Genomic DNA, 40,880 nt, shown 5'->3' with positions numbered 1-40,880 from the left:
CGCCGCGTCCGGAGCCGCCGCGTCCGGAGCCGCCGCGTCCGGAGCCGCCGCGTCCGGAGCCGCCGCGTCCGGAGCCGCCGCGTCCGGAGCCGGTTCCGGAGGCGCTGCCTCCGTTGACGGCGCGGGCGGGGCCGACGTCGCGGTGGATGCTGGGTGGTCGGGCTGATTCGCGGAACCACCCGGTGTCACGTCGGCCATGGTGTCAGCCTAGCCACCCCCGCGTCGCCCCGGCCGCGGAGAGGAGAGATGAAGCCGGTCGATGCCAGGGCAAGTCATCGGGTCGGGGAGGGACCGGCCCCGGGGCGGAAACGACCCGTGGGTGGGCGACCGCCTCGGGGACGGCCGTGCCAGCCGACCGCACGGCGGACCAGACGGGGCGCCTCGGCGTGCTCCACCCCGGTGGCGCGCAGCAGATCGGTCGCGGTCGACCGCACCTGCGCCACGACGACGCCGCCGGAGAATCCGACACCCTCGTCGTACGCCTGACCGGATTCCGCCGCGGCGCGCAACGCCCGCTCCCGCGTGGCCTCGGGTTCCACCCCGCGGGCCCACTCCTGCTTCAGCAGCGTGACGGCGTCACCCAACAACCGGATGGAGCCGGGCAGCACGGGCGGCACGGTCTCGTCGTCGCCCAGGGCGGTCAACGCACGCCGAGTGAGCACTCGCGCGTTGCGCAGCGCATACGCCACATGGTCGGCGCCGTCCATGTACTGCGCCAGGGCACCCCGGCTGCGCCACCGCGCCGGGGCGAAGGCGACGTTCTCCTCCGCTGCGGCCACCGCGGACGCGAACCCGGCGAAGGTTGTCTCGGCCGCCCGCAGCCCGTCCAGGGCGTTGCGGACCACGCCCTCGTCTTCCTGATCCAGCCCGTCGGCGACCAGATGCAGACCGTCGGTGAGTGCGGTGAGCGCGGGCTCGGCGGCGCGTCGCACCACGGACAGCGGGTTGAGCGGCAGCAGCAACGTCATCACGATCAGGCCGATCGCGCCCCCGACCAGGGCGTCCAGGAAGCGCGCCCAGGGCAGCGAGGTGGCCGGTGTCAGGGTGGCGACCAGCACCGCCGACGACGCCGACTGCACGACCAGAGGGGTCCCGCCGCCGACCACCGTGGCAGCCAGGATGGCGAGCACGACGATGAGTCCGAGCTGCGCCGGGCCGGTGCCGATCAGCAGGATCAACGAGTCACCGATGCCGATGCCGATGGCCACCCCGACGACCAGCTCGCTGGTCCGCCGCCACCGCTGGCCCACCGATGACGCCAGGGTGATGACCGCAGCGATCGGCGCGAAGAACGGGGTCTGGCGCCCGATCAGGTCGTGCGAGACATACCAGGCCAGGGCCGCGGCGACGCCGGCTTGCAGGGCGAGGATGAAGCCGCCGCGCAGGCGCCGGAGGGCACCGGTGAGCCCGGAGGCGGATCGGCCACGCAGACCGGCCAGTGCGGCCGAGACCCGGCGCTGGACCTGGTCCGGCCCGGTGACGTCGTCCGCCATGACGATCAGCCTACGGGAGGCGCCGGGACTGCCTCATCGATCGGCTTCGAGCAGGTTCCCGGTGAAGCCACGCACGTCAGGTACGCCGATGCGAGCGGCGTCCGCGGTCAGGTCATCCGGCATGGTCTGGGACTCCCGCTCGGCGGCCACCCTGGCCAGGTAGTGCTCGACCTCCCGCTCGCGGACCGCCTTGTCCCAGCCCAGCGCGTCGCCCATCACCGCGGCCGCGTGCCGGGCCGTCTCGGTGCCGCGGTGCGCGGTCTCGATCGAGATCCGGGTACGCCTGGTGAGCACGTCGTCCAGGTGCAACGCACCCTCGGCCAGGCTCGCGTACGCGATCTCCGCGGCCAGATATTCCGGGGCGCCGGGCAGCGGGGCGGACAGCGTCGGATCGGCGGCAACCATGGCCAGCAGATGGGTCGCCAGCGTGCCGTACCGCTCCAGCAGATGCTCGACCACGCCGGCGGTGACACCGTGCCGCCGCGCGATGTCCTGTCGTTCCCGCCACGCCGCGGCGTATCCGTCCGCGCCGAGCAGCGGCAGCTCGTCGGTGCGGGAGGGCAGGTGCGCACCGCCGAGCCGGCGCACCGCCCGGTCGATCACGTCCGCGGCCATCACCCGGTAGGTGGTGTATTTGCCGCCCGCCACCAGGAGCAGACCGAGCATCGGCTCGACCACGGCGTGTTCGCGGGACAGCTTCGACGTGGAGTCGGCCTCGCCGGACAGCAGGGGACGCAATCCGGCGTACACGCCCTGGATGTCGTCGGTGGTGAGCGGCCGCTCCAGCACGGTGTTGACCTGGTCCAGCAGGTAGCGGATGTCCCGGGCGGACGCGGAGGGATGCGCGCGGTCGAGCTGCCAGTCGGTGTCCGTGGTGCCGATGATCCAGTGGCCGCCCCAGGGGATGACGAACAGCACCGAGGTGGGCGTCCGCAGGATGAGGCCGGCTTCGCCGGTGATCGCCGACCGCGGCACCACGAGGTGCACGCCCTTGGAGGCGCGGACCCGCATGCCGGGGCGCACGCCGACGTCGCTGAGCATCTGCGACATGTCGTCGCTCCACACTCCGGTGGCGGCGACGACCGTGCGCGCCCGGACGTCGAACTCCGGCCCGCCGGGGGCCTCCAGATCGCGGAGCCGGACGCCGACGACCTCGCGAGCCTCCCGGACGAAGCCGGTGACGCGGGCGCTGGTGACCACGGCCGCGCCGAGGCTGGCCGCGGTGCCGGCCAGGTTGACCACGAGACGCGCGTCGTCCACCTGCCCGTCGTAGTAGCGGATGGCGCCCACCACCTTGTCGGCGCGCAGGCTGGGGAACAGATGCCGGGCGCCGCCACGGGTCAGGTGCCGGTGCAGCGGCATGCCACGCCCGTGGCCCACGATGCCGGCGAACGCGTCGTACGCCGCCACCCCCAGCCCGTAGTACGCGCGGTTCCACACCCGTGCCGGAGGCGCGGCACTGGTCAACGGCACCAGGATGGGCACCGGGCGCACCAGGTGCGGCGCGATCCGGGTGGCCAGCAGGCCGCGCTCGGTCAGCGCCTCATGGACCAGATGCAGTTCGAGCTGTTCCAGATATCGCAAGCCGCCATGGATGAGCTTGCTCGATCGGCTGGAGGTACCCGCGGCGAGGTCACGGGCTTCCACGAGGGCGACCTTCAGGCCGCGTGAGGCGGCGTCCAGCGCGGCACCCGCGCCGGTGACGCCGCCGCCCACGACGAGCACGTCGAACTGCTCGTCACGCAGTCGGCGCAGATCGGTGGCGCGCCGGGTCGGGGAGAGCCGACCGGCCGCGAACCGGGAGACCGAGGAATCACGCACCCGTCCCACGGTAGCCGCTGGCCGCCCCACCGCCGCGGGAGCGGCTCCGCGACGCGCGCGCCCGATCCAGCATTTCGGCCACCGATCCGGCCGGGTCGGTGATCGGGTACTGCACGGAGCGAATCGTCGCGTCCGGGTCCACCAGCAGCGACAGCCGCTTGAAGCGATCCACTCCGGCGGCCCGGAAGGTGGGCAGACGCAGTCCGGCCGCCAGCCGCCCGTCCGCGTCGGACAGCAACGGAAAGGGCAGGGCGGCGTGCGCGGCGAGGGCCGCCAACTGGTCGGGGCGCTGGGTGCTGACCCCGCGCACCGCCACGCCGAGGGCCTCGAAGTCGGCCGTCCGGGCGGCGTACGTCAGGGATTCGAGGGTGCAACCGGGCGCCCCGGGGATGTCCCCCCAGCCGGGCGGATAGTCCGGTGCCGAGGGCGCGAAGGCGCCGGGGAAGAAGTAGAGCACGGTCGGCGAGTCGACAAGTGACGGATCGGGCAGGCGGCGGCCGATCATGGCGTGTGCGCGGCGGGTCTCGGCCGCGGTGGCGGCTCCGGTCAGCGTGCCGTCGCCGAGCACGTGCCGGTCGCCGAATTCCTGCAGCGCGACGAGCACCGGCAACACGCCCTCGCCCTTCGCGGTGAGCAGGTAATCGTGCCGGACCGGCCGGTCGCTGTACGGCTTGCGGATCAACACCCCGTGGTCGACCAGGGCGGACAGCCGCTCGGCCAGGGCGCGCCGGCTGACGCCCAGCTCGCGCTGCAGGGCGTCGAACCTGGTCACGCCCCCGGCGATGTCCCGAATGAGGAGGAACGTCCAGAAGTCGGTGAGCACGCCGAGCGCCTGGGCGATGCCGCAGTCGGCATCGGCGGGGTCGACGCGTCGCATCTCGCCGATTATAGTCCGTTCCAAAATGAAACCCACGGGGAACGGGGGCCGGATGGGCGTGTTCTGGCGATGGTGGACGGCCGGCACGACCAGCGGACTGGGGTCGGCGGTGGGCGCCGTGGCGCTCCCGCTGACCGCACTCACCGTGCTGCACGCCTCGGCGTTCGAGATGGGCTTGATCTCCGCCGCGGGCTACCTGGCATACCTGCTGATCAGCCTGCCTGCCGGGGTCGTCGTGCAGCGGCTGCCGTTGCGCGGCACACAGGTCGGCGCCGACCTCACCCGCGCCGTGGCCGTGACGTCGGTGCCGCTCGCCTGGTGGCTCGGCGCGCTGACGGTGGCACAACTGATGGCGGTGGCGCTGGTGATCGGCTTCGCCGACGTGTTGTTCGACGTGGCCAATCAGACGTTCCTGCCGCACATCGTGCCGCGCGCGCAGTTGCAGGCCCGCAACAGCCTCAATTCCGGCACCCACGCGGCCACCCAACTGGGCGGGCCGCCCCTGGGCGGCGTCGCCGTGCAGGCGTTCGGGGCGGTGCCGACCCTGCTCGTGGATGCGGTGAGCTACATCGCATCCGCCGCGTTGCTGCGTTCCCTGCCGAGTCGCCGCGCCGAGCCGTCCACCGGCCGCCCGCCGATGGCCGAGCTGATTCGCCAGGGATGGCATTTCGTGGTCCGGCATCCGGTCATCGGACCGGGCATGTGGGCCGCGACGGCGGTGAACTTCGTGTGCGGCGCCCAGCACGCCCTCTTCCCGTACTACCTGGTGCGTGAGCTGCACGCACCGCCCGGACTGGTCGGCGCGCTGCTCGCCGCGGACGGGTTGGGCACGCTGATCGGCGCGGTGCTGACCACCCGATTCACCGACCGCTTCGGCACCGCCCGGGGGCTGGTGATCGCCGGCTTTGTCGGGGTGGGCGGGGCGTTCCTGCTCCCGGCGGGCAGCGGCACGACCGCCTACCTGGCGTTCGGCGCCGGCACGCTGATCTTCGCCGGGGCGGTGGTGGTGCTCAGCGTGACCAACCGGACGTACCGGCAGACCGCCAGCCCGCCCGAACTGCTCTCCCGGGTGATCGCCACGATCAAGTTCGTCTCCTGGGGTGCGATCCCGATCGGCGGCGTCGTCGCGGGTGCCCTAGCCGGCGCGGTCGGCGCGCGGACGACGCTGTTCCTCTTTGCGGCCGTCTCCGTGTGTGCACCCGTGGCCTGGCTGCTCTCGCCGGTGCGCGGGCTGCGGGACCTTCCGCTGGATGTCGCGCCGCGGCGGGCGACCGCGTCGACGGACGCCTAATCCACGGCGGTGAACTCGGCCCGAGACGAAAGCGGGCCGCCCGAGGGCGGCCCGCTTCATCGTGCTTGATGGGGACTGGACTCAGAAGTCCATGTCTCCGCCCGGAGCACCGCCGGCCGGGGCCGGGGTCTTCTCCGGCTTGTCCGCCACGACGGCCTCGGTGGTGAGGAACAGCGCGGCGATCGACGCGGCGTTCTGCAGCGCCGAACGGGTGACCTTGGCCGGGTCGATGATGCCCGCGGCCAGCAGGTCGACGTACTCACCGTTGGCGGCGTTCAGGCCGTGGCTGGTCTCCAGGTTGCGCACCTTCTCCACCACGACGCCGCCCTCAAGGCCGGCGTTCACGGCGATCTGGCGCAGCGGAGCGTCCAGCGCGACCTTCACGATGTTCGCACCGGTGGCCTCGTCGCCGACCAGGTCCAGCTTGTCGAACGCGGTCTTGCCGGCCTGCACGAGCGCGACGCCACCACCGGGGACGATGCCCTCCTCGACGGCCGCCTTCGCGTTGCGAACGGCGTCCTCGATGCGGTGCTTGCGCTCCTTCAGCTCGACCTCGGTGGCCGCGCCGACCTTGATGACCGCAACACCGCCGGCCAGCTTGGCCAGACGCTCCTGCAGCTTCTCGCGGTCGTAGTCGGAGTCCGACTTCTCGATCTCGGCACGGATCTGGTTGACCCGGCCCTGGATCTGCTCGGCGTTGCCGGCACCGTCGACGATGGTCGTCTCGTCCTTGGTGATGACCACCTTGCGGGCCTGGCCCAGCAGGCTCAGGTCGGCGTTCTCCAGCTTGAGGCCGACCTCTTCGCTGATGACCGCGCCACCGGTGAGGATGGCGATGTCCTCCAGCATGGCCTTGCGGCGGTCGCCGAAGCCCGGAGCCTTGACGGCGACGGACTTGAAGGTGCCGCGCACCTTGTTGACCACCAGGGTCGCCAGGGCCTCGCCCTCGACGTCCTCGGCGATGATGATCAGCGGCTTGCCGCCCTGCATGACCTTCTCGAGGACGGGCAGCAGGTCCTTGACCGCGGAGATCTTGCTGTTGGCGATCAGGATGTAGGGGTCGTCGAAGACGGCCTCCATCCGCTCGGCGTCGGTCATGAAGTACGCCGAGATGTAGCCCTTGTCGAAGCGCATACCCTCGGTGAGCTCCAGCTCCAGGCCGAAGGTGTTGCTCTCCTCGACGGTGATGACGCCTTCCTTGCCGACCTTGTCCATCGCCTCGGCGATGATCTCGCCGACCGAGTTGTCCCCGGCGGAGATGGACGCGGTGGAGGCGATCTGCTCCTTGGTCTCGATCTCCTTCGCGAGCTGCGAGAGGTTCTCCGAGACGCTTGCCACAGCGGCCTCGATGCCCCGCTTGAGGGCCATCGGGTTCGCGCCGGCCGCCACGTTGCGCAGCCCCTCGCGAACGAGCGCCTGGGCGAGGACGGTCGCCGTCGTCGTGCCGTCACCGGCCACGTCGTCGGTCTTCTTCGCGACCTCCTTGACCAGCTCGGCGCCGATCTTCTCGTAGGAGTCCTCGAGCTCGATCTCCTTGGCGATCGACACACCATCGTTGGTGATGGTGGGCGCGCCCCACTTCTTCTCGAGCACGACGTTGCGGCCCTTGGGGCCGAGCGTCACCTTGACGGCGTCGGCGAGCTGGTTCATGCCCCGCTCGAGGCCGCGACGAGCTTCCTCGTCGAATGCGATGATCTTGGCCATACGGCTGTGTCCTCCTGGACTTTCACAGGATCTCTGCGGACGTCGCCACCTGGCGATGCGACGTCCTCAGGCCGAGCCGGATAGCCCGCGACGACCGGCACCGTGCCGGGTCACCGATGGCGGCGCCCGACCGGAACCCCACCGTCCCGACCTGCTGGCACTCACATAGTGCGAGTGCCAATGACCTGTTTAGCACTCCCCCGGGGCGAGTGCAAGCAAACTCCCCCGCACCACCGACCCGCGCGGCGGGCGATCGCCGCCGTGCGCATCGGAAGTCGGCAACCCGGTTGCCGGGCCCGCCGGGGGCGGGTAGGCAGGCAGCATGACCACCAACCTGGCAACCCGATGACCACCACCCTGGCCCCGAACCGGCACACCGGCACCGTGCACCGGGTGACGCCCGGCGACGCGGCCCGGATGCGCGCCCTGCGCCTGGAAATGCTGGCGGACAGCCCACTGGCCTTCCTGGAGACGCTCGCGCAGGCGGCGGCACGTCCGCACGAGGATTTCCGCCGCCGCGTCACGCAGGCGTCCGCCGGCGGCGGCCTGGCCCAGTTCGTCGCCGACCCGGGTGGCCCGCTGATCGGCCACGCGGGCGGCACCGTGTTGCCCGAGGAGCCGGGCGTCACGGTGGTCTTCGCGGTCTACATCACGCCCGCCCATCGCGGCACCGGGGTGCTCGCGGAACTGGTCGAGACGGTCGCCGCGTGGTCCCGCGAGCACGGCCGCACCGAGTTGATGCTGGAGGTGGTGGTCGGCAACGACCGCGCCGTCCGGGCGTACGAACGGCTGGGCTTCACCGATACCGGCGTGCGCGTGCGCCACCCGGTGATCCCGGCGCTGACCGAGCTGCAGATGCGGCGGAAAGCCTGATGCACACCCGGGCCCGCACCCTGCTGACCGCCGTGAACGGGACGACCGGCGCGGGCCTGCTGCTCGCCTGGCTGTCCGGCGCCACGGTGCGGCGGGGACGCGACGGCGTCCTGATCGCCGAGGGGTATGCCCGGAGGGTCCCGGCGGCGACCTGCTTCACCGTCGGCTCGGTGATTCTGACCCGTCGCACCGCCGACTGGCTGCTCGATGAACGACGCACCGAGCTGTTCCACCATGAGAGCCGGCACGCCGCGCAATACGCCACGCTGGGCCCGCTGTTCTGGCCGGCCTACTGGGCGTCTTGCGGATGGTCCTATGCGCTCACCGGGTCATACGGCGCGCGGAACACTTTCGAGCGGCGCGCCGGACTGGCCGGCGGCGGTTATGTCGAGAAGCCGCTGCGTCCGTGGATGGCACGGGTGGCTCGCTCACCCGGACAGCGACGAGCCCGCCCCGGCAGTTGAACCGGAACGGGCTTGTCGATCAAGTTGGTCGAGAGGACGAACGCACAGCGCCTCCGGCACCGGGTCGTTGGGCCCCAACGGAGATTGTCACCAAGCTCGATTTATGGGGCCGCGTACGGCGTCACGTCCCCCCGCAGAGAGCATCCTGCCGAGAGCGTGATCCGAACGCAAGGGCTGAGCGGGGTAATCTTCGACTCCTCGTCCGATAGCCGACTACGGAGAGTCATCCGAGCAGGCCGGCGTCTCGCACGCCGCGCAACGACGGCTTGATCCGATGCGTGGGTCCGACCTGGCCGGCCACCGCGTCCAGCGTCTTGAGCCCCTCGCCGGTGTTGAAGACCACGGTCTCCTTCGCCGGGTCCAGTTTCCCGGCGTCCACCAGCTTCTTCAGCACCGCCACGGTCACCCCGCCGGCGGTCTCGGCGAACACGCCTGTGGTGCGGGCCAGCAACCGGATCCCGGCGCGGATCTCCTCGTCGTCGGCGTAGTCCATCCAGCCACCGGTGCGCCGGACCGCCTCGATCGCGTACGCGCCCGCCGCCGGGTCACCGATGTTGAGCGACTTGGCGATGCCGGTCGGCTTCACCGGGGTGATCGTGTCGGTCCCCTGGTGCAGCGCCGTCGCGATCGGATTGCAGCCCGCGGACTGCGCGCCGAACACCGTCCAGCCGTCCGCCGGGGCATCCACCAGGCCGATCTCCACCAGCTCCGAGAACGCCTTGTCCACCTTGGTCAGCAACTCGCCGGACGCCATCGGGATGACCACCTGGGACGGGATGCGCCAGCCCAGTTGCTCGGCCACCTCATAGCCCAGCGTCTTGGAACCCTCCGCGTAGAACGGGCGCACGTTCACGTTGACGAACGCGGTGTCCTCGAACTCGTCGGTCTCCACCAACTCGCCACACAACCGGTTCACGTCGTCGTACGATCCGTCGATCGCGACGAGTTCCCCGCCGTAGACCGCGGTGGTGACGATCTTGCCCTGCTCCAGGTCACCGGGGATGAACACGATCGACGGCACACCGGCGCGGGCCGCGTGCGCCGCCACCGAGTTCGCCAGGTTGCCGGTGGACGCGCAGGCGAACCGGGTGAAGCCCAGCCCACGCGCAGCGGTCAGCGCCACCGACACCACGCGGTCCTTGAACGAGTGCGTCGGGTTGGCCGAGTCGTCCTTGACGTGCACCGGCGCGGTGATGCCGAGCTCGGCCGCCAGGGCCGGAGCGGCGACCAACGGGGTGAACCCGGGATCGAGCGTGACACGGGCGGCGGCGTCCTGACCGGCCGGCAGCAGGCCCGCGTACCGCCAGATGTTCCGCGGGCCCGCCTCGATCTGGGCGCGGGTCACCTGGGCCAGCGCCGCCGGGTCGTACGCGACCTCCAGCGGGCCGAAACACTCGAAGCAGGCGTGTTGGGCGGCGAGGGGGTATTCGGCACCACAGCCGCGACAGACCAGAGCCCGTGCGGGGCTGGTGCGGACCGGTGCGGTGGTGGAGGTGGGGGCGTCGATCGCCGACGTCATGTGAGGCCTTCCTCTCATCTTCCCCCGGCGCCGGACGGCGAGCGGGGACGGAATTAGCACCTGCCGCGCGCTGGCCTCGTCATCGAGTCAAGCGCGGTGGTTGCCGGGGCGTCGTCGGGCCGTATCCCTCAGCCCCTCTGGATGAGGTATGCAGTTGTTGGAGACAGCTTACGCGGTGATTTCGTCGGCGTAACCGCGCGATCCCAAGGTGTGAGCGATGTCCCGCCGCATCAGAGCGCGGCCATCCCGGACACCTGCGTCGCCACCACGCGGTATCCGAGTCCCGCGTTGACCGCCACCATGGCGGCGTTGGATTCGTCGTTGCCGGTGTAGGCCGCGCGGACACCCCCGGCTGCGGCATGCCGCAGCGATGCGGCCTTCGCCAGGCGGGCCAGACCACGGCGCCGCCGGGCGGGAACGGTGGCCGTCATGTCCGACCACGCGCGGTCCCCGTCACGGGTGAGCAGTGCGAACGACACCACTTCCGATCCCGCCATGACGGCCGTGCTGGCGTCCCGGTCCAGCTCGTCGTCCGCCCAGACGTCGTGCCGCCAGAGCTCGAACGGCGCGGGCGCCGCCGCGACGTCGCCGGGCTCGTCGGAGGCGGCGGCGACGTCCGCCTCGTAGAGGGCACGCTCGTCGACGTCATGCAGCGGGACCAGGCGCAGACCCTCCGGCACCACCGGCGGCCCGGCCCGCATCAAGCTCAGGTCGAGGCGCGCGTACCGCAGTTCGCGTACCGGACGGAAGCCGTAGCGTTCGGCGAAACCGAGGGCTTCCACGGTGGTGGTGGCCGCCGCCCGCCGGATGCCCACCGCGCGCAGGTGACCGGCGGAGGCCGACAACAGGGCGTCACCGATGCCCCGGCGGCGATGCTCGGGATGCACGTGGAGGAGGGAGATCTGCCCGATGTCCGGTTGGGCCGCCCGCAGGTTGCGGTAGGCGGAAACCCAGCCCACTACCTCCCCCTCGGTCTCCGCCACGAATGTCGCACGATCCTCGCGGGGCAGCGGAATGGAGATCATGCGCCGGGTCGAGGCCACGCCGCGCACGAGGTACGGGTAGACGCGTGAGCGCAACGCGACCACCGCGGGCGCGTCGTCCGCGTGCGCCTGACGGATGCGGAAGTTCGCCACCGGAGAATTCTTCCAAGCGGTAAGGGATTTGGGTACGGGCCTGGCGGACGCCACATTTACGACGTGATGTCCTTGCGGGTGAACCGCCAGAACGCCAGCGCCCAGAACACCGCCGCGTAGACCACCGCGGAGATCGCCCCCTTCACCACGTCGTCGGTCTGCGCCGGAGTCGACAGCAGTCCCAGCCACGCCTGGCTGTAGTGGGTGGGCAGGATGTCGCGCAGCCCGCCGAGGGCGGTGATCTGGTCCAGGATGCTGGACAGGATCCAGAGCAGCACCGCACCGCCCACCGCGCCCAGCGCCGCGTCGGTCAGCACGGACAGCAGGAACGCCAGGCCGGCCACCACCAGCAGGGTCACCGCCAGATAGCCGAGAATGCCCAGCAGGCGCAGCACGCCCTGACCGGCCGGGATCTGCGCGGCGACGGTGCTGCTCAGCGGCGCCCAGCCGTAGCGCACCGTGCCCAGCAGCAACGCGGCGCCGGCCAACAGCACCAGCGCGAACAACGAATACGCCAGCGCCACCACCAGCTTCACCCCGAGCAGGCGCACCCGCGGCACCGGCGCGGCCAGGAGATAGCGCAGGCTCCCCCAGCTCGCCTCGCTGGCCACCGTGTCGCCACAGAACAACGCGACCACCACGACGAGCAGGAACCCGGCCGAGACGGCGAGGCAGAACAGCGCGAAGTTCAAGCCGCCGGAGGTGGCCAAGTCGACAAGGCTGCCGAACGCCTCGGCGCCACGACGGTCGTTGTCGTTCGAGCCGCCCCCGAACTCGAAGGCGAGCAGCACGATCAACGGCAGCAGGATCATGAAGCCGAGGGCGAGTTGGGTGCGCCGCCGCGACGCCTGCCGGCGGATCTCCGCCCGGATCGGCAGGGTGGCGGACGGACGATAGCCGTGCGTTGCGGATGTGGTCATCGGTCCCCGCTCCCCCGTGAGTTGTCGCCGACCAGCGCCAGGAACGCGTCCTCCAGGCGGCGCCGGGGAACCACCCGGTCGACGCCCACCCCGGCCCGCACCAGGGAGGCCACCACGTCGGCGCGCGGTGTGCCGTTCATGTCCACCACCAGCGAGCTGGGCCCCTCCGGGGTCACCGAGCGGACGTCCAGGCCGGACAGCACGCGCGACGCCTCCGGCACGTCGGACACCTCGATGGTCACCGACGGCGACTCGCCGACGATCTCCTCGACCGGCCCGGACGCGACGATGCGCCCCTTGTTCACCACCACCGCGTGCGTGCAGGTCTGCTCCACCTCGGCCAGCAGATGGCTGGACACCAGCACCGCGCGGCCGTCGGTGGCATAGCGCCGCAGCACCCGGCGCATCTCGGCGATCTGCGGCGGGTCCAGCCCGTCCGTCGGCTCGTCCAACACCAGCAGTTCGGGCATGCCGAGCATGGCCTGGGCGATGGCCAGGCGCTGCCGCATGCCGTGGCTGTAGTTCTTGGTGCGCCGATGCACCGAGTCACCCAGCCCGGCGATCTCCAGCGCCTCGGCGAATCGCGCGTCGCTCTCCGGGCGGCCGGTGGCACGCCAGTACGCCCGAAGGTTCTCGTATCCGCTGAGGTGCGGCAGGAAACCGGGACCTTCGACGAGCGCCCCGACCCGGGACAACACCGGAGAACCGGGTTCCAGCCGATGCCCGAAGACCAGCGCGTCACCCGCGGTGGGCATGGTCAGCCCCATCAGAACCCGCAGCGTGGTGGTCTTTCCGGCGCCGTTGGGGCCGAGCAACCCGACCACCTGCCCGCGCTCGACGGTGAAGCCGATCTCTTCGACCGCCACGAACCCGTCCGCGTACGCCTTGCGGAGCCCCCGCACCACCAGCGGCGTGTCCGCGTACTCGGGCAACGCCCGGTGCTCGCGCCGCCGCAGCCGCCGACCGCGCACCAGCAGGGTGACCAGCAGGCCGAGCAGGATCGCGGCGACCACCGCCGCCAGCACATACCGCCAGACGGTCTGCGGGTCGGCGATCGGCGTGCCCACCACGGTGGGCAGGGTGACCCGCGGCTCCACGGCGACGGTGTAGGTCGCGGGCCGGGCCGGAGCGAAGTATGCCTGGTCGGAGGTGGCCACCACGATCCGTACGGTGTGTCCGGCATCGAGCCGCCGGACGATCGCCGGCAGCGTGACGGTGACCGGTTGCGCGTCGCCGAGATCGCTCGGCAGACCGGTGAGCCGCACCGGGGCGACCAACCCGGAACTCAGCGTCGCCGCGCCGTCCGGGCCTACGTCGTACAGCTTGACGAACAGCGTCGCGGTGCCGGTCGCGGACGCGGCACGCAGCCGGATCACCGGTGCACCGGCGACGTCGACCGCCGCGGTCAGCGGCGCGCTCTGGTAGGCGGCGAATTGACCCGGCACGTCCCGGGTCGCCCCGTCGAGCAACCCGCTGAGCCCGCTGGAGATGCCCGGCAGCGAGGAGAGCGCGCCGGGGTTGCCGTTCGGCGGGCTGGCGATCTCCTGCGCCGGCCCGCGCACCGCGACGGCGGCGCTCCCGGTGCCGGTCAGGCCCGGGTAGGCCGGCCGCGAATAGGCGTTGGTGACCAGTCCTCGGTCCAGCGCGCTGAACCCGGCCACCCGCGAATAGGTGAAGCTGTCGGCGGGTGCCGCGCCGGTGCCCTTGAGGTAGTGGCCGAACCACTGGTCGATGAGGAAGTGGATGCGGTCCTGGTCGGTCTGCGGGCCGTCGCCGCCATCGTGGCCGCCGGTGTACCACGCCACCCGCACCGGTGTGCCGGTGGCCGCGATGCCACGGGCGTTGGCATCCGCCTCGGACAGCGGGAACAGCGTGTCCACCTCACCCTGCACCAGCAGCGTGGGCGCGGAGATCCGGTCCAGCACCGCGGCCGGGCTGGAGCGACGGAAGAGCCGCAGCGCGACATCGTCCGCCGTGCCGGAGGTGGCCGTGGCCAGGTAAGCAGAGCAGACGTCGGCCGCGAGCCGGCCGCAGGCGGGGTTGCCGCCTGCGGGGTCCGGCCCGGCCGCGGTGCTGCCGAAGAACAGGCCGGCCCAGCTCTTCTTGAACACCCCGGTAGCGGCAACGTCGGCGGACTGCGGCAGGAACGATCTCGCCAGGTCGTTCCAGGTGATCATCGGCACGATCGCGTCGACGCGCCGGTCCTGGGCGGCGAGCAGGAGGGCCAGCGCTCCGCCGTACGAGCCACCGATCACCCCCACGCGCGGGTCACCGTCCGCGTCGGTACGCACCTCGGGCCGCGCCGCCAGCCAGTCCAGCAGCCGTTGCGCGTCCTTGACCTCCCAGTCCGGACTGTCCAGGTGGATCTGGCCGGTGCTGGTGCCGAAGCCCTGCGCGGTCCAGGTGAGCACGGCGTACCCACGGGCCGCGAGGTCTTCGGCGTCGTCGCGCACCGAGTCCATGGTGCCGCCGAAGCCGTGCGCGAGCAGGATGGCCGGCACCTTCCCGGACCGGTCTCGCGGCAGGTAGAACCGGGTGGACAGGTCGACCCGGTCGGTGTCGTCCGGGCCGGTACGCACGGTGATGCGCGCGTCGGTGCTGGTCCAGGCGGGCCGGTCCGGCCACACGGCGACGCCCACCACGACGGCCAGGAGCAGCACCACCGCCGAGGCGGCGAGGATCCGGCGGCGGGTGACGCGGGGCAGGACACGACGCAGCCGCGCCGGCAGTGCTGGCATGTCTTCACGCTATCCGCGCGTCGCTGAGGCCGAGCTGTGAACCGTCCGCATCACCCGGGCGCGGCCGAATCGTCTCAGCAGCGCTGGTTGTCGGTGAAGCCGAATTGCACCGGCTCGACCGCCCCCGCTTCGATCGCCGACACCTTGTCGTCGGTCAGCACGAACAGCAACGCGTTCGGACCCTCCGCGGCCAGCCAGGCGGGGGCGCCCACCCAGTCGGCGAGTTGCTTGCCGTTCGGGTACATCTTCCGCACGCTCGCCAGCCCGGTGCCGACGCGCGCGCCCGCCGGAGTCACCGCCGCCTTGTCGGTGATCCGCAACCGCTGCAGCCGCCCGTCCCGGAAGGTCAGCGCGGGCGAGTGGTATTTCTTCGCGCCGGTGCCGGTGGTGCATCCGCCCGCGGAGACCGACACCTTGGTCAGCATGCCGGCGGCGTAGAGGTCGCGCTGTGCGACGCCGATGCGGTATGGGCCGATGCCCGCGGCGGTGAGGGTGTTCGCGCTGGTGCCCGGCCGACCCCCACCTCCGGTCGCCGGTCCGCCGGGCTTGCCCGGCTCGCCCGGCCGCCCCGAGTCGACCGGCGCCACCCCGCCGGGCCGTGCGCCACCGGGTGCGGTCGCACCCGGACTGGTCACCGCGGGCGCGGGACCGGCCGAATCGGGCGGCCGACCCGGCGCGGACGCCGACGGTCCCGCCGCGGACGGCCCGGGCGCGGTGCCGGGTGGCGACTGCGCCGCCTCGGACGAGTCGTCCTTGCCGCACCCGGCCACGGCCGCCGCCATGACCGCAGCGAGCAGCAGAATCGTCGAACGATGCCTCATCCGTTGCACCTCCACCCACGATGCTCGATACGACATTAGTCGGCACCGCGCACCGGCCTGGCTCCCGACCAGTACCGTTTCCGATCAGTACGTTTCCCAACCCCGTACCGGCGAAAGGGCTCCCCCGGTGCCAGACGATCTGACGCTGACCGTCACCCAGCGGCCCGCGGCCCTCGACGCCCGGCGCGGCATCGTCCGCCTGCACCCGGAGGTGATGGCCGCGATGGCGGTCAACCCGGGCGACCCGCTGCGGCTCACCGGCGCCCGGTCGACCGCGGGCATCGCCGCCCGCGCCGAGCCGGGCGCCAGCAAAGCGCTGCTCTACGCGGACGATTTGATCATCGGCAATCTGGGCATGCGCGACGGCGGTCAAGTCACCGTCACGCCGATCCCGGTGGTCGAGGCCCGGCGCGTGACGCTGACCGGGCCGTCGGAGATCGTGGCGAACGTGTCGCCGGAGATGTTGCGCCTGGCGTTGCTCGGCAAGGTGGTCACCACCGGCGACGACGTGTCGTTGCTGCCGCAGGACGTGCTGCCCGCCGCGGATCATCGCTCGCTGGTCGAGGCGGCCCGGCGCAGCATCGCCAACCGCGTCGGCTACCTGTGGACCAGCACGCTGCTGTCGGTGGTCGGCGTCGAGGACGCCGACGCCGCGCTGGTCACCATGGACACCGTGGTCGGCTGGCAGGGCGGCGCGCAGTCGGCCCGGTCCGGCGCGCAGGCACACGACGCCGCGGGTCCCCCGGCCACCCGCGGCGACGCGCCCGCGTCCAGCGATCCGGAGACCCCGCCGCCCAGCATCGACGACCTGCCCGGTCTGCGCGCCCAGGCCCAGGAGCTCACCGAGCTGCTGGACCTCGGATTCCACCATCGTGAGGTGCTGGGCCGGCTGGGCACCACGATGTCCCTCGGCGTGCTGATCACCGGCCCGGCCGGGTCCGGCAAGGCGGCCCTGGTCCGCGCCGTCGCGGCCGGGGTGGGTGCCACCGTGGTGCCGCTGTGGGCGCCGGAGCTGGCCGCGCTGGCCAACGACGCGGCGGCCGGCCGGCTGCGTGAGGCGATCGCGAGGCTGGGCGGCAGCACACCGACCGTCCTGCTGATCTCCGACGTCGAGGCGCTGGCTCCGCGTGCCGAGCCGGGTCCGCTGGCCACGGTGTTCCGGCAGATGCTCGCGGAGGCGGTGCGGTCCGGCGCGGCGGTGGTCTGCACCACCAGCCGGCCCGAGTCGGTGGATCCCGGTCTGCGCTCCCCCGAGCTGTTGTCGGTCCAGCTCGCGGTGCCGTTGCCGGACGCCGCGATGCGCCGCGAGCAGTTGGTGGTGCTCACCCGGGGGATGCCGCTCGCCGAGGATGTGCGGTTGGACGAGGTGGCCGGGCGTACGCCCGGTTTCGTGGCCGCCGACCTCGGCGCCCTCGCCCGCGAGGCCGGGGTGCGGGCCGCCTTGCGGCAGAAGGAGGCGAACGCGCCCAGCGTGACCATGGCCGACTTCACGGCCGCGCTCGACGTGGTCCGCCCGACGTCGATGGCCGAGTCGTCCCTGGAGGTCGCCAAGGTCACTCTGGATGATGTCGGCGACATGGCCGAGGTCAAGCAGACGCTCACCGAGTCGGTGCTGTGGCCGCTGACCTATCCGGACACGTTCGCGCGTCTGGGTGTCTCCCCGCCGCGCGGGGTGCTGCTCTACGGACCGCCGGGGTGCGGGAAGACCTTCCTGGTCAAGGCGATCGCCGGAACCGGGCGGGCGAACGTGCTTGCGGTGAAGGGCGCCGAGCTGCTGAGTAAGTGGGTGGGCGACAGCGAACGCGCGGTCCGCGAGTTGTTCCGCCGCGCCCGCGAGGCCGCGCCGACCCTGGTCTTCCTGGACGAGGTGGACGCGCTGGCGCCGACGCGGGGTCAGGCCACCGACGGCGGCACCGCCGACCGCGTGGTGGCGGCGCTGCTCACCGAGCTCGACGGGGTCGAGGATCTGCGCAATGTGGTGGTCGTCGGCGCGACGAACCGGCCCGACCTGATCGATCCCGCGCTGCTGCGTCCGGGTCGGCTGGAACGGCTGGTCTATGTGCCGCCGCCGGACGAGCAGGCCCGCGCGGCCATCCTGCGGGCGGCGGCCACGTCGGTGCCGCTGGACGACGCCGTGGACCTGGACGAGCTGGGCGCCGGGCTGATCGGATTCTCCGCGGCCGACTGCGCCGCGCTGATCCGCGAGTCGGCGCTGGCCGCGATGCGCGAATCGCTGGAGGCCGCGACGGTCACCGCGGCGAACGTGGAGAACGCTCGGCAACGCGTACGGGCGTCGCTGGACCCGGCCCAGGTGGCCTGGCTGGAGGCGTACGCCGAAACGCACCAGCCGGCCTGATCCCCGGCCCGCCGGACGGGGACCGGCCCGGCTCAGCGCCGGCGGGACCGGCCCGGCTCAGCGCCGGCGGGACCGGCCCGGCTCAGCGCCGGCGGGACCGCGCCCGGGTGGAGCGCAGCCGACGCAGCCGGCCGACCAGCACCGGCTCGCGTTCCAGAGCCGCCGGATTGTCCAGCAGCGCATTCAGCAACTGGTAGTACCGGGTCGACGAGACGCCGAACGCGTCGCGGATGGCCTGCTCCTTGGACCCGGCGTGCTTCCACCATTTGCTCTCGAACGCCAGGATCTGCTGATCACGATCGGTGAGGCCGGAGCGCTGCGCGGGCACGACCGGTGCGGCACCGTCCGACGCGGCGATCTCCTGATCGGACGGCTCGCGGTGCGGCTGCCCGGCATGCGACGGCCCGGCATGCGGCTGCCCGGGGTGCGACGGCTTGGCGGATGACATGGCGCTCCAGGGTCGGGTGCGGAGTGCACGCACAGCATATTCGTCGCCGACGATTCCGCGCGCACGGCCCGAAACTACAACAAGTGATAAGCACATCACGCCACGTTGTTGGGCAGTCACCCCCAGAAGGACGTCACCGGGTCAGGCGCAGATGACCTGGACGCCCGCCTCACGCAGGGCGGTCACCTCGCCCGGCGCCGCTCCCGAATCGGTCACCAACACCTCGATCTTGCCGATCGGACAGATCCGAGCGAAGGCATGTCCGCCCAGTTTGGACGAGTCGGCGATTACCACGACGCGCTTCGCGCGGGCCACCATCAGGCTGTTCATCGCGGCCTCACCCTCGTGATGGGCGGCCGCGCCCAGCTCGACGTCCAGCGCGTCGACGCCGAGCAGCACGGTGTCCAGGGTGACCTCCTTGAGCAGCGCCCCACCCAGCGGCCCGACCAGTTCGAAGGACTGCGGTCGCACCACACCTCCGGCCACGACGATCTTCATCCGGGAGCGGACCAGCAGCTCGTTGGCGATGTTGAGCGCATTGGTCACCACGGTCAACTGGGCGCCTTCGCCGCTGGCGTTCAGGTCCGGGCGGACCGCGAGCGCGCGGGCCACCTCGGTCATCGTGGTGCCGCCGTTGAGCCCGACCACGGTGCCCGGACTGACCAGCCGGGCCGCCGCCTCGCCGATGCGCTGCTTCTCCGCCGAATGCTTGGCGGTCTTGTAGCGCAGCGGCAGATCATAGGAGACACCGCTGGCGACCGCGCCGCCACGAGTCCGGGTGATCATCTGCTGCTGGGCGAGCTGGTCGAAGTCCCGCCGAATGGTGGCCTGGGAGACGTCCAACCGACGAGCGGCGTCCTCCACGCTGACGCGACCACTGTCGGTGAGCAGTTCCAGGAGAGCGTTCCACCGCGCGTATCGGTCCACCGACTCCCCCTTGCTCGTTCAGTGTTCAGAGAGTGCACATTAGTGCGCAAAATCGGCTTAAGCAAAGCTCGTCACTGCGCAGATACGACGAGTTGATTGCACCGCGGGGGGCCTCCGCGCAGAATGATGCGCGGAAGATCATGGAATCAAGCGCGTCCGCGCAGCGCGCCTCGGCCCGGGTCCTGCCGGTGCGGGGGCATCGCCAGCGGCGAGAAGGAACGAGCGATGACCCACGTCCAGGCCGAGATCGCGAGCCAACCCGAGTGCTGGACCCGTGCCGCGGAACTGGCCGGAGCGCCCGGCCTGCCCGCGCCGGGCGAGCGGGTCGCCGTGGTGGGATGCGGCACGTCCTGGTTCATGGCGAAGGCGTACGCCGCCCTACGGGAGCGGGCCGGCCAGGGCGAGACCGACGCGTTCCAGGCATCCGAGTTCCCGGCCGCCCGCGCGTACGACCGGGTCGTCGCGATCACCCGATCCGGGACCACCACCGAAGTGCTCGACCTGATGACCGAGCTGTCCTGTCCGACTACCGCGCTCACCGCGGACCCGGCGCAGCCCGCGGCGGGCATCGCCACCGACGCGGTGGTGCTCGACTTCGCCGATGAGCAGTCGGTGGTGCAGACCCGGTTCGCGACAAGCGCCTTGGCCCTGCTCCGGGCACACCTCGGCGAGCAGGTCGGACCGCTCGCCTGCGACGCCGAAGTGGCCGTGCGGATGCCGCTGCCGCTGGACGCCGGCGTCGAGCAGATCACCTTCCTGGGCCGGGGCTGGACCGTGGGCCTGGCCGAAGAGGCCGCGCTGAAGTGCCGTGAGGCCGCGATGTTCTGGGCCGAGGCGTACCCGGCCATGGACTACCGGCACGGTCCCATCTCGATCGCCGGCCCGCGCCGCGTGGTCTGGGCGTTCGGCGAAGTGCCGCCGGGGCTGACCGACGATGTGGAAGCCACCGGGGCCCAGTTCGTGCACAGCCGCCACCACGGCGGATACGCGGCGCTGGGCAACTGGTGCGGCGGCCGGCGCCCGCTGGACCCGATGGCCGACCTGATCATCGCGCAGCGGTTCGCGGTCCGGCTCGCTACCGCGCAGGGCCTGGACCCGGACCATCCGCGCAACCTGACCCGCTCGGTCCTCCTCGCGTGACGTCGCCCTGCGACCCGGTCGTCGTCGCCCTGGACATCGGCGGCACCGGCATGAAGTGCGCCCTGGTGCGCCCGGACGGCACCGTGCACCACACCGAGCGGCATCCGACCCGGGCAGCGCGCGGTCCAGAGGCGGTCACCGGCACCATCCTGGACGTGGCCGCCGGGCTCGCCGACCGAGCACGGGCCGACGGCCTCCGCCCGGTCGCGGCCGGCATCGCCGTGCCCGGCGTGGTCGACGAGGAGAACGGCATCGCCGTCTGGTCGTCCAACGTCGGCTTCCGCGACACGCCGCTGCGCGATCTGGTCGCCGACCACCTCGGCCTGCCCGCGGCCCTCGGACACGACGTACGCGTGGGCGGCATCGCGGAGGCACGCCTGGGTGCCGGGCGTGATCAGCGGCAGGTGCTGTTCATCGCGATCGGGACCGGGATCGCGGCCGCGCACGTGGTGGACGGCCGCGCGTTCGCCGGGGCGCACGGCGCGGCCGGGGAGGTCGGCCACATCGTCATCCGTCCCGCCGGCCCGGCCTGTGGCTGCGGCGCCCACGGTTGCCTGGAGGCGATCGCATCGGCGTCCGCCATCGGCCGCCGGTACGCCGAGGTCTCCGGCGTCGCCGACGCCACCGCCTACGATGTGGCGGCGCGTTCCGCCGCCGGGGAGCCGCTGGCCGCCGCGGTCTGGCGGGACTCGGTGGAAGCGCTGGCCGAGGGTCTGCTCACCGCGCAGGCGCTCTACGACGCCGGCATGGTGGTGCTCGGCGGTGGACTGGCCGAGGCGGGCGAGGCCCTGCTCGCCCCGCTGCGCGCCGCGTTGGACCGGCGGATCACCTTCCATCGGGTGCCGCGCCTGGTCCGGGCCACGCTGGGAGACACCGCCGGATGCCTGGGGGCCGCCTTGCTCGCGTTGGACTCGCTGTCATGACCCGCGTCAGCGGACGCATCGTCCGGCCGGGGACGGTGATCGAAGGGCACGTGGACGTGGACGGTCCGACCATCGCCGCGGTCACCGCCGGCCCGGCCGACAGCGCGGACTTCGTGCTTCCGGGCTTCGTCGACCTGCACTGCCACGGCGGGGGCGGCCATCGGTTCACCACCGGCGACCCCGATCAGGCCCGTGCCGCGGCGGACTTCCATCTGCGCCACGGCACCACCACCGTGCTGGCCAGCCTGGTGAGCTCCCCGTACGCGTTGATGCGTGACGCCACACGGGCGTACGTGCCGCTGGTGTCCGAGGGCGTGCTGGCCGGCGTGCACTACGAAGGCCCGTACCTCTCGCACACCCGCTGCGGCGCCCAGAACCCGGAGTTCCTGCGCGACCCGGCACCGGACGAACTCACCGAGCTGATCGACCTGTCGGCGGGCACCCTGCGCATGGTGACGCTCGCCCCCGAACTGCCCGGGGCGCTGGCGGCGGTGGAGCAGCTCACCCGTTCCGGGGTGCTCGCCGCGCTCGGGCACACCGACGCCACGTACGAGCAGACCCTGGCCGGGGTAGCCGCGGGCGCCACCGTCGGCACCCACCTGTTCAACGGGATGCGCCCGCCGCACCACCGCGAGCCCGGCCCGGTGATCGCGTTGCTGGATTCCGCTCCGGTGCTCTGCGAGCTGATCGCCGACGGCATTCACCTGCATCCCGGCATGCTCCGGTTCGCGGCTCGCGCGGCCGGCCCGGACCGGAGCGCCCTGGTGACCGACGCGATGGACGCCGCCGGCATGCCCGACGGCCGGTACGACCTCGGTGGCCAGGGGGTCGAGGTGACCGATCGAGTGGCCCGGCTGACCCGGGACGGCTCGATCGCCGGGAGCACGCTGACCATGGACGCGGCGCTGCGCAATGCGGTGGGCGCGGGCATCCCGCTGGAGGACGCGGCGGCGATGGCGGCGACCACGCCGGCCCGCGCGCTCGGCCTGCGCGGTCAGGTGGGCGCGATCGAGGCCGGTCTGCGCGCTGACCTGGTCGTGCTCGGCCCGGACCTGTCGGTCAAGCGCGTGATGCGCCGCGGCGCCTGGATCTGACGTCCCCGATCGAGGGCGGGACGTCAGGTTAGCTGCTGGACGCGCTGAGCTCGGCCGGCCGGGTCCAGCCGTCGCGCACCGGGGGCAGCCGGATGGAGTCCCACGGCACCCGGGCCATCAGACGGGTCAGGACCAGCCCGAGCAGCAGGCCGGCCACCGAGTCGGTGATCCAGTGGAAGCTGAGATACGTCGTGGTGCAGAAGACCACGACGGGCGGAACGATGCGCAGGGCGGCCACCGCCGTCGCGGACAGGCCGCCGGTCAGGGCACCCAGCAGCAGGGCGATCACGCCGTACCAGACCAGCGCGTTGGCGACATGCCCGGAGGGATAGCTGACGCCCTCGTTCCCGAGGGCCGCGTCGTTGAACAGCACCGTCCGGTCCGGCCCGGTAAAGTGCGGCGCGGCCCGCTGGAACCAGATCTTCAGCGGACCGATGGTCACGTACGTGATGACGAAGGCGGCGGCGAACACGATCAGCGGCCGGATCGACCGGCGCCGCCAGGTGACCAGGCCGACCAGCACGAGGGCCAGCGGCATCAGCACCTGACCGCCCTGGCCCAGATAGTTGAGCACGCGCGCGATCCAGTAGAGCGGGGCGGGGCGGTGCGCGTCCGCCCAGTCGGCGACCGCCGCGTCCAGCGTCAGCAGATGGCCGGTGGCCACCGTCACGGTCAGCACGACGAATCCGGCGAGCAGGCCGAGGTCGGGCCACCAACTGCGAGGACGCACGGGGATCACGCTACCGGCCGTCGTGCCAGGTGCCCACGACCGCCCGGCCGCTGTCGTCGTGCCGCCAGATCAGGGCTCCGGTCGCCACCGCCAGCACCAGGGCGACGCACGCCGCCGCCGTCATCCACACTCCACGTCGCATGCCACTCCCGGTCGGCTCATTCGCATAGGCGTACATAAGGAACAAGCTGTCCAACGAGACGGCTATGACAGCGACGCGCCTCGACGACCAGGCACACTGGGTCGGTGCGCATCACGTCCGCCCTCATCGACCCGGCGCTGCTGGACCTGCCGTGGAGCGTTCCGCTGGAGGAATGGCCGGCTGATCATCTGGTCGCCCTGCCCCAGGGCATCTCGCGGCACATCGTCCGGTTCGTCAAGCTCAACGACACGGTCTACGCGCTGAAGGAGACCCGCGAGCGGATCGCGGAGAAGGAGTACGACCTACTCCGCGCGCTGGAACGCATCGACTTCCCGGCGGTGGAAGCGGTGGCCATCGTCACCGACCGCACCAGCGACACCGGCGAGCCGCTGGAGACCGTGCTGATCACCCGGCATCTGCAATTCTCCCTGCCGTACCGCGCACTGTTCTCACACGTGCTGCGACCGAACACGATGAACCGGTTACTGGACGCGCTGGCGGTGCTGATCGTGCGGATGCATCTCACCGGTTTTAGCTGGGGTGACTGCTCGCTGTCCAACACGCTGTTCCGCCGCGACGCGGGCGCCTTCGCCGCCTACCTGGTGGACGCCGAGACCGGCAACCTGTACCCGAAGCTGTCCGAGGGCCAGCGCAGCGAGGACATCGAGATCCTGCGGCTGAACATCTTCGGCGAGTGCCTGGACCTGCAGGCCGCCGAGCTGCTGCACGAAGCGATCGACCCGGAGGCCGTGGTCGACGACATCGTGGCGCGCTACGAGCGGCTGTGGCATGAGGTCACCTACGAGCAGCAGGTCTCCCGCGACGCCCGGCACGACATTGAGGGCCGCATCCGGCGGCTCAACGACATGGGTTTCGACGTGGCCGAGGTCGACATGTCCACCATGGACGGCGGATATCGGGTGCGACCCAAGGTCGTCGACGCCGGGTACCACACGCGCCGGCTGTTGCGCCTCACCGGCTTGGACGCCGAGGAGAACCAGGCTCGGCAGTTGCTCAACGACCTGGACACGTACCGGGCGGAGAGCGATCTGACCGACGAGCAGCAGGCCGCGCACCGCTGGCTGACCGAGGTGTTCGAGCCGGTGGTCCGCGCGGTGCCCGCGCACCTGCGCCGCAAGCTGGAGCCGCAGGAGATCTTCTCGCAGATCATTCAGCACAAGTGGCTGCTGTCCGAGCAGGCCGGGCGCGACGTCGGGATGGGACCGGCGGTGCAGTCGTATCTGACCGACGTGCTCGCCCACAAGCCGGACGAGCAGGCCGTGCTGGGCGTCGAGGCGTCCCACCTGTAACCCCCGTCCAGCCGGTCATCCCTCAGGCGGTGTCCTCCGCCCGCGAGTCCGGCGGCGTGGCGGCGGCCCGCAACGCGTGCAACCCCGCACGGCGTGCCACCACCACGACCCGGTCCCCGGCCGCAAGGACCCGGCGGGGGTCCGGATGCCAGTCCATCCACTGTTCGTCCCGGGATCGCATCGCGATCACCCGCACCTTGGGCAGCCCGTCCGCCTCGCTGAGCGGGGCGCCGTCCAGCGTCGACCCGGCCTTCACCAGCATCTCGGAGACCATCAGGGTGTTCCGTTCCACCGGAATGGTGACCAGCGCGTCGCGGTTGAGCATCGCCGCGGCGAAGGCCGGCGCCACGGTGCGCGACACGCTCCGGGACACATTGATGTTGAAGGCCGTCTGGACGTGCTGGGCGAAATCATCGTCGAACAGCCGCAGCACCACACGGATGTCGTCGCGGATCGCGCGAGCGTTCAGCGCGGCCTGCAGGTTCGTCACGTCGTCGGTGGACACCACCAGCAGCGCCCGGCATCTCTCGATGGACGCCGCCCGCAGCGTCACCTCGCGAGCCGCGTCGCCCAGGATGAACGGCACCCCGAGCCGCTCGGCCACCTTCACACCGCGCGCGTCGGGCTTGCGGTCGATCGCCACCACCTCGACACCCAGATCGTTCAGCCGCCACAGCACACCGGTGCCGACGGTGCCCAGCCCGACCAGCACCACGTGATTGGAGTGCGGTCGCACCACGCGGCCGTTGGACAGGGCCAGGCGGGCGTTCACCACACCCTCCACCACCGCGGCGGTGATCAGCGGCAGCAGCGCCACGCCGGCCAGGGTGAGCACCAACTGCGCCGCCTGCGCCACCGGATTGCGGTCCATCTCCACATCGGAGGATCCGACAACGGTGAGCAGCGTGACGTACAGGGATCGCCAGAACCCCTGCACGTCGTCGGCCGCCGCCAGCACCGCACCGGCCACCGCCGTGATCAACAGGGTGATCAGGACGGCGATGCCCAACCGGCGGCTGAGCGCCACCCGCACCGCGCGGCCGAACGATCGCAGATGCCGGCGCGGACGTCGCCACGGGGACGCCTCCGGCATCGGTTTGCGGCCGGGCGCCTCGGCCAGCACCAGGTCGTCGGGCCGCGGCGGTGCGGGGTCGGGAAGCACCCCCACGCGTCCACTATGGTCGGTCGCGCTGAGCACGCACACCACGTTCCGCTCGGACACCGCCGACCGGCGCGCCGTGTGCAGTGTGCGACCACCCAGCCGGAAATGCGTGGGCGCCACCTGCCCCAGCGCGGCGGCCACGAAGGCGGGCGCGGCCATCGCGGCGTCGGACAGCACGGCGCAGTTCGCGAACAGGCGCCGCACGCCGTACCCCAAGCCGGTGTTGAACATCCGGATCACCAGCCGCAGGTCCGGCTCCACCGCCTGCGCGCACAGCGCCGCGTGCAGGTTGATCACGTCGTCGGGCATCACCAGGGCCAGGGCCGCGGCACCGCCCAGACCCGCCGCGCGGAACGACCGCTCGTCCAGGCGCTCGGCGTGCATCACCCGCACACCGCGCAGATTGGACAGCGGGGGCACGTCACCATGCAGTTCGTGGGGTACCACGACGGTGATGCGGAGTTGCTCGCTGGAACGGACCAGTTCCTCGGTGAGCGTGTAGACCAACGCGTCGCCGCCACACACCACGAGATGGGGGCGGTTCTCTCCGTCGCGGGGCAACCGGTCCTGCAGCCGGGACACCAGCGACCATCGTCCCCCCGACGACGCATCGGTGCTCATGCCGAGGATGGTAGTGATGCGGCAACAGTCAGGTGCCCGGTGTGGCCACCAGATCCCAGTTCAGCAACACGAACGGGGCCTCCTCGGAGGCCCCCGCCTTGCGATATGTCGCCTTCGCCGCCACATTGTCGGGTTCCGTGCCCACCCACATGCCGTAGCAACCGGCACGGCGGGCGATGTCCGCCAAGGTACGCACCAGGGCCGTCGCGACGCCCTGCAACCGGGCATCCGGCGCCACGCCCAGCTCGTAGATGAGCATCTCGGTGCCCTTGTCCGGGTGGGTGGTCTCCACCCCCGAGATCATGCCGACCGGACGGCCGTCGTCGTCGTAAGCCAGCAACAGGTGATGCGTCGGGTCGGCGAGAAAACGCGCGGTCGCCATGGGCAGCGGCGGTGAGTCGAACAGATTCGCAGCTTCGTGTACGGCCGAGGCGTCCACGATCCGTTCGATGCGCATGACGCCACCTTAAGGTATTGAATTGCCCCTGATCGTTGGCGTGTCTGGTGGATTGTCCGTATCAACCGTTCGGCCCACCGCCCGCCACTGCGCGGCCGTGATCGCGTACTCCACCTCGCCCAGCTCGGCGCCCGCGATCGGCTCGTCCCAGTCCAGGTGGAACGTGCGCACGTAGCGCAAGCCGACCGAGGACATCGTCGCCCGCGAGGCGGCGTTCACCGCCATCGTCTCGGCGAAGATCCGGTCCAGCCCCAGATCCTCGAAGCCGTGCCGGATCAGCTCCCGCGCACCCTCGCTGGCCAGGCCCCGGCGCCAGTAGCGGCGCAGCATCCGATAGCCCAGCTCGGCCTGCCCCGCCACCGGCCCCTGGTCGGCTCGCTCCGGCGGCTGCAGAATCCACCAGCCAACGAGATCGCCGTCGACCCGCCCGGCCCAAAACCCCAGTCCCGGTACGCCCGACGCCACCACGAGCCGCCGCCGGTGCAGCTCCTCGACCTGCGCACGGCCGCGCGGGCGGCCGTCGCCCAGGTAGCGCATGACGGCAGGGTCGGCGTCCAGCTCCACCTCGAAATCGAGATGATCGTCGGACAGCGGGATCAGCTCGATGCGCGAAGTCCGCAGCGTCGCCTGCGTCATGGCGGAGATCGTGCCCGCCGACGAAACGGCCGCGCCACTGGTTTCCCAGCCCCACCAGCCGTCGATCTTTGGGAGTCCGGTGAAGGGCGGGGCGGCGAGGGCGGTGCGACGATCACCCTGAGGGGGCTTGGAAGAGAGCCCCCGGTCGGAATCGAACCGACGACATCTCGCTTACAAGGCGAGTGCTCTGGCCAACTGAGCTACAGGGGCGCTGCCACGCATCGTGGCACAGGGGAACTGCCACGCATCGTGCGGCACACGAGACGCACGAGTGACCAGCATAGCGGCCCGTTCCGGTGGCCGGCGGGCGCGTCGGCGACCAAACCCGCTGGTGACCTTGGCAGGGCCGACAAAAAGCCTTACGGTTACGTGGCGTGAGTCAGCTCACGTCACTCCTCCACTCGGATCGTCCGGCACGTTCCTGCCGGTGGAAAGGAAGTCGGTACAACCATGGCTACCGTCACGTATGACAATGCCTCCCGGATCTACCCGGGCGGCGACCGCCCCGCGGTCAACGAGCTCAACCTGGAGATCGGCGACGGCGAGTTCCTCGTCCTGGTCGGCCCCTCCGGCTGCGGAAAGTCGACAAGCCTGCGCATGCTCGCCGGCCTGGAAGATGTCGACCGCGGTCGCATCCTGATCGAGGGCAAGGACGTCACCAACCTGCCCCCGAAGTCGCGCGACATCGCGATGGTCTTCCAGAACTACGCTCTGTACCCGCACATGTCGGTGTACGAGAACATGGCGTTCGCGCTGAAGCTGCGCAAGACGCCCAAGCCGGAGATCGACCGCCGGGTCAAGGAAGCAGCCCAGTTGCTGCAGTTGGACGAGTATCTGTCGCGGAAGCCCAAGGCACTGTCCGGTGGCCAGCGCCAGCGTGTCGCCATGGGCCGCGCCATCGTCCGTGAGCCGCAGGTGTTCCTCATGGATGAGCCGCTGTCGAACCTCGACGCCAAGCTGCGGGTGCAGACCCGTTCGCAGATCGCGACGTTGCAGGCCAAGCTCGGCATCACCACCGTCTACGTGACGCACGACCAGGTCGAGGCCATGACGATGGGTCACCGGGTGGCGGTGCTGCTGGACGGCGAGCTGCAGCAGTGCGACACCCCGCGGGCGCTGTACGACAACCCGGGCAACGTGTTCGTCGCCGGCTTCATCGGCTCCCCGGCCATGAACATCAAGACCGTCCCGCTCACCGAGTCCGGCGCCAACTTCGGCGAGATGGTGACGCCGCTGACCCGCGAGCAGGTGGCCGCGGCGCAGAGCGGCGGCGGCAAGGTGACCGTCGGCTTCCGCCCCGAGGCCACCGACATCGTGCCGGCCAGCTCCGGTGGCCTGCCGATCACCGTGGACCTGGTGGAGGACCTCGGCTCGGACGCCAACGTGTACGGCCACACGGCGGTGGACGGCGACTCGGAGCGTTTCGTGGTCCGCACCGACCGGCGCCACATGCCGAGCATGGGCGAGACGGTGCACATCAAGCCGCAGCAGAACCAGGTGCACGTGTTCAACGCCTCCAGCGGCGAGCGCATCTGAGCCTGACGGCAAACGGAACCACCCACCGAGCCGGGACGCGTCGAGCGTCCCGGCTCGTGGCGTCAGCACGGGGTCTCAGCCGGCGAAGCGGTACAGCACCGCGTCCTCATCGGCCACGCAGGCCAGGAACGCGGCATTCCACGCGCAGGTGGACGTTCGTACGCCGCTGAGCACGCCCAGAGGCACTTCGTCGTCGCCGACGTGCCGACCGGAAATGCCGGGGTCTCCCGGTGAGCCGGACACCGGCGCGGTGAAGCGCAGCAGGTCGTGCGCGTCGACGCGGCCCGCCTGGCCGCGCAGCGTCCACGCCGCCCTGCCGCGGTCGTCGATCAGGCTGACCTGGGTGGGCGTCCCGCCGGTGGTCGCCAGCACCGCCGACCCGACCGGCACGAGCGTGGTGGCATCGGGCAGGCCGAGGTGCCAAAGGCCGCCACCGTCGGTGGCGTCGACCGCGGCCACCTGCGCCGTCGAGGTGTCGTAGCCGTCCGTCTCCACCCAGCACACCCGGCCGGCGCCGCATGCGGTGAGACGGCCGATCCGGTGCTCGCCGGGCGCGGTGTAGAGCACCTTCGGCTCGCCCAACGTGTCCAGGTCGTAGCTGAGGATCCGCTCCGCCTCGGCGTCCGAGCGCACGAGCAGCCGCCCGTCGTATGCGATCGCCTCATCGCGGGGATCGGCGATGCTCGGGCGCGGGCCGGTCAGCACGTTCCCGGTACGAGCGTCGAGCACCCGCGCGGAACGGTCGGCGCCGATCTGCACGATCCGCGCGTCCTTCGACGATGCGGGCGCCAGGAGCCGCCCGGTGACGTCGGTCGGCCCGTCGAGATCGCGAGCGGTGGTCACCGGAATCACCGCCGTGGTGGCCGAGCCCGAGTCGGAGACCGGGCTGTCCTTCTCCCAGCGCACCGTGCCGCGGCGCGGATCCAGCCCGAGGAGCCGGTCCTCGGCCCGGTCGACGAGCACCGCGACGTCCGAGCCGAAGTAGGAGACGTCATCGCTTTCGGTGATCGGGCGCCGCCACAATCGGTCGCCGGAGGCCGCGTCCAGCACCACCATCAGGCGGCGGTCGGTGCTCGGATCCCGCTCGCTGATCACGACCACCTGGTCGGGCAGAGCCACCATGGCCGACCAGCGCGGCGCGGTCGCGACCGCGGGGTTCTCCCAGGCTTTCTCGGCGGATTCCAGATCTACCGCGAGCACACCCAGCCGCCCGTCGTCGTCCGCAGTGGCGAAGTACGCGCGGTCACCGGCCACCCCGGCCGCGCTGAACCCGTACGAGATCGGGACCGCCGGGACGAACCGCGCGGCTTCCTCGACCGGACGGAAGTCGGGCGCGCCGCGACCGGGCCAGAAGATCACCACCAGAGTGGCGGACACGGCCAGCACGAGCACGGCAGCGGCCCCGATGATCCAGCGCAGCCCGATGCGACGCGACCGCCCGCGCTCCGGCATGCCCGGCGACCACGGCATGCCCGGCGACCATGGGGGCGTCGTCGCCGGCGTCTGCGGCATCTCCGCGCCGAACGCGGGCGCGCCCGGCGCGGCCGGGTCCGCGGCTTCGCTCGTGGCCCACGGGTCGACCGGTTCCGCGTACCGGAAACCGGGATCGTCCGGGCCGAGCGGGCCGTCCGGACGGTCGGCGCGCGGTGCGGACACGGCCGGGCTCAGCCGTGCACGCGGCGGCGTGCCACCTCGGCCAGTGTCACCGCGGCCGCGACGCTCGCGTTCAGCGACTCGACCGACGAGGCCATCGGAATGCCGACGCGCATGTCACAGGTCTCGCCCACGAGGCGGGACAGCCCGCGCCCCTCGGAGCCGACCACCACGAGCAGCGGGCCGACCGCGGCCTCCAGCTCGTACAGGTCGGTCTCGCCGTCCGCATCCAGGCCGATCGCGGTGAAGCCGGCCTGCTGACACGACTTGATCGCACGGGTGAGGTTGACCACCTGAGACACCGGCACACGGGCCGCCGCGCCGGCGCTGGTCCGCCAGGCGGTAGCGGTGATGCCGGCCGCGCGACGCTCGGTCATGAAGACGCCGTGCCCGCCGAACGCGGCCACCGACCGGATCACCGCACCCACGTTGCGCGGATCGGTCACCCCGTCCAGCGCCACCAGCAGCGGCGCGGTCTGCTCCAGCGCCGCGGCCATCAGGTCCGCGAAGTCCTCGTACGCGTACGGCGGCACTTGCACGCCGACGCCCTGGTGCAGCACGCCGCCGGTCATCCGGTCCAGTTCGGCGCGACTGATCTCCATGATCGGGATGCCCCGATCGCCGGCCGTCCGGACGATCTCGGTGATCCGGTCGTCCACGTCGATGCCCTGCGCCACATAGAGCGCGGTCGCCGGCACGCCGGTGCGCAGCGCCTCCACCACCGGGTTACGGCCGACCAGAAGCTCCGGGCCGTCCTTGGCGGGGTTGGAGCGGCGGCCGGGCGCGACCCGCGGGCCGTTGCGCGTCGGCATCTTGCCTCGCTGCGGACCGAAGGCGGCCCCGCGCTTCGCGCCCCGACCCCAGGTGGTGTCCTTGGTGCCCGGTACGCCGACCTTGGGGGCACGCCCCTGCGCCTCCGCGGCCCGCCGCTCCTTGTCCTGCTTGCGAGCGGTCTTGGCAGGCAGCTCCTCGGTGCCGGAGTAGCCCTTGTGCCACGGCCGTTCGTCGGCCGGCAGCGTGCGGCCGCGCCCCTTGAGGCTCGCCCGGTTTTTGCCACCGGAACCGATCGAAGCACCCTTCTTCGACGTCACCCGGCGGCTGCGGTTCGTGGAATTGCCCGGCATCAGTGCTGCTCCCCTACACGTCGCGCGCGGCGCTTGGCGGTAGCGCAGCTTTCATGACACGTACCAGCGTATCGGGGTGGCCGCATCCTCGCGGAACCCGCCCGAGCCGGTCGTTGCGGCGATCGCCGCAACGCCCATTCAGTGATCTTCAACTCATGATGCGAGAAAAACTCGCCGATCCGGTGCAATCTTCTGCATGCGGGGAACCGTCTTCATGGCGAAGACACCACCGCCACGGAGGAGATCCCCTTGCCGAAGAACTCGGCCAAGCGCCGCCACCCCCGCTGGACACGCTGGTGCATCGGCGTCGGGCTGGTCCTGATCGTGGTGAGCGGAGGATCGGTCGTCGCCACCCGCGTGGCGGTGGCCACCGCCACGCACACCGTGGTGCAGCAGAACCTGCTCGGCACCAGTCGCAGCACCACCGAGCGCAAGCACGCCGACATCCGCGGCGCGAAGAACATCCTGCTGGTGGGCTTGGACACGCGCAAGAGCAACCCGAGCATGCTGAGCCGCTCCGACTCCATCATGATCTTGCACATTCCGGCCGGGCACGATCGGGCCTACCTGGTGTCGCTGCCCCGGGACAGCTATGTCGAGATTCCCGCGTACGACAACGGCAAGGTGCCTTACCGCGGCGGCCACAACAAGATCAATGCGGCTTTCGCGTACGGCAGCCGGGGCCTGACCGGAGAATCCGCCCTGTCGCACGGGTTCGAGCTTCTCGCGCTGACCATCAAGCAGTTGACCGGCATCACCCCGAACGCCGGGGCGATCATCGACTTCGAAGGGTTCCGCAAGGTCGTCGACGTGCTCGGCAAGGTGTGCATGTATGTGGACGAGGACACCACCTCCATCCACATCGGCCACACGGCGGACGGCAAGCAGGCCGTTCCGTACGTGACGCACTCGGACGGGACGATCGCGTACAAGGTGCGCGGTGTGACACCGAACTTCTACGCCAAGGGCGACCACTGCTTCACCCCCGTCGAGGCGCTGGACTTCGCCCGCCAGCGTGACCTGCTCGCCGACAAGGACTACGACTACGGGCGGCAGCGCCACCAGCAGCAACTGCTCAAGGCGATCCTGAAGCAGGCGGTGCACGACGGGCTGAACTCGCCGGCCAAGCTGCCCGGCCTGCTGAGCGCGGTCGGCAAGACCATGACGGTGGACAACGGCGGGGTCTCGCTGGAGGACTGGGCGTTCGCCATGCGCAACATCAACCCGGACGATCTGGTCACCATCAAGACGAATGACGGCAAGCTCAACAGCAAGTCGGTGCCGGGCGTGGGTAGCGCGGAGATCCTGAGCGACACGAGCATGGAGTTGCTGAAGGCGACGAAGGACGACGAGTTGCCGACATTCCTGGCAAAGCACCAGGACTGGATCGCACAAAGCTGACCCACCCCTTCACGCCCCGCCACACCGCCCCGCCACCCCGCTCCACCGCCACCCCACCGCCACCCCACTCCCACCGCCACCCCACTCCACCGCCGCCCCACTCCCACCGCCACCCCACTCCCACCGCCACCCCACTCCACGGCCACCCCTCCTCCCACCGCCCGCCCCACTCCCACCGCCGATCTTGGAGTTTCCTGGCCCGAGTCGTCCGGCCATACCCGACTTGTCCGACCGCAATGTCCAAGATCGCCCCGCCTGGACGGTCGATCTTGGACATTCGGGTCGGACGAGTCGGCTTTTATCGGCCTGGATCGGGCACGGTAAGTCCAAGATCGACGCGGGGAGGCGCGACGCGGGGAGACGCGACGCGGGGAGACGCGACGCGGGGAGACGCGACGCGGGGAGACGCGACGCGGGGAGACGCGACGCGGGGAGGGGCGGTCCTGCGCGGTGTTCCATCGGATGCCGCCGAGTGGAACACCGCGCGTTCACCGAACGAGTGCCCGGGCGATTCCTGGCCGCCGACCGCTACTGGCCGCCGACCGCCGCGTACGCGTCGACGATGCCGTGCCCGTAGAAGCCGTTGAACTTGGAACCGCCGTCGCAGTACGCGTCGTACTCCGCGGAGAAGCCCTCCTGCGCGTAACTGCGCAGTCGCGGCTTCGGGCAGGCGTGCTCGGTCGCGGTCTGGAACAGGATCCGGCGCACCGCGTCCGGGTTCATCTTCAGACCGCCCCGCTTCCAGTCGTTGTTCCCGTACTGGCTGATGATCAGCGCCGCCACGCCGGCCACATGCGGCGACGCCATCGAGGTGCCCGCCAGGTACCGGTAGTAGCCGCACGTACCGCTGGAGCAGTCCTTGAGAACGGAGCTGGTGGTCGGGTTGCCGTCCGCGTCCACGGCGCCGCTCGCCCGCAACACCGACAGCGGGTACGTGGACAGCACGTTGTTGGTGGTCTTGTTGTACTGCGGAGTGCCATAGAGGTCCTGCGTCCAGCCTCCGGGTGCGGCCAGAGAGGTCTGCTCGGTGCCGTAGTTCGAGTACGCCGCCTTGGCGCCGGACGGCCCGACCGACGACACCGCGATCACGTTGTCGCCCTCGGCGGGCAGGCTGAGGCAGTCGGCGTTGTCGATGTCACGGGGGTACGACGGCGTCCCGTAGTCCGGGCTGGACGCGTCATCCCGCGGGTTACCCAGGTCGTCGTGCTGGTTGCCGAGCGCGCCGACCAGCGTCACGCCACCGTCGTGCGCGTAGTTCAGGGCGCGCTGAATGCCCACGATGATCGCCTGCTGCTCGGCCCGCGCCTCGGGGCCGTCGGCCGCGTTCGCGGTGCAGTTGTACAGCCACGGGTCGACGTAGAAGGACATGTTGACCACGTCGATCCCGGCGTCGGCCGCATATGTCAGCGCATTGACCACGGGGTCCAAGAAGAAGTATCCGGAGTCCTGACCGCCTTTGAGCTCCACCAGCCCCACCTTGGGCGCCACGCCGGAGACGCCGGATCCGTCGGCCGCCGCACCGATGATGCCCGCCACGTGGGTGCCGTGGCCGCCGTCGTCGGTGCCCACCGGGTCGACGCAACCGGCCACCTCGCAGGGCCCGTCGACGTCGGGGATGTCCGCCGCGAAGTTGCGGGACAGTCGCTTGATGAAGTGCGGCGCGAGGTCGGGGTGGGAAGCGTCCAGTCCGGTGTCCAACACGCCGACGGTGACGCCACGGTTGCCCTTTTGCAGCTTGCGGGCCAGATCCGCGTGGATCATGGTCAGGCCCCAGAGCCGGTCGTCGAGCGGGTCCATCTTGCCCGGTTTCGGCGCGGCAGCCGACGAAACCGCGGCGGAGGGCGAGGCAGCCGACTTGGCGGCGGCCGACGACCCGGCAGCCGGTGCCGGGCCGATGGGCAGTTCGATCGGTTTCTCCACCGAGGGCGCGAAGCCGATGGCCCGCCGGGGGCTGGCGCCGATCAGGTTGTCGGAGGCGGCGACCGCGGACGAGAAGCCGTCGCGTGTGGAGGTCACTTCATAGACACCGACCGCGTCGTTGCGGCTGAGGATGGTGCCGCCGACGGCGGCGATGGCCGCCGTGGCGGCGTCCGGTGACACGCCGTCGCCGGCGACCACCGTGTACTCGGTCGCGGTCGCCGCGGATGCCGGCGCACCGACGAGGAGCGCCGGAACCATCGCGGTGACGACGGCGGCGGCGAGCAGGGGTTTTCTCATGCACGCATGAAATCGAATCTGCTCGATTACGGCAAGACCGCTTGACCTTGCGTACGCTACGGCCGGGTCATCCGCAACACGTCCAGCGCCTGATCAAGCTGCTCCTCGGTGAGCGCGCCACGGGACACGTGCCCGCGCGCCAGCACAACCTCGCGGATGGCCTTCCCGGACGCGAGCGCCTCCTTGGCCACCGCGGCGGCCTCGTCGTAGCCGAGGAATCGGTTCAGCGGGGTGACGATCGACGGCGACCCTTCCGCGTATGCACGGACGACCTCATCGTTCGCCGCCAGGTCCGCGATGCACCGGTCGGCCAGCATGCGCGCCGCCGCGGCCAGCAGACGAATGGACTCCAGGATGTTGCGGGCCATCACCGGCAGCATCACGTTCAGTTCGAAGTCGCCCTGAGTGCCGGCGAAGGCGACCGTCGCGTCGTTGCCGATCACCTGGGCGCAGACCTGCCGCACCGATTCGGGAACCACCGGGTTCACCTTGCCCGGCATGATCGACGAGCCGGGCTGCAGGTCCGGCAGCCGCAGCTCGCGCAGGCCGGCGCGCGGTCCCGACCCCATCCAGCGGATGTCATTGACGATCTTGTAGAGGCTGACCGCGACGGTACGCAACTGGCCGGACGTCTCCACCAACGCGTCCCGCGCGCCTTGCGCCTCGAAGTGGTTACGGGCCTCGGTCAGCGGCAGGCCGGTGATGCGCTTCAGGGCGGCGATCACCTCGGCCGCGAACCCGGGCGGGGTGTTCACGCCGGTACCCACCGCCGTACCGCCCAGCGGCAGTTCGGCCAGTCGGGGAAGCACGTCGGTCAGCCGCTCGATGCCGTGGTGCACCTGCGCCGCGTACCCGGAGAACTCCTGCCCAAGGGTGACCGGTGTGGCGTCCATGAGATGGGTGCGGCCGGATTTCACCACCTCCGACCAGTCGGTGGCCTTCGTGTTCAGCGCGCCCGCCAGATGGTCCAGCGCCGGCAACAGGTCGCTGGTGAGCGATTCGGCGGCGGCCAGATGAATGGACGACGGGAACACGTCGTTGCTCGACTGCGAGGCGTTCACATGGTCGTTCGGATGCACCGGGCGGCCCAGCTCGCGTGCCGCCAGGGAGGCGATGACCTCGTTGGCGTTCATGTTCGACGACGTGCCGGAGCCGGTCTGAAAGACGTCGATGGGGAACTGGTCGTCGTACCCGCCGTCCGCGACACGCCCGGCGGCGGCACCGATCGCCTCGGCCAGGTCCTTCTCCAGTACGCCCAAGGCGCCGTTGACCTGCGCCGCGGCACCCTTGATGCGGGCCAGGGCGTGGATGTGCGCCGGTTCCAGGCCACGACCGGAGATCGGGAAGTTCTGCACCGCCCGCTGGGTCTGTGCCCGCCACAGGGCATCGGCCGGGACGCGCACCTCCCCCATGGTGTCGTGCTCGATCCGGAAGCCGTTCTCATCGCTCGTCGAAGTCACCACTCCATCGTGCCCCCGTCCGGAGCGGGCCGCAGGTGATCCGCACCCGGTCGGGTGTCGAGGGCGGCGAGCCGGGCCTCGACGTCGAACCGGTCGGCTGCCCCCGTCGCGGTGAAGATCTCCCGCGCCTGCTGCCACAGACGTCGGGCGGCGGGTTCGTCGCCGGCCGCCGCGGCGCAGGCGGCCAGCCCGCTCAGTGCCCGGCCCTGTTCCACGGGGAGGTTGATGCGCCGGGCGATGGCGAGGGCATTGCGGTGCAGTTCCGCCGCGCCGCCCAGGTCGCCGACGGTGGCCAGGGCGACGCCGAGGCCGTTGGACACCTGCGCGATGTTGGGGCTCTGGTCGCGCTCACGGGCGAGGCTGAGAGCGGCGAGGTACCAATCGACCGCCTGCTCGCTCCGGCCGCTCCGAGCCTCCACCTGGCCGAGGACGCGGAGCACTTCGATCTTGGTGACCTGCTGGTGCAGTTGGCGAGTGATGCGCAATGCGGCCAGGAGCAGCCGGCGCGCGGCGTCGAGATCGCCGAGGCAGGCGCGTGCCTCGGCGACGTCCATCAGGCATGACGCTTTGAGACTCGCGCTGCGGCACTCCACCGCGCCTTGCAATGCCAGCCGGGCCCGGCGCAGGGCCTCCGGATGACGGCCCAATTGGATCAGTGCGGAAGCCGATTCCGAGTTGCGCCGGGCGATGCCCTCGACGTCACGTTGCGGCCACGCCCAGTACGCCTGGTTGGCCGCCGCCAGCGCCTCCCGTAACCGTCCCAGCCGCAGAAGCACCACGCCGATGTTCGAACGTGCTCGGGCAGCGCCTGCGGAGTCTCTGGCGCGCTCGTGGTAGTCCAACATCACCGAGATGCGCTGCAGCGCCTCCGCGTACCGGCCGACGCGGACCAGTCCCGAGGCGAGATAGTTGCTCATCAGCGCGACCCCGCGCGCGTCACCACTCGCCGTGGCCGCGGCCAGTCCCTGGGTGTGCACCGCGATCAACACGTCGCAGTAGTTCCGGAAGTAGAGGAACTGCCAGTTCACCCGCGCGAGAAGCCATCCCGTCCGGTGGTCGCCGATCTCCGTCGCGATGCGCGCCAGAGCCACCAGATCCCGGCTCTGCGTCTCCAGCCAGTCCGGATCGGCCACCGCCCGTTCGACCAGATCGGGACGCGGGGGCGTGCCGACCGCGTAGTCGTTGGCGGCGGCGTGGGCTTCGCGGCTGAAGTTCAACGCGATGCTGGCGTGCAGGTGGAAATCCACCAGTCGCTGCAGCGCGGACCGACGCAGGTCCGGCGGCTCCCCGTCGACCAGCGACGAGGCGTACTGCTTGACCAGGTCGTGCAGCCGGTATCGGCCGGGCGCCGGCTCGTCGACCAGGTGCACATTCACCAATTCGTCGAGCACGTCCTGCACGTCGTCCAGCGACAGATCGGCGAGCGCAGCCGCCGCCGGCACCCCGAATCGGTCGGACGGGTACAGGCTGAGCAGGCGGAAAACGTTCTGCATCCGGGCCGGCAGTTGCCCGTATGAGAAGGCGAACGCGCTGGCGACCGTCCGGTCCTCGGCGGCCAGCTCGGGCAGGGCCGACTCGCCCAGGCGCCGCACCAGGTCGGACACCGCCCAGCGGGGACGATGCGCGAGGCGCGATCCGGCCAGCCGGATCGCCAATGGCAGGCAACCACAGCGCCGGACCAGCGCCAGCGACGCCTCCGGCTCGGCGGTTACCCGCTCCCCGACGATCTTGGTCAGCATGGCCACCGCGTCCGGTTCGTCCAGGACCGGCAGCGACTCGGGGTGCACGCCGTCCAGCCCGATCAGCCGCCGACGGCTGGTGACCAGCGCCAGGCTGCCCGGTGAGGCCGGCAGCAGCAGGCCGATCTGGGCGCTGGACGCCGCGTTGTCCAAGATCACCAGACCCCGTCGGGCCGCGAGTTCGGAGCGCCACAACGCCGCTCGGTCGTCGAGGTCGGTGGGCACGCGCTCGCCCTCGATGCCGAGTTGGCGCAGCAGGGCCAGCAAGGCGGCCTCCGGCTCGACGGGCGCCCGTTCGCCGTGCCCGTGCAGGTCGAGAAACAGTTGCGCGTCCGGGTACGCGTCGGCGAGCAGCCCCGCCACCCGCAACGCCAGGGTGGTCTTGCCGCTGCCCGCCATGCCGTCGATGGCCAGCACCGTGGTGCGCGTCGCCGCCGCGAGCAACCGGCTGACGGCGTCACCACGCCCGGTGAAGTCGCCCACCGTACGGGGCAGGTTGCGCGGCGCCGGGGATGCGGCGTGCGCGGCGTGGCCGGGCACCACCTCGCCGCTCAGGATGCGTCGGTGCAGGTCCTGCAAGGCCGGTCCCGGTTCGATGCCCAGCTCGTCGCGGAGCAGGGTGCACACCCGGCGATATTCGGCAAGCGCCTCGGCCTGCCGCCCGATCTGGCAGAGACAGGTCATGAGCTGCGCCCGCAGCCGTTCCCGGAGCGGATACCGCTCGACCATCCCGGCCAGATCGGCGGCCAGTTCCCGGGTGCCGCCGGCCTCCAGCTCCAGGTCGATCCAGTCCTCCATCGCCGCGGCGCGTTGCTCGTCCAGGACGCCCGCCGACTGGCGCACGGCCGGGGTGTCCAACCCGGTCAACGCCGGGCCACGCCAGAGCGCCAAGGCTTCCCGGAACATCGCGGCGGCCTTGTCGCCGTCGCTTCCGGCGGTCGCCCGCGCCTCCGCGGTGAGCCGGGCGAAGACCGCCGCATCGAGGTCCGCACCGGGCACCGTGACGGCGTAACCGGCGGGGTCGGTGGCGATCATGTCGGCGGGCAGCAGGCGGCGCAGCCGCGAGATGCATGTCTGCAACTGCCCCCGCGCGGTGGCGGGCGGGTCGTCCGCCCAGACGGCGTCGATCAACTCCTCCACACCGACGATCCGGGTGTTGTTGAGGAGAAGCGTCGCCAGGACAACGCGGTCACGGCCGGCCGTGATCGCTACATCGCGACCGCCATCGGTCACCGAGAGCGGCCCCAGGATGCCGAACCGCATGGTCTCCCCCGTCCTTACCGCCGACCGACTCGACGATAGCGGCGAGAGCGGATCGGCAGCGCGACGATAGCGGCGGATGACAGTCTTCGCCCCGGCAAACGGGGGCGTTCAGCCCGTCCGCAAACACGTCGCGGACGGGCTGTACGCATTGTCACCCCCGACCGGTCACTCGTTGGACGCAGGCCGAAGCGAACCGTATCGTCGGCAAGGTTTGCACTGCCCGACGAACAGGATCTTGAGATGCGACGTGCCCTTCTGGCGGTAACCCTCGGTGGTCTTCTGCTGTCCGGTGCGGCTTGCGGCAGCGACACCAGCGGCGACCCGTCCGACGACACCCCGCAAGCCGGAGGGCCATCGTGGGTGGCCACACCGTCGACCCCGGTGACCACGGAACCGGACTACTCGGCGAACACCGAGACGGTGTGTGGCGAGGTTCAGAAGATCTTCAGCGAGGATCTGGAGGACTTCGGCACCCACATCGGCAAGATGATTGCGTACCGGGAAGCGAAGGACTCGGACGCGGCCAAGAAGGCCGAGCAAGCGGCGTCCAAGGAACTCAAGGACATCGGCGCCAAGCTGAAGAAGGAGACGGACGCGGCGCAGGATCCGGACCTGCGGGATGCGGGTGCCGAGTCGGCCGCGAAGTTCGTCAAGAGCAGCGGCGACGACAAGCTCTTCGACGACATCACCACCACCGACAAACTGGACCAGACCATCCAGGATCGGATCACCGAATGGATGACGCCGGTCGTCGGTTACTGCGCCTGACGGGCCGCCATCGCCCACGGGTCCGGTGCGGGCTAGGGGCAATGCCGCGTAGTTAGGGTGCTGGGCTGCTGGTCGACCCTAGGGTGATCGTGATGGTTGCTTTGTGGTTGGTTCGG

The 40,880-nt window shown here is 71.2% G+C and carries 33 protein-coding genes, 1 tRNA gene and 1 riboswitch; of the genes, 11 read left to right on the top strand and 23 right to left on the bottom strand.

Going from position 1 to position 40,880, the window contains the following annotated elements; genetic code table 11:
- From IEY73_RS33440 to IEY73_RS07790, 4 genes are all read right to left on the bottom strand, one after another.
- The coding region (locus IEY73_RS33440; protein ID WP_229715659.1) for a hypothetical protein at positions 1 to 198 on the bottom strand (198 nt) is incomplete at its 3' end.
- A 74-nt stretch (positions 199 to 272) separates the two neighbouring features.
- Positions 273 to 1,493, bottom strand: coding sequence for an FUSC family protein (locus IEY73_RS07800; RefSeq protein ID WP_189078425.1), 1,221 nt, complete (start codon positions 1,491 to 1,493; stop codon positions 273 to 275).
- 33 nt (positions 1,494 to 1,526) lie between these two features.
- Positions 1,527 to 3,314, bottom strand: a complete 1,788-nt coding sequence (locus IEY73_RS07795) for a glycerol-3-phosphate dehydrogenase/oxidase (protein WP_189078424.1) — start codon at positions 3,312 to 3,314, stop codon at positions 1,527 to 1,529.
- Entirely contained in the window at positions 3,307 to 4,191 is an 885-nt protein-coding gene (locus IEY73_RS07790) for a winged helix-turn-helix transcriptional regulator (RefSeq protein WP_189078423.1), read from the bottom strand. Before IEY73_RS07790 ends, IEY73_RS07795 begins: the two co-directional genes overlap by 8 nt.
- Positions 4,192 to 4,216: 25 nt before the next feature.
- On the opposite strand from IEY73_RS07790, the gene IEY73_RS07785 reads away from it, so the two are divergent.
- Entirely contained in the window at positions 4,217 to 5,482 is a 1,266-nt protein-coding gene (locus IEY73_RS07785; protein WP_229715658.1) for an MFS transporter, read from the top strand.
- A gap of 81 nt (positions 5,483 to 5,563) precedes the next feature.
- Here the strand turns inward: IEY73_RS07785 and groL are convergent, their stop codons facing one another.
- The gene (gene groL, locus IEY73_RS07780) at positions 5,564 to 7,186 is read right to left on the bottom strand and encodes a chaperonin GroEL (protein ID WP_189078422.1); all 1,623 of its coding nucleotides are present in this window, start codon (positions 7,184 to 7,186) and stop codon (positions 5,564 to 5,566) included.
- A gap of 345 nt (positions 7,187 to 7,531) precedes the next feature.
- On the opposite strand from groL, the gene IEY73_RS07775 reads away from it, so the two are divergent.
- Together IEY73_RS07775 and IEY73_RS07770 are read left to right on the top strand one after the other, a co-directional pair.
- Positions 7,532 to 8,059 (top strand): GNAT family N-acetyltransferase, encoded by a 528-nt coding sequence (locus IEY73_RS07775; protein ID WP_189078421.1) that lies wholly within the window; start codon positions 7,532 to 7,534, stop codon positions 8,057 to 8,059.
- Entirely contained in the window at positions 8,059 to 8,523 is a 465-nt protein-coding gene (locus tag IEY73_RS07770; RefSeq protein WP_189078420.1) for a hypothetical protein, read from the top strand. The genes IEY73_RS07775 and IEY73_RS07770 overlap by 1 nt, the downstream gene beginning before the upstream one ends.
- 223 nt (positions 8,524 to 8,746) lie before the next feature.
- Here IEY73_RS07770 and thrC read toward each other — a convergent pair whose 3' ends face one another.
- The 5 genes from thrC to IEY73_RS07745 all read right to left on the bottom strand — a co-directional run bounded on the left by thrC (position 8,747) and on the right by IEY73_RS07745 (position 15,657).
- Positions 8,747 to 10,042: a threonine synthase gene (gene thrC / locus IEY73_RS07765; RefSeq protein WP_189078419.1), complete on the bottom strand. Its 1,296-nt coding sequence runs from the start codon at positions 10,040 to 10,042 to the stop codon at positions 8,747 to 8,749.
- Between the two features lie 11 nt (positions 10,043 to 10,053).
- Positions 10,054 to 10,190, bottom strand: a riboswitch (SAM riboswitch).
- A gap of 82 nt (positions 10,191 to 10,272) precedes the next feature.
- Positions 10,273 to 11,178 (bottom strand): GNAT family N-acetyltransferase, encoded by a 906-nt coding sequence (locus IEY73_RS07760; RefSeq protein ID WP_189078418.1) that lies wholly within the window; start codon positions 11,176 to 11,178, stop codon positions 10,273 to 10,275.
- A gap of 56 nt (positions 11,179 to 11,234) precedes the next feature.
- Positions 11,235 to 12,098, bottom strand: a complete 864-nt coding sequence (locus IEY73_RS07755) for an ABC transporter permease (protein WP_189078417.1) — start codon at positions 12,096 to 12,098, stop codon at positions 11,235 to 11,237.
- Positions 12,095 to 14,836 carry an alpha/beta fold hydrolase gene (locus tag IEY73_RS07750; protein ID WP_189078416.1) on the bottom strand — a complete coding sequence of 914 codons (2,742 nt, stop codon included), beginning with the start codon at positions 14,834 to 14,836 and terminating at the stop codon, positions 12,095 to 12,097. The genes IEY73_RS07755 and IEY73_RS07750 overlap by 4 nt, the downstream gene beginning before the upstream one ends.
- Positions 14,837 to 14,910: 74 nt before the next feature.
- Positions 14,911 to 15,657, bottom strand: coding sequence for a hypothetical protein (locus tag IEY73_RS07745; RefSeq protein ID WP_189078415.1), 747 nt, complete (start codon positions 15,655 to 15,657; stop codon positions 14,911 to 14,913).
- Between the two features lie 127 nt (positions 15,658 to 15,784).
- Here IEY73_RS07745 and IEY73_RS07740 point away from each other — a divergent pair, with 127 nt between their 5' ends.
- Positions 15,785 to 18,013 carry an AAA family ATPase gene (locus IEY73_RS07740; protein WP_229715657.1) on the top strand — a complete coding sequence of 743 codons (2,229 nt, stop codon included), beginning with the start codon at positions 15,785 to 15,787 and terminating at the stop codon, positions 18,011 to 18,013.
- An 82-nt stretch (positions 18,014 to 18,095) separates the two neighbouring features.
- On the opposite strand, the gene IEY73_RS07735 is transcribed toward IEY73_RS07740, so the two are convergent.
- Positions 18,096 to 18,461, bottom strand: a complete 366-nt coding sequence (locus IEY73_RS07735; protein WP_189078413.1) for a DUF3263 domain-containing protein — start codon at positions 18,459 to 18,461, stop codon at positions 18,096 to 18,098.
- Positions 18,462 to 18,602: 141 nt separating this feature from the next.
- Entirely contained in the window at positions 18,603 to 19,388 is a 786-nt protein-coding gene (locus IEY73_RS07730; protein WP_189078412.1) for a DeoR/GlpR family DNA-binding transcription regulator, read from the bottom strand.
- Between the two features lie 225 nt (positions 19,389 to 19,613).
- On the opposite strand from IEY73_RS07730, the gene IEY73_RS07725 reads away from it, so the two are divergent.
- Genes IEY73_RS07725 through nagA form a run of 3 tightly spaced genes read left to right on the top strand, consistent with a single transcriptional unit; the run spans position 19,614 to position 22,545 of the window.
- A complete protein-coding gene (locus IEY73_RS07725) occupies positions 19,614 to 20,528 on the top strand; it encodes an SIS domain-containing protein (RefSeq protein WP_189078411.1) in 915 nt (304 codons plus the stop codon).
- Positions 20,525 to 21,451: an ROK family protein gene (locus IEY73_RS07720; protein ID WP_268240420.1), complete on the top strand. Its 927-nt coding sequence runs from the start codon at positions 20,525 to 20,527 to the stop codon at positions 21,449 to 21,451. The genes IEY73_RS07725 and IEY73_RS07720 overlap by 4 nt, the downstream gene beginning before the upstream one ends.
- On the top strand, positions 21,448 to 22,545 hold the full coding sequence (gene nagA, locus IEY73_RS07715) for an N-acetylglucosamine-6-phosphate deacetylase (protein WP_189078410.1): 1,098 nt from the start codon (positions 21,448 to 21,450) through the stop codon (positions 22,543 to 22,545). The genes IEY73_RS07720 and nagA overlap by 4 nt, the downstream gene beginning before the upstream one ends.
- Positions 22,546 to 22,573: 28 nt before the next feature.
- On the opposite strand, the gene IEY73_RS07710 is transcribed toward nagA, so the two are convergent.
- Together IEY73_RS07710 and IEY73_RS34065 are read right to left on the bottom strand one after the other, a co-directional pair.
- The gene (locus IEY73_RS07710; RefSeq protein ID WP_229715656.1) at positions 22,574 to 23,275 is read right to left on the bottom strand and encodes a phosphatase PAP2 family protein; all 702 of its coding nucleotides are present in this window, start codon (positions 23,273 to 23,275) and stop codon (positions 22,574 to 22,576) included.
- A gap of 10 nt (positions 23,276 to 23,285) precedes the next feature.
- Entirely contained in the window at positions 23,286 to 23,417 is a 132-nt protein-coding gene (locus IEY73_RS34065; protein WP_268240419.1) for a hypothetical protein, read from the bottom strand.
- Positions 23,418 to 23,521: 104 nt separating this feature from the next.
- Here IEY73_RS34065 and IEY73_RS07705 point away from each other — a divergent pair, with 104 nt between their 5' ends.
- Entirely contained in the window at positions 23,522 to 24,727 is a 1,206-nt protein-coding gene (locus IEY73_RS07705) for a DUF4032 domain-containing protein (protein ID WP_189078408.1), read from the top strand.
- A 22-nt stretch (positions 24,728 to 24,749) separates the two neighbouring features.
- On the opposite strand, the gene IEY73_RS07700 is transcribed toward IEY73_RS07705, so the two are convergent.
- The 4 genes from IEY73_RS07700 to IEY73_RS07685 form a co-directional block, all read right to left on the bottom strand.
- Positions 24,750 to 26,510, bottom strand: coding sequence for a potassium channel family protein (locus IEY73_RS07700; RefSeq protein WP_189078407.1), 1,761 nt, complete (start codon positions 26,508 to 26,510; stop codon positions 24,750 to 24,752).
- 28 nt (positions 26,511 to 26,538) lie between these two features.
- The gene (locus tag IEY73_RS07695) at positions 26,539 to 26,967 is read right to left on the bottom strand and encodes a GNAT family N-acetyltransferase (RefSeq protein WP_189078406.1); all 429 of its coding nucleotides are present in this window, start codon (positions 26,965 to 26,967) and stop codon (positions 26,539 to 26,541) included.
- A gap of 9 nt (positions 26,968 to 26,976) precedes the next feature.
- Complete coding sequence (locus IEY73_RS07690) at positions 26,977 to 27,603, bottom strand: GNAT family N-acetyltransferase (protein WP_189078405.1); 627 nt, start codon at positions 27,601 to 27,603, stop codon at positions 26,977 to 26,979.
- 136 nt (positions 27,604 to 27,739) lie between these two features.
- A tRNA-Thr gene (locus IEY73_RS07685) sits at positions 27,740 to 27,813 on the bottom strand.
- 240 nt (positions 27,814 to 28,053) lie between these two features.
- Between IEY73_RS07685 and IEY73_RS07680 the strand changes: the two genes are divergently transcribed.
- Positions 28,054 to 29,139 carry an ABC transporter ATP-binding protein gene (locus tag IEY73_RS07680; RefSeq protein WP_189078404.1) on the top strand — a complete coding sequence of 362 codons (1,086 nt, stop codon included), beginning with the start codon at positions 28,054 to 28,056 and terminating at the stop codon, positions 29,137 to 29,139.
- A gap of 75 nt (positions 29,140 to 29,214) precedes the next feature.
- Here the strand turns inward: IEY73_RS07680 and IEY73_RS07675 are convergent, their stop codons facing one another.
- Both IEY73_RS07675 and rlmB read right to left on the bottom strand, forming a co-directional pair.
- Positions 29,215 to 30,795: an outer membrane protein assembly factor BamB family protein gene (locus IEY73_RS07675; protein WP_189078403.1), complete on the bottom strand. Its 1,581-nt coding sequence runs from the start codon at positions 30,793 to 30,795 to the stop codon at positions 29,215 to 29,217.
- A gap of 8 nt (positions 30,796 to 30,803) precedes the next feature.
- Positions 30,804 to 31,916, bottom strand: a complete 1,113-nt coding sequence (gene rlmB / locus IEY73_RS07670) for a 23S rRNA (guanosine(2251)-2'-O)-methyltransferase RlmB (protein ID WP_189078402.1) — start codon at positions 31,914 to 31,916, stop codon at positions 30,804 to 30,806.
- Between the two features lie 249 nt (positions 31,917 to 32,165).
- Between rlmB and IEY73_RS07665 the strand changes: the two genes are divergently transcribed.
- Complete coding sequence (locus IEY73_RS07665) at positions 32,166 to 33,317, top strand: LCP family protein (RefSeq protein ID WP_189078401.1); 1,152 nt, start codon at positions 32,166 to 32,168, stop codon at positions 33,315 to 33,317.
- Between the two features lie 528 nt (positions 33,318 to 33,845).
- Here the strand turns inward: IEY73_RS07665 and IEY73_RS07660 are convergent.
- Genes IEY73_RS07660 through IEY73_RS07650 form a run of 3 tightly spaced genes read right to left on the bottom strand, consistent with a single transcriptional unit; the run spans position 33,846 to position 39,996 of the window.
- Positions 33,846 to 35,534 (bottom strand): S8 family serine peptidase, encoded by a 1,689-nt coding sequence (locus IEY73_RS07660; RefSeq protein ID WP_189078400.1) that lies wholly within the window; start codon positions 35,532 to 35,534, stop codon positions 33,846 to 33,848.
- A gap of 56 nt (positions 35,535 to 35,590) precedes the next feature.
- Complete coding sequence (locus IEY73_RS07655) at positions 35,591 to 36,994, bottom strand: class II fumarate hydratase (protein ID WP_189078658.1); 1,404 nt, start codon at positions 36,992 to 36,994, stop codon at positions 35,591 to 35,593.
- Positions 36,991 to 39,996 carry an AfsR/SARP family transcriptional regulator gene (locus IEY73_RS07650; RefSeq protein WP_189078399.1) on the bottom strand — a complete coding sequence of 1,002 codons (3,006 nt, stop codon included), beginning with the start codon at positions 39,994 to 39,996 and terminating at the stop codon, positions 36,991 to 36,993. The genes IEY73_RS07655 and IEY73_RS07650 overlap by 4 nt, the downstream gene beginning before the upstream one ends.
- Positions 39,997 to 40,236: 240 nt before the next feature.
- Between IEY73_RS07650 and IEY73_RS07645 the strand changes: the two genes are divergently transcribed.
- Positions 40,237 to 40,764 (top strand): hypothetical protein, encoded by a 528-nt coding sequence (locus tag IEY73_RS07645; RefSeq protein ID WP_189078398.1) that lies wholly within the window; start codon positions 40,237 to 40,239, stop codon positions 40,762 to 40,764.
- Positions 40,765 to 40,880 lie beyond the last annotated feature (116 nt).

It is taken from the genome of Mangrovihabitans endophyticus (assembly GCF_014646155.1).
In the GTDB taxonomy this organism is placed as follows: Bacteria; Actinomycetota; Actinomycetes; order Mycobacteriales; family Micromonosporaceae; genus Actinoplanes; species Actinoplanes endophyticus.
The sequence above is the reverse complement of the archived record's forward strand: the minus strand, read 5'-3'. Positions and strand labels throughout refer to the sequence as shown.

Bases quoted from the DNA above. Each gene is read 5' to 3' on its own strand.
- IEY73_RS07725 (WP_189078411.1), top strand. From the start codon at position 19,614: ATGACCCACGTCCAGGCCGAGATCGCGAGCCAACCCGAGTGCTGGACC.
- IEY73_RS07750 (WP_189078416.1), bottom strand. From the start codon at position 14,836: ATGCCAGCACTGCCGGCGCGGCTGCGTCGTGTCCTGCCCCGCGTCACC.
- groL (WP_189078422.1), bottom strand. From the start codon at position 7,186: ATGGCCAAGATCATCGCATTCGACGAGGAAGCTCGTCGCGGCCTCGAG.
- IEY73_RS07775 (WP_189078421.1), top strand. From the start codon at position 7,532: ATGACCACCACCCTGGCCCCGAACCGGCACACCGGCACCGTGCACCGG.
- IEY73_RS07660 (WP_189078400.1), bottom strand. From the start codon at position 35,534: ATGAGAAAACCCCTGCTCGCCGCCGCCGTCGTCACCGCGATGGTTCCG.
- IEY73_RS07690 (WP_189078405.1), bottom strand. From the start codon at position 27,603: ATGACGCAGGCGACGCTGCGGACTTCGCGCATCGAGCTGATCCCGCTG.
- IEY73_RS07680 (WP_189078404.1), top strand. From the start codon at position 28,054: ATGGCTACCGTCACGTATGACAATGCCTCCCGGATCTACCCGGGCGGC.
- IEY73_RS07745 (WP_189078415.1), bottom strand. From the start codon at position 15,657: ATGAGGCATCGTTCGACGATTCTGCTGCTCGCTGCGGTCATGGCGGCG.
- IEY73_RS07700 (WP_189078407.1), bottom strand. From the start codon at position 26,510: ATGAGCACCGATGCGTCGTCGGGGGGACGATGGTCGCTGGTGTCCCGG.
- IEY73_RS34065 (WP_268240419.1), bottom strand. From the start codon at position 23,417: ATGCGACGTGGAGTGTGGATGACGGCGGCGGCGTGCGTCGCCCTGGTG.
- IEY73_RS07645 (WP_189078398.1), top strand. From the start codon at position 40,237: ATGCGACGTGCCCTTCTGGCGGTAACCCTCGGTGGTCTTCTGCTGTCC.
- thrC (WP_189078419.1), bottom strand. From the start codon at position 10,042: ATGACGTCGGCGATCGACGCCCCCACCTCCACCACCGCACCGGTCCGC.
- IEY73_RS07755 (WP_189078417.1), bottom strand. From the start codon at position 12,098: ATGACCACATCCGCAACGCACGGCTATCGTCCGTCCGCCACCCTGCCG.
- IEY73_RS07650 (WP_189078399.1), bottom strand. From the start codon at position 39,996: ATGCGGTTCGGCATCCTGGGGCCGCTCTCGGTGACCGATGGCGGTCGC.
- IEY73_RS07800 (WP_189078425.1), bottom strand. From the start codon at position 1,493: ATGGCGGACGACGTCACCGGGCCGGACCAGGTCCAGCGCCGGGTCTCG.
- nagA (WP_189078410.1), top strand. From the start codon at position 21,448: ATGACCCGCGTCAGCGGACGCATCGTCCGGCCGGGGACGGTGATCGAA.
- IEY73_RS07695 (WP_189078406.1), bottom strand. From the start codon at position 26,967: ATGCGCATCGAACGGATCGTGGACGCCTCGGCCGTACACGAAGCTGCG.
- IEY73_RS07735 (WP_189078413.1), bottom strand. From the start codon at position 18,461: ATGTCATCCGCCAAGCCGTCGCACCCCGGGCAGCCGCATGCCGGGCCG.
- IEY73_RS07785 (WP_229715658.1), top strand. From the start codon at position 4,217: ATGAAACCCACGGGGAACGGGGGCCGGATGGGCGTGTTCTGGCGATGG.
- rlmB (WP_189078402.1), bottom strand. From the start codon at position 31,916: ATGCCGGGCAATTCCACGAACCGCAGCCGCCGGGTGACGTCGAAGAAG.
- IEY73_RS07770 (WP_189078420.1), top strand. From the start codon at position 8,059: ATGCACACCCGGGCCCGCACCCTGCTGACCGCCGTGAACGGGACGACC.
- IEY73_RS07790 (WP_189078423.1), bottom strand. From the start codon at position 4,191: ATGCGACGCGTCGACCCCGCCGATGCCGACTGCGGCATCGCCCAGGCG.